Raw genomic sequence first — 57,671 nt, forward strand, 5'->3', positions numbered from 1 at the left:
GCCGCCCATGGAATGACCGAACAGGATAACGGGAAGCCCGGGATGACTGCCAGCAGCCATGTTCCGCATTGTCCTGATGTCGGCAAGGACCTTGGCTGCCCCTTGCGATTGCGCATAACGGCCGAGTGGCGCATCGGCGGCTTTGGTTGCGCCGTGGCCGCGATGATCGTGCGCATAGACGTTGAAACCGGTGTTCGCCATGACTGCGGCGAAGCGGGCATAACGGGCGGAATGTTCGGCCAGTCCGTGGCTGACAATCAAGATGCCTTTTCCGGGGACGGCGGCAGGCCAGTGGCGCCAGGCAAGGATGGCTCCACTCGGGCTTTGCAACGTTTCGACCTTGGCGAACACCCGTTAGATCCTCCCAGGCGAACTTCCTGCGCTTGACCGCTATCAACTTGATTTAACAGCCGAAGGCAACCGGCGCTTGGTGCTTGTTTGGTATCAGGTCAGAAAAGAATCGCAGATGTAAGGATTCCAGGTTGCAATTTTCTCGTTTTGATTGCTAAATGATCATGTTGTGTTCTCTTTTGGGGAGGCTGGCATGCACAGAAATGTAAGGATCGTTTTTGCACCGCTTTTCTATCGCCTGAGCTTGTTTGTGCTTGCGATGATGTCTTCGCCTGCGGCATTCGCCGAGGAACAGGCCTCACTCGCGAAGGGCCGGACCGAATACATTCTTGCTGTGAGCTGGCAGCCCGGATTTTGCGAGACGCGGCCGAACCGCAAGGAGTGCGTCGGGCAGACCTCCGAGCGCCATGACGCAACCCATTTTTCCCTGCATGGCCTATGGCCGGTGAAGAAGAGTTACTGTGGTGTCGCTGCGGATATCAAGGCGCGCGATCGCAATGGCGACTGGCTGGATTTGCCAAAGCTGGCGATGGCGCAGGAGACGGCCGCCAAGCTGATGGTGGCGATGCCGGGAACGCAATCGGGGCTCGACCGGCACCAGTGGCTGCGCAGCGGCACGTGCCACGGCGGCACGGCGCAGGATTATTTTTCCGTGCAGCTGCGTCTTCTTGAGGAGATCAATAGCTCGGCGGTGCGTGCCTTGTTTTCAGGACGGATCGGGCGTGAGGTAACCGAAGGCGACGTCAAGCAGGCCTTTGACGAAAGTTTTGGCAAGGGATCGGGTGATCGCGTCAGGATGCGTTGCGAGAAAGCTGGCGCGCGCAGTGTCATCACCGGGCTGACGATCGGCCTGTCGGGTGATGTTTCCAGCAATGCCGGCCTTTCAACTCTGATCCTTGCGGCCGGCGATACCGATTTCAAATGCGCAAAAGGGACCGTCGATGCAGCCGGCATTCCGTGAATGGCGTTGCTAAAACCGGTTTCTTCATTGCTCCGCCGGGATAATTCGCCTACATAGCGGGCAAAATCCCATTCCGTCGGAGCAGTCTCTCTATGGCACGTCAATTCATTTATCATATGTCCGGGCTGAACAAGTCCTACGGCACCAAGAAGGTGCTGGAGAATGTCAATCTGTCGTTCTATCCGGACGCCAAGATCGGTATTCTCGGCCCGAACGGTGCCGGTAAGTCGACCGTCCTGCGCATCATGGCCGGCCTCGACACGGAATACACCGGCGAAGCCTGGGTTGCTCAGGGCGCTACCGTCGGGTACCTGGCGCAGGAACCGCAGCTCGATCCTACCAAGACGGCGATGGAAAACGTCATGGAGGGTGTGGCCGACAAGACCGCCATCCTCGAGCGTTACAACGAACTGATGATGAACTATTCCGACGAGACGGCGGAAGAGGGCTCGAAGCTCCAGGACATCATTGACGGCCAGAACCTGTGGGATCTGGAAAGCCAGGTCGAGATGGCGATGGAAGCTCTGCGCTGCCCGCCTGGCGATGCGGATGTGACCAGCCTTTCGGGTGGCGAGCGCCGCCGTCTGGCGCTCTGCAAGCTCTTGCTCTCCAAGCCGGACCTGCTGCTGCTCGACGAACCGACCAACCACCTGGACGCTGAAACCATCGGCTGGCTGGAAAACCATCTGCGCATGTATGCCGGCGCCGTGATGATGATCACCCACGATCGGTACTTCCTCGACAATGTCACGGGTTGGATCCTTGAGCTCGACCGCGGCCGCAGCATTCCTTACGAAGGCAACTACTCTGCCTACCTTTTGGCCAAGGCCAAGCGCATGCAGCAGGAAAATCGTGAAGACGCGTCCCGTCAGAAGGCGATCAGCCGCGAACAGGAATGGATCGCTTCCAGCCCGAAGGCCCGTCAGTCGAAGTCGAAAGCCCGCATCAAGGCCTATGACGAGCTGGTTGATGCCGCCGACAAGATGCGTCTTGGCGACGCGCAGATCATCATTCCGATCGGCGAGCGCCTCGGTCAAGTGGTTATCGAAGCCGAGAATATCACCAAGGGTTACGGCGACCGCGTGCTGATCGACGACCTGTCGATCAAGCTGCCACCCGGCGGTATTGTTGGCGTCATCGGTCCGAACGGCGCCGGCAAGACGACGCTGTTCCGGATGATCACTGGTCAGGAAAAGCCGGATAGCGGCACGTTCCGCGTCGGCGATTCCGTCAAGCTCGGTTATGTCGACCAGAGCCGCGATGCGCTCGATGGCAACAAGACGGTCTGGGAAGAAATTTCCGGCGGTGCCGAAGTCATCAAGCTCGGCAAGCTGGAGATGAATTCGCGCGCCTATTGCGGTGCCTTCAACTTCAAGGGCACCGACCAGCAGCAGAAGGTCGGCAACCTCTCCGGCGGTCAGCGCAACCGCGTTCACCTTGCCAAGATGCTCAAGGCCGGCGGCAACGTACTGCTGCTCGACGAACCGACCAACGACCTGGATACCGAAACGCTGGCGGCACTCGAAATCGCGCTGGAAAACTTTGCCGGCTGCGCTGTCATCATCAGCCACGATCGGATGTTCCTCGACCGGTTGGCCACGCACATCCTGGCCTTTGAAGGCGACAGCCATGTGGAATGGTTCGAAGGCAACTTCGAAGACTACGAAAAGGACAAGATCCGCCGCCTTGGCCCGGAATCGGTCAACCCGAGCCGCGTCAGCTACAAGCGCCTGACGCGCTAACAGGTCGGGTTTCATTGGCTGCGCCATCGTTCTGAAGCAGCCAATTGTTTCTCCAGCTAAAAACAGAAAAGGCGGTCCGCTCGGGCCGCCTTTTTCGTAATCTGATGCCTGTGGCCAATACACATTTCAACTTGCGAAAAGCCCGAAAATCATATAAACATATCTTTATGTGTTGATGAGGTGGGTGATGGCGCGAGAACATGGGCTGGGATTGGATGAGTTGGTCGATGTGCTGAAGGCGGCGGGCGAGCCGACGCGCATGCGTCTTCTGGCGCTTCTTGCTGCAGGCGACCTGACCGTCACCGATCTTACCGAAATTCTCGGTCAATCGCAGCCCCGGATTTCCCGCCATCTGAAGCTGCTCGCCGAAGTCGCGCTGATTGATCGCTATCAGGAAGGCGCTTGGGCCTATTTTCGGCTGAGAGGCGAGGGGGCAGGCGTTGCGCTGGTCCGTGACCTGCTTTCGGCCTCCGACATCGCCGACGCCGTTCTGACACGCGATGGAGAGCGGTTGGCCGCGTTGAAACAGGCGCGCTCCGAAAAGGCGCAGGACTATTTTAGCCGCAATGCCGCCGAATGGGACGAGTTGCGGCGCCTGCATGTCAGCGAAGCGGATGTCGAGGCCGCCTTGAAAGAGATTGTCGGTACGGAGCCGGTTGATGGCCTGCTTGATCTAGGAACGGGCACAGGCCGCATCCTCCAGCTTCTCGAAGGGCTCTATCGCCGTGGCGTCGGCGTCGATGCCAGCCGCGACATGCTGGCCGTGGCCCGCGCCAATCTTGATCGCGCCGGCATCACCAAGGCCTCGATCCGGCATGGCGATATCTTCAACCTGCCGCTCGACGGCCGCCAGTTCGATCTCGTCACCATCCATCAGGTCCTGCACTTTCTGCCGCAACCGCAGGCGGCGATTGCCGAAGCGGCCCGCATGCTTGTGCCCGGCGGCCGGCTGGCGATCATCGATCTTGCCCCGCATACGCTGGAATATCTGCGTGACGATCATGCGCATATGCGTCTCGGCTTTTCGCGCCAGACGATGGCCGACTGGCTGGAAAAGGCCGGGCTGACCGTCGAGGAAACGGTGGACCTGAGCCCGGATACCGACCGGGACCGGCAGCTGACGGTGACCATCTGGCTTGCCCGCGATCAGCGGCAGGCGGCGACAATCGATACACCCGAGGGCAAGCGCGCTCTCGCCTATGCCGGGAGGACATGACATGGCGATACACACCCTTTACCCGGCCGAACGCGGGAATCTGCGGCTTTCCTTCGAGTATTTTCCACCGAAGAGCGACGATATGGAGGCACAACTGTTTGACACGGTTGCCGCGCTCTCGGTGTTCGATCCGGCTTTCGTGACAGTGACCTATGGCGCTGGCGGTTCCACCAAGGCTCGCTCACTGACCGCCGTGCAGCGGATGATCAATGACGAGGGCTTTGCCAATACCGCGGCTCACCTGACCTGTGTCGGGGCAACGAAGGCGGAAGTCGATGCGGTCGTCGACGAGTTCATCAACAAGGGCGTGCGCCATTTCGTCGTTCTGCGCGGAGATCCACAGGGTGGTATCGGCGCGCGCTACGAGCCTTTTCCGGGTGGTTACGAGAATGCTGCGGCGCTGGTGGCGGCAATTCGGGCGAAGGGGGATTTCGAGATTTCGGTGTCCGCCTATCCGGAAAAGCACCCGGAAAGCCCGGATGTCGCTGCTGATATCGACACGCTGAAACGCAAGGTCGACAATGGTGCGACGCGCGCGCTCACCCAGTTCTTCTTCGATAACAATGATTTCGAACGCTATCTTGAGCGTGTCCGTCGGGCGGGTATCAACATTCCCGTTGTGCCGGGTATCATGCCGATCAACAATCTCGCCGGGATCACCAAGTTTGCCGGGCTCTGTGGGGCAAAGGTTCCGGAGGCGATCGTCACGCGGCTGATCCATCTGGACGAAAGCCCGGAGGAGCGCGTCAAGGAAGCCACCCATATCGCTGCCGAGCAGATCGTTGATCTGGCGCGGCGCGGCCTTCGCGATTTTCATCTCTATACGATGAACCGCTCGCCGCTGGTGGCGGCCGTGTGCGATCTGGTTGGCTTTGAGCGGATGGCTCCGGCTGCGGCTCAGTCGCGCTCGGCGGGGGCTGCTGCCTGAGAAAGGTTCGCGCTGTATCGTCACAACAGAAAAGCCCTTGAGACCGGAAGGTTTCAAGGGCTTTTTATCTTTGGCAGCTTCAGGTTTGCGGTCTTTTCTAGAGCGCCTTGCCTGGCTGGATCTTTCTGCAATGGATTGCGGTCTTAAAGTCCCTTTGTATCGACTGGACTGTTTGCTGGTGCTTTCAGATAAAAAGCATGGTTGCAACGAATACGAACGCTGCACTTAACATGAGGACATTCAATGAATGCGTCATTCCCATAACCGGCCCTCCTTGCGTTGACTGCCGAAAGATAGGGGGAAAATGTCACGCGTGAAAGGAAAAGTTATGCTGCGTTGCGGCATGCGAAGCGTCGATGAAGCTTATTCACAGGGTTAAATTAATGATTTAATGAGGTTTTTCCCGATGACACAATTTTTTCACAATGTCTTCACACTGGTTAATGTAACGCAGTGAAATGCGCTGTGAGTGGCCGATTGGACACATTTCATGCGCCTGGGCCTCCCATATGATTCCATCGTTGGTATTCACGTGCGGCGGCTTGGCATTAGCCGGCCGTCAAGCACCACCAAGCCGGCCGCGATCAAAAGCATGCCGGCAATGTCGGTCGTCTCCAGCGTTTCCCCGAGGAACAGGAAGCCCAGGAAAATGGCGCTCGGCGGTACCAGGAGGGTGACCAGCGACGTGTTGGTGGCGCCGGCGCGGCTCATGATGCGGAAGAACAGGATATAGCCATAAGCGGTCGACAGAAGCGCCAGTGCCAGGATCGCCAATACGGAGGTCATCGGCGGAAATGCCAGTTGCCAGGGCTGATCGACGACCAGCGAGAGCGGCAGCATGATCAGCGTCGATGCGGTGAGCTGTCCCGCAGCGGTGACGGGTGCAGCCAGTCCGCGGAAGCGTTTTCCGTAAGTTGCAGCGAACCCGTAGCTGATCGCGGCGACTACAGGAAAGAGCAGGGCCCAGAGTGGAATGCTGTTGCCCGCCTGTGTGAGCCCGGGCAGGGCGCTGGGGCCAATCAGTACCGCCGTACCGGTAAGACCGAGCAGGCAGCCGAAGATCTTGGCAAGGCTCAGCTTCTCATCCTGCGTCAGCGCATTGGCAATCAGAACTGTCCAGACCGGCGTGGTCGCATTGAGGATGGCTGCGAGACCCGCGCCGATCTGCGTCTGACCGAGAAAGATGAACGTGTGCGGGATGGCATTGTTGATCAGGCCCAGCAGCAGGAACTGCGGCCAGCGGGCCTTGAGTTCACGATAGATGTCGTAGCGGCCGAAAATGTAGATATGCAGAGCCAATGCGGCCAGCGCGACGCGCAACAGAACAAGGGTAAACGCCGGTACATGTTGGATTGCGATGCGTGCGAAGAAGAACGAGCCGCCCCAGATAAGCCCGAGTAGAGCCAGAAGCCCCCAGGTGGCAAGCGTCATGCGGTTCTGCAAACCGTCCGTTTTCGCATGCATGTGACTTGACCTTCCCCTGCCTCATTCGGAACATACCGAGCGTTAAGGCGTAAGGTGGGATTTATCCACCCGATTCTTGAGACATGTCACAGATATGAAGGATGATCTGCTGGAGCCTTTGACGACACAATCCATCGCGGTCAATGCGCATGACGGCCAAGGGCTGATCTCTATCGCAATCGTCGTGGCGGTCGCAGCCATTCTGGGCCTGGGGTTCCTGCGTTTGCGCCAGCCGCCACTGGTCGGCTTCATCCTGGCGGGCGTTGCCCTGGGGCCGACGGGATTCGGTTTTATCTCCAACAGTGCCAATGTCACGCTGCTCGCCGAGATGGGTGTCGTCGTCCTTTTGTTCTTCATCGGCATGGAACTGTCGATCAAGGCTTTCGTGCTCAGCCTGCGTCAGGCTTTGCTGGTTGCAGGTGGGCAGGTGGTCGCGGCAATCGTTGCTGCCGCCCTGATCGCGCTGATGACCGGAGCAAGTGCGGCGGAGGGCCTGATTCTAGGGTTTGTCATCGCGATGTCCTCCACCGTTGTTGCCATGAAGATGCTCGAGGATATGGGCGAGCTGCGCAGCGAGACCGGGAGGATTGCCGTTGGCGTGCTGATTGCTCAGGATATCGCCGTTGTTCCGATGCTGATCCTTGTCTCCAGCCTCGGCGGCGAGGAACTGCATATCGGGACCATAGCGATCAAGATAGTCATCGCCATGCTGGCAGCCCTGCTCTGGTGGTTCGGCCGCCACGGCAAGTTGAAGGTTCCTTATAGCGAGGCGGTCGAGGACAAGGTCGAGATCCTGGCGCTTGGGGCGCTTGCCGTATGTTTCGGCGCAGCCGCCATCTCGGGCCTTGCCGGCATGTCGCCGGCTTACGGGGCCTTTCTGTCTGGCATCGTGATCGGCAATTCGACGCTGCGCAGCCGTGTCATACCGGTGATCGAGCCGATCCAGAGCGTGCTGCTGGTGGTCTTCTTCCTGTCGATCGGGTTGCTGATCGACTTGACCTTCATCGGCGAGAATTTCTGGGCGGTGCTCGGTGCCGCGCTGATCGTGATCGCGGCGAAGACCGTGCTGAACATCTTCCTGTTGCGCAAAACTGGCTCATCGCCGCAAATCGCGCTGGTCGCCGGCCTGTCCATGGCGCAGATCGGCGAATTTTCCTTCGTGCTTGCAGCCGCAGGGCTGGGCGCAGGCGTCTTGCAGTTGGATACCTACAAGGTGGCGATTGCTGTCACGGCGGTCTCGCTGCTGGTTTCGCCGCTCTGGGTCAGCATGATGCACCGGCTGGAGAACATCGCCTCCGAACATCTGCTGACCTATCGCAAGGCGTTTGCCGTCGCTTACGCACGCGAACTGAGCGAGGTGTCAAAGAGGGGGGAGGCACTTGCCGGTGCTCGCTGGTCGTTGAAACTGCGCTACCGCGCATTTCGTCTTGCCCGCCACCACCGGCGGCGGGCAAGACTGGAAAACAAGCCCCAAGCGGATATTACAGAGCGTTGAGAACGGCCTGCGTTGCCCAGCCATCGGCCGGGAGACCAAGGCGCAACTGCTCCTTCTGAAGGGCCGCACGGGTGCCGGATCCGAGAATGCCGTCGATCTTGCCGACGTCATGGCCCATGGCCTGCAGTTTGGTCTGTAGCGCCTTCATGCCTTCGTCGTTCAATCCCGGCTCCGCAGTGTGGGTATCGTAGGTCGGGGCACCGGCAAGACGCGTGGCGAAGTAGGCCGCCGACGTCGTGTAGATGAACGACTGGTTCCATTCGAGATAGACGTTAAAATTCGGGTAGGTCAGGAAGGCAACGCCGTGGCGGCCTTGCGGAATGACCAGCGATGAGGCCAGCTGCGGAAAGGCAGTGTTGCCGTCGCGTGGCTTGACGCCGAGCTTGAACCAGTCACCGGCGGTCATGCCCGTCTGCAGCCCGGTCTTTTCCCAAGGCAGGTTTTCCGGCAGGTTCACTTCCTGGATCCAGGGCTGGCCCGCGGTGAAGCCGAGGCTCTTGATGAATTTCGCGGCTGTCAGGATCGCGTCCGGCGAGCTCTGCTTGAGGTTCACATGGCCGTCGCCATCACCGTCCATACCCTGCGCGATAATGTCTTCCGGCAGCATCTGCACCTGGCCAATTTCGCCAGCCCAGGCACCGGTCGTCGTTTCAGGATCGAGGTCGCCGTGCTGGACCATCTCGATCGCCGAGATCAGCTGCGGACGGAACATTTCCGGGCGGCGGCAATCATGCGAGAGCGTCACCAGTGCGTTGCGGGTGTTGAAATCACCCTGGACAGCGCCGAAGTCGGTTTCCATTGCCCAGAAGGCAGTGATCACCGGGGCCGGGACGCCAAATTCCTTTTCAGCACGATCGAAGATCGCGGCATATTCCTTCATCTTCTTGGCGCCGATATCGAGCCGCGCCTTGCTGACGGTGCGCTGGGAAAACTCGGTGAAGCTCTGCTTGAAGACACCCTGCGCGCGGTCGCGGCCCAGCACTTTGTCGGAAATGACAGAACCGGCAAGCGCACGATCGACCACGTCGGCCGGAATACCCTTGGCAACTGCCTCGGCCTTGACGCCCTGCAGGAAGGTGGTGAGATCCCCGCCACAGGCGACTGCCGGTGTGGCTGGCTTGGCCGTCTGTTGTGCAAGCGCAGTGGAGGTCAAGAGGGTGAGAAAACCGATCGAAAGAACGGAGCGCAGTGTGCTGCGTGTCATCGCAAGTCCTTGTTGTCAGGCCGTAACCGGCCGTAAGCAGCGCAAAAACGGGCTACTCTTGTTTCGCTAAAAATATGGCAGCGGCTGTCGCACGGCAATGGGGCGGAATGAAGAATTGCCGCTGCGCCTGTCTCAGTTTTGCGCCATCGCCTCAGGCTTGGAAACCGCCGCTACCCAGCTTTTCCAGTTCTTCTGGGAGCCTGCGAAAACATTGATATCGGCATTGCCGTCGATGCCGGGGATGACGCCCGTGCTGGTATATTGCCAGAAGGCCCAGCGGCGTTCGCTGTAGATTTCCGTCGGGTGTGCGGCAACCGAGCGCACCCAGAAATGATAATCCTTGAACTGGCCGACGAGATTGTCGCGGTGGAAGTCGACCGAGGTATAGATGATCGGACGCTTGCCGTAATAGGCTTCCAGGCGGTCCATGAAACGCTTCATTTCGCTCTGCACTGTGAGCGGCGAAGGCCGGTAGCGGCAGGTCTTGGATTCGCCGTTCCATTCGACATCGAGAACCGGCGGCAGGTAGACGGCGCTCTTCGGCACATTGGCGATGAACCAGTCGGCCTGCTGGTCGGCTGTCGAGCAGAAATAGTAGAAATGATAGGGGGCGTAGGGCAGGCCGGCGGCGCGGGCCTGCTGCCAGTATTCGCCGAACTTGGCGTCAATCCGGTCCTTGCCTTCCGTCGCCTTGATGAAGGCGAAGGAGACGCCCGAACCCTTGACCTTGGCCCAGTCGATATCGCCCTGCCATTTCGAGACGTCGATGCCGTGGATATTGTGATGCTGCGGCGTGCGCGCGCCAAAATTCTGCGGATCCTTGTCCTGGAATTTGGGCGGGATCGATGCGGTGGAGACGAGATCGTAATCTGTCGATGTGCAGGCGGAAAGAAGCGAGACAATAGGCAGAAGAGCCAGGAACAGCCGGCGCATGGGGTTTCCGTTCTGAAACGATCGACGTTGCTGCCTCACACGATGATTTCCGCTGATGTGAATTCCCCAGGAGGCGTGAACCTCATTTTCACCATATCATCGTAAAAATTGAGTTAGTTTCAAGCGGCAATTGCGAAAGCGCAGCAGCAGTATGCCAAAGGCACAATGCTGCTGCCGGTCAGACTATGGAATATCATGATGCCGTGGAGCTTGCGATGCGTTATTTTGCTGCGCGCCGGTAGGTGAAGAGCCAGGCATAGCCGCGGCCGATCGGCCGGAATTCCAGGCTGTCGCCAAGCTTGGCGGCATTGCACTTGAGCACAGTCTCCATCGTCTTGCGCGGTGTGACGTGGAACCGCTTCAGCCACCCCTGAAGGCCACGCTGAAACAGGTGAGGCAAACGTTCCTGCTGACCGAAATCGGCAATGTGCACCGATCCGCCCGGATTGAGTGCCGCGATTGCTGCGTCGATTGCCTTTTCCCAGTCCGGGATCATCGACAGGGCATAGGAAATGACGATCCGGTCAAACCCTGTCTCACCGAACTCGGATGGCTGAAAACCGGTCGCATCGGCAACGCGCAGGATGGTCCTTGTTCGGCCGGGTTTGCCGAGTTTTGCCTCGGCAGAGACCAGCATTTCCGCTGAAATGTCGAGACCGAACAACCGTGCATGCGGAAAACGCTGGCTGATCAGCGCCAGATTGCGGCCGGTGCCGCAGCCGACTTCAAGCACGCTGCCACCGGTTGGGACGTTCAGGTCATTGATCAGCGTGTCACGCCCGAACAGATAGTATTTGCGGGTCAGATCGTAGAAATGCCGCTGCGTGCGATACATCCGGTCCATGCGGTCGGCATGGCTGCCGCCCGCATCGGTCTCGATCGCCGTCATGCTGCTTTCCTGTAGATGTGGAAGCCGCCATAGATTGCCGAGCGGTCTTTCAGATTGAGCGCCTGCGACTGCTCCCCATCATAGTGCCATTGGCCAAGCACGTTTTCCGAAACGCGGCCTTCCAGAATGCTGGCTTCAGCGGCGGTGCGGAAAATCACCATGGCGCCCTCTGCCGAGGTGCGGGTGATTTCGCTCCACAGGTCGTTGAGCTGGCGGTCGTTCATCCAGTCCTGGGCATCGAGCAGAACGTAGCGATCGACGGAACCGGCGGGCTTCTTCGTCAGAAGCTCGGTAAAGCTGGCATGGTGCACATGGACGCGTTCGGCATTGTTGCGGATCGTCTCATGGCGACCAGCGTGCAGGTAGTCGGGCAGTTCGCCTTCGTGCGGCATCGGATAACGGCGGGCAAAGGCCTGCCAGGCAAAGTAGTTTTCCCTCAACGGGAAATGGCAGCAGAGCTTTTCGAGCCGGTGGCGCAAGACGCCGGCCAGTGACTTTTCTGCGCTGAGGCTTGCCAGTTCGTCGAACTGCTGCGGCGGAATGCCGAGACCGAACAGCGAGCTCTTGCGGCTGGTGATCCAGCGGACAACCGGGCGATCAAAAAGAGGGGCCAGCCGCTCGTCGAAGAACTGCCGTTGCTCGCGCATTGAGCGGGCATTGGCAAGTTCGCTCGGATCGACGCCATGCAGGCGTGCCAGTAGATGACCCAGGCCCATGAAGCGGCCGAGCAGGCCGGTGCGATAGATGTTCTTGCCGAAAACCTTGATGCGGCGCTGGCCGGTCAGGCCGCGCGCGCTCCAGTATTTCAGTGTCTCGTTATCGAGTTTTGGCGCGATGAACAGGTCGTAGGCCTGAACATTGCTGGCATGATCGTGCCGTGCGAGGAACCGGACGATATCCGCATGGGTGGGAAGGTGGCGGAAGGCGGCGAGCTTCAGCCGGTTCAGCGCCACGTGATGCCGATTGAGGTCAACGACATCGATGCGCTCTGGCGCTCCGGAGAGGTAGGCGAGCATGTTGCACCCCCCGGAACCGATGGTAACGATATGATGTTCGGGGCGCAGCTGCATCGCTGCCATATCGACGGCCGGGTCCTCCCAAATCTGCGGGTAGACGAGGCCGGTAAACAGCAGCCCGAACAGGCGTTCCGACAAGCCCTCCAAACTCAGCGCCTTATGCTGGATCAGAGCGGTTTTCAGCTTGTGGTTTCTTTTGCCGTAGCCTGCATCGGGTGCGAGATCAGTCATGTCAGCCTGCCATCCGTTGACGTTGGATGGAGCTTCTAAGACGAGTCCGCTACACTTTGATGACGACCGTTTTCTATGATTTTTTACCCGCAAGAATTGATTAAGTTTGTATATGTTAGATAGACTAAGTTTTTCGGGGCGCTAACATGATGTTAAAGGCTTTTCTGCCGAAGTCCGAGCAGCGGTATGCTGCACTGGGCGCGGTGATCGGGGCATTGTTTCCGGCGATTTCCATTTTTTATGACGCTGTAATTTTTGATGTTCACGGGGTTTGGGGCGGTGGCATGCTGGCGATCTCGCTGACGTCATTGATCGTAATGCCGCTTGTCTGCGGCCTGTTCTTTTATCAGCGAGGACGCGCGCAAAGCCGCCTGCTGGAAGAACTTGAGTTCCGCCGCAAGACGGAAGAAAACCTGTCGCGCGTCGTCCATACCGATCAGCTGACCGGCATCGCCAACCGTGTCGCGCTGGAGCGCGATCTTCGGGAGATTCTGGCCACTGGATCGATGCCTGCAGGCCGTACGGCCCTGTTGATGCTCGACCTCGACCGTTTCAAATTCGTCAATGATTCCATGGGGCACGATGCCGGAGATGCGCTGCTTGTCGCACTTGGCAGGCGGCTGATCCAGGCGATGTCGGGTATTGCTGCTGTCTACCGGCTGGGCGGGGACGAGTTCGTGATTGTCGTCGCCGGCTCTCCGTCGGAAGGCAAACTTGACGATATCTGCATGACGATCAAGGGGCTTTTCGTTGAGCCTTTTCAGCTTTCTTCGGCACAATTCTGGATGGGCGGCAGCATTGGCGTCGCCTATATCGAACCGGACGACCGGTCAATTTCGGCGGTTCTCAAGCGCGCCGACCTGGCACTTTACCGGGCCAAGGAAATTGCCGGCAACAGCCACACGGTCTACGCGCCGGAAATGGCGGAGGAGGCAACGCGGAAGGGCGAGATCGAGTATGATCTTTCCCGGGCATTGGCGGCCGGCGAATTCTATCTGGAATACCAGCCCATCGTCGGTATCGAAAGCCGGGCCATACGCTCCTTCGAAGCACTGATTCGCTGGCGCCACCCGGACAAGGGCATCATTCCGCCCGATCATTTCATTGCAGCGGCCGAAAAGACCGGCCTGATCCTGCCAATCGGCAACTGGGTGTTGAGAACCGCTTGCCTGGAGGCGGCGCGGTGGCCGGCACCAACCGGCGTTGCCGTCAATGTTGCAGGCGATCAGTTCAAGGATCGTGCCTTCGTCCCTCATGTGAAAGCGTGCCTTGCAGAAGCCGGGCTTGCTCCTGGACGGTTGACGATCGAAGTGACCGAATCGATCTTCTACGTCGATGCCAACATTATCCGCGACAGCCTGACGGAGCTTCGAGCCCATGGCGTGCGTATCGCACTCGATGATTTCGGCATCGGGTTTTCGTCGATCAACAATCTCAGGCGCTTTCCGCTCGACCAGCTCAAGGTCGATCGCTCGTTCACTCAGGCGATGCTCGGCAATCAGCGCGACGCCGAAATCGTCGATATCATCCTGCAGCTCGGAAACACGTTCCAGGTGTCGACCACGATAGAGGGTATCGAAACCGAGGGGCAGATGGAGTTTGTGCGGGCGCTCGGCGCCTCGGAAGCGCAAGGCTTTCTGATCTCGAGGCCGGTCTCGGCGGAGGGGGCGATTGCTATCCTCCAGCTGGAGCCGGAAAAGCTGGCGGCTCGATCAATCGGCTAGAAACATGTTTAGCATCACAGTGATTGCCACAAAGACTTCCTAAATGCATGGAATCCTGTTCTTCTGACAACAGCGAAGCAGGGACGATGTGCATGCGGAAAAAAAGGTGGTTCTGGCTCGCGGGCTCGGTATCGGCAGCTGTGGCCGCTGTCGCGGGCTGGCTGGCCGTTGCGCCGCCGGACCTGCTGCGGGTCGGTGACAGCTATGCCGCCAAGATCGTCTGCTCGAACGTTTTCATTGCCGACAGGGACGCAAACGCGGTTCTCGCCGATGATGTTCAGGCGCCCGGCCATCCGCTTCTGCGCCTGGTGGGGATATCTGTCGACAACACCAGAAAAGCCGTTACAGCCCGCATGTTCGGTTTCGCGGCACCCGGACGGGCGATCTATCGTGAAGGTCTGGGGTGCACCAATGTAACCGAGGGCGAGTTCGCGGCTTTCCCCGGAAACAGGCAGCTTCGCCGCAGAGCGCCGCAGTCGGATGACGGCAAACCGTGGCCGGATGGCAGCGGCACCGCCGTCAATCCGGCGGTCCAGACGCTTTTGACCGATCCGCAGCTGGCGGGCCCTGGCATGCGCGCCATCGTCGTTGTCAAGGACGGCAAGATCGTTGCGGAAAATTACGGCGAGGGCTTCAACAGCGCGACGCCGCTGCTCGGCTGGTCCATGACAAAATCGGTGACGGCGGCCCTGATCGGCTTGAGGATCCGCGACGGCCAGATGGCACTCGACCGGACCGAGCTCTTGCCGCAATGGCGAAACGATCCGCGCAGCCAGATCAAGCTTGCCGATCTCATGGCCATGCAGAGCGGACTTCAGTTCAACGAAGACTACGGCGATGTGACCGACGTCACACGCATGCTCTACCTGGAAGGTGACATGGCCAGCTTCTCGGCGGGCAAGCCGCTGGAGGCAAAACCGGGCGAGCGTTTCAGCTATTCCAGCGGTACAACGACGATCCTGTCGCGGCTCTGGATGGACACGTTCAGCAGCGTACGGGAGGCGCTGACCTTTCCGCGTGCGGCTCTCTTCAGGCCGCTCGGCATGAACAGCGCGATTTTGGAACCGGACGCGCACGGTACCTTCGTCGGCTCGTCCTATATGTATGCGACAGCACGCGATTGGGCCCGCTTTGGCCTGTTCCTGCTGCAAAACGGCAGCTGGAACGGTGAACAATTGTTGCCACAGGATTTTGTCAGCTACATGCGCACGCCGACCCAGGCATCCGGCGGCCGGTACGGGGCAGGGCAGGTCTGGACGAAGTTCGGAAACGAAGGCGGCCCGCCTTTGCCGGGCGATGCCTACTGGCTGCAGGGGCACGACGGCCAGACCGTGATGCTGGTGCCGTCGCTGGGGCTTGCCGTCGTTCGGCTCGGGCTAACGCCGTCGCACAGCGGTTATGACGTGCGCCAGCTGCAGGCCAAAATAGTAGAGGCGGTCAATTGACCGCCCCGGAATTTGCAATGCTATAAACGGAGGCTGGCTAAGCCTTACTTCATGCCCAGTGTTTCGAGCAGGCCCTTGCGCTTGGCATGGTAATAGTAGCCGCTGGCATAGAGCTTGACCGCACCGTCGTTCTGGTTGTCGGCCACCATCCAGGCACCCGCCAGATATTTCGTCGCATATTTCAGATTGGTTTCGGCATCGAACAGGCCTTCAGCCGTGCCTTCATAGCCAAGACCCTTGGCCGTGTTGTAACGGATCTGCATCAAGCCGTAATTGCCGGAGTGGTAGGCGCGCGGATTGTAGGTGCTTTCGCGCTTGACGACGCGGTGGACCAGCGCTTCCGGGATATTGTTGAGTTTGGCGTAATAGGCGATCAGGCGATCGAGTTCCGGCCGCGAGCTGGTCGGCTTTTCCGTGATGCCCAACGAAGCGGGTATCGACTTCGCCATGGCATAGGCACTGGCACCGATCGACGGCTTCGGCATCGGGACGATCATGTGATTGGCGACCAGAGTTTCGAGACCGACGGGTTCGCCTGTATCGAAATCCGATTCCATCGCGGCCATCATCATGCCTTCCGGAATCTGTGGCACGCGATCGGATTTCGCCGATACCTGCGCATTTGCCGTTTCGGGCAGCACGGCGGCCGTAGCGGCCTGCGCGGCTGCAGATGTCTGGGGAGCCACCAGTGCATTAGCGGTAGTCGCTGCCTGATTAGTTGAGGCAATCGGTGCCGTTGCGGTTTCGCCGGGCTTCATCATGGCTGTTTCGGCTGCAAGCGCTGCTGCCGTCGCCGATGCCGCGCCGTCCGGGGTTGGCAGAGCGTAAGCCGTCATTTCCGTTCCAGGCTTCGGCAGCGGGGTTACCGTCTGCACTGCCATCAGCTGTTCCATCGGCGTTCGCTCGACACTCGAACAACCGCTGACAAGCGATGCCGAGATCAGAGCACAGGCCGTAACAGCCGGTTTTGAAACGGAAAAACGGAAATTCGCCATGCTGTCACTTTCGTGCTGTCAGGCCCCAAAGCCCTATGCAAATCAGCAGCCAGAGGCCACCATGCGCTGGACGTCATTAACCTATGAGGCGCTGAACCGCAAGCGCGGGACGCCTTTTCAGGTGCCGGCGCGCCGCAAGCCCGCTGTCAGAAGGCCTGCGCCGATCAAAAGCGACCCACCCGTGCGGTTGACGATGGCTTGAACTTTGGGCTTTCGGATCGTCTGCCGCGCCGCCGATGCCATCAGCGCATAGAGCGTCGCGTTCAGGGTCGCGAGCACCAGGAATGTGCTTTCAAAGATCAGCATCTGGTTGAAAAGCGGACGGCTGAGATCGAGGAACTGCGGCAGGAAGGCCACGAAGAAGACGATGCTTTTCGGGTTGAGTGCGGTGACAACATAGGTGTGCAGGAAGATCCGCAGTGGTTTTTCTACGGGAACCGACATGGTGCCATCGGCAGATTCAGCCGCAATGGGCGTGCGCCAAAGCTTGATGCCGAGCCAGATCAGATAGGCGGCACCGACCCATTTGAGGACGGTGAAAACCGCAGCCGAGGTGGCGAGCAGCGCGCCGAGGCCGAGCATCGAGGCGGTCATCGCGGTAAAATCACCGAGCGCTACGCCAGCGACCGTGGCGCTGGCAACCTTGCGCCCATGTCCGAGTGCATAGGAGATGACGAGCAGGATCGTCGGGCCGGGAATGGCAAGCAGTATGGCGGAGGCGGCGACAAAGGCCAGCCAGTGTTCGATCGACATGAAAACGGCTCCGTTTGGATATGGCGCTCGATCGAGGAAGCCATGCGCAAACGGAGCCGTCAATAGGCGTTTATCAGCCGGATATCAGTTTGCCGGCGACCACTTCTGGCCGATCGCGTCCATGACCTCGCCGAACCACTTTACCGATGTATCGAAGTGCTTGCCGCCACGGATGCGCGGGAACTCGATCGTGCGCAGCTTGCCGCCCTGATCTTCGTCATGGCCGGTGACGCCGGAGACCTTGTTCAGCGCGCTTTCGACGGCGAGATCGACCATGCCCTGGATGAGGCGCAGGTCGTCGGCGTTGGCCGGTGCGGAGCGGGCATAGTAACCGGATTTCTGTACCATCGAGCGCTCGGCGCCGAGAAGGGCAGCGAACTGCTTGGTGAACCAGCCACCGACATTGATCGTGTCGATCTTCACGTGGCCGAAGGCATCGCGCTTGACGGCTTCCCCGGCGGCTTCGCGCTCGGCAACGACGGCGTCGAGGCAGGCGCCTTCCGAGACGAACAGGGTGACGAAGCCGGTCTTGTCCATGACAGCGCGCAGCCGCGCGGCTTCGGTTTCGAGGTTGAACGCGGTCTCGGGCAGGTAGAGGCCGTCAATGTTCTTCATCTGCCGGTTCATCATGAAGCCGTCGACGAATTCCCGGTCGTCGATGTGCTGGATATAGGAACGGGCTGTTGCAGCCGTCAGCCAGCCGCAGTGGCGGCCCATGACTTCGTGGACCACGAGCGTGCGTGGTGCGGCGCTCTGTTCGTTGCTGACATTGTCGAAGAATTTCGCGCCGTATTCGGCAGCAGTCCAGGCACCGAGCGACTGGCGAATCGGTACGACGTCGTTGTCGACGGTCTTCGGCAGGCCGACGACGGTGAGGTCGTAGCCATTGGCGCCGAGATAGGCGGCAAGGTCGGCAGCCGTGATGTTGGTGTCGTCACCGCCAATTGTATGCAGGATGGTGATGCCGTCGGCGGCGAGCCGTTCGGCGGCTACCCGCAACGGGTTCTGACCTTCCTTGACCAGGCCGCGCTTGATGCAATCGGCGGTGTTGGTCAGTTTTACGCGGCTGTTGCCGATCGGCGAGCCGCCGTGGCGGTGGAGGATATGGGCTTTTTCCCGCATGTCGCGGGTGATGTCGATGCGGTCGGCAAGCAGAAGGCCTTGATAGCCGGAGCGGTAGGCCACCAGTTCGATATCGGGCGCGATGTCAGTGTAGCGCTCGATCAGGCCACCCACGGCAGAAGACAGACATGGCGCGAGCCCGCCTGCGGTCAGCATTGCAACTTTCTGTTTGGCCATGGAGTCCTCCTCGGGGATTGCGGCGAGATCGTTCGCGGTCTCTCTAGCGCAATTCCCATGGAAGTTAAATGACATGCTGCAGGATGGCAGTGGACGGCTCAGGCGATGCGTGCTTTTCGTCCGAGCCAGACGATCAGGGCAACCGCAACCGCAAAGGCGATGGTTGAGGGGCTGATCGTTTCGCCGAGCAGAACGGCGGAGACGGCGAGCGTGACGAACGTCTGCAACAATTGCACCTGCGCTACACGCGCGATGCCGCCGAGCGCCAGTCCGGCATTCCAGAAGATGAAACCGCCGAACATCGACATCAGGCCGAGATAGGAGAGGGCGCCCAGCTCGGCATGGGTTGGAGCCTGGATGCCATCCTTCATCACCAGCAAAGCTGCAACGATAGAGAGCGGGGCGGTGATGACCAGTGCCCAGGAAATCACCTCCCATCCCGGAAGGATGCGCGAAACCTTGGCCGACAAAACGTAGCCGAGCGAGGCAGTGATGGCAGCGAGAAACAGCCAGGCGTCGCCCATTTGCAGGACAAAGCCACTGTCGCGGATGGAGAAAAAGGCCACGAGTGCTGCGCCTGCAAGGCCATAGGCCCAGAAGGCCGGACCCGGCCGCTCGCCATCGACGAGTGCAGCGAAGATCGAGGTCAACAGCGGCAGGATGCCGAGGATGACTCCGCCATGACTGGCCGGGATGGTCTGCATCGCCGTCGTGGAGAAGATCGGAAAGCCATAGACGACGCAGATACCGGCGCCGAGTAATATTGCGCCCTGTCCCTTTGGCCATTTTTTCCGCATCACAAGCAGCGTCAGTCCGGCAGCGATCGAAGCGATCACGGCGCGGCCGAAGGTGATGAAGAAGGGGGAAAAGCCGCCAAGTGCGATATGCGTCATCGGCAAGGTAACGCCGAAAATGGTGACGCCGATCAGGCCGAGTGCCATGCCCATGGCCTGCGGGTGGGTGGAAATGCGCATCGGAACTCCAGCGGAAAGTTCCGACTTCGCTCGCATCCCGGCAGGCTGAAAGTCAAATTCATTTGGATGATTGGACGATCACGGCAAGGAATGCTACAATAGTGAGGTGCCATCACAAATTCGTCATTTGGCTCGAATGCGCGGGTTTGCCGCCTTGCAATCCGCACCAACATCTGGTCATGCTGTCCAGTGAGCTGCATGGTTGTCGTGGCGGCATTGCCGTGTGACCCATTTGCATTTGCGCATGGACGCTTTGCCCATGCCGTCTCCACTTGAACGCGACGTGGATCAGCCAACCATGGGAAAGAACGTGCCTATGTCATTCTGGGATAGCATCCTCAGCATCGTCGCCGCGACGGGCAATGCGCTCGCCGGTGTTATCGAAGCTGTGCGGACGCTGTTTGAAGGCGATCCAGAAACCCGCCGCAAGGTGGCTTTCTCTATTGCCATGATTGCGCTGTCCGCCAAGATGGCAAAGGCAGACGGCATCGTGACCGAGGCCGAAGTGTCGGCATTCCGGGATATCTTCAAGTTTCCCGACGATCAGGCAAAGAACGTCGCCCGGCTCTACAATCTGGCCCGCCAGGACGTCGCCGGTTACGAGTCCTATGCCGAGAAGCTGGCATCACTCTGCGTCTCCTGTGACCAGAATTGCCCGGTGCTGGAAGATATCATCGACGGGCTCTTCCATATCGCCAAGTCCGATGGCGCTCTCCACGAGAAGGAACTGAACTTCCTGACGCGGGTGGCCGAGATCTTCCATATGAAGGAAGAGCGTTTTCAAGAGATCATGGACCGCCACGTCCACAGCGCCGGCGCCGATCCCTACAAGATCCTTGGCGTCTCGCCGAAGGACGATTTTTCGATCATCCGCAAGCGTTACCGCGTGCTGGTGTCGGAAAACCATCCTGATATTCTGGTCGCGCGTGGCGTCCCCCAGGAACTGCAGGCGATCGCCAACGATCGCATGGCTGAACTCAACGCCGCCTATGAGGCGATCGAGAAAGAACGCCGCGCCGCATGACGGACTTCGCCTGTGACTATCCCGCCGCACGTTTCGTGCCGTCGCCCAACCATGGCGAAAGGGCAGGCGGGCTGAAGCCCGACATGATTATCCTGCACTATACCGGCATGGAGACGGCGGCCGCCGCCCTCGACTGGCTGTGCCGTGAGGAAAGTCAGGTCTCCAGCCACTATTTCGTCCATGAGGATGGCCGCGTCGATCAACTGGTCGCCGAGGATCGCCGTGCCTGGCATGCAGGCAAAAGCATCTGGAAGGGTGAGACTGACCTCAATTCCCGCTCGATCGGTATCGAAATCGCCAACGCCGGCCATCCCGGCGGGTTGCCGGATTTCCCCTCCCAACAGATCGATGCGGTTGTTGAACTGTGTCGAAACTGTGGCGAACGGTGGTCGATGGCCCCTGAAAGGGTGCTGGCACACAGCGATATCGCTCCCATTCGCAAGGTTGATCCTGGGGAAAAGTTTCCTTGGGAACGCCTGTATGCCGGGGGTGTCGGGCATTGGGTTCCAGCGGCGCCGATCGGTGGCGGACGGTTTTTCCAGCGCGGCGATCAGGGCCAGCCTGTCGAGGCGGTGCAAACGATGCTGTCGCTCTATGGCTACGGAATTGAAGTGACAGGTGTTTTCTGCGAGAAAACGGAAGGTGCCGTGGCTGCATTCCAGCGCCATTTCCGCCCGATGCAAGTCGATGGTATCGCCGATATTTCGACGCTGGACACGCTGCACAGACTGCTTTCTACCCTGCCGAATTTCAGCCGCTGACCAGCTGCCAGGCCGGTAATTGCAAGGGGCTTATCGAGGCTTGCCCCGACTAATTTTGTGCACTGCCACATCATCACCATGATGCCGGGGTCTTTTGCGGCCATACCAAACCGCAGGTAATTCAGGCCTCCAGCCCTTCCTGTTGATGATGAAAATCGGGACGTGAGACGGCAGGGCGGGGTGCGCCCTCATGGCCGCCACGCCCGAAAGTGGAGACTTCAAACTAAATGAGACTGTCATATCTTGCTGCGGCCGCGGCATGCTTCTGCATGCTGTTTTCTGGGGTTGAAACGTCGTATGCCGGGGGCACCGACAAGACCATCACATCCTCCATTAAGCCAGTGACCAGAACAACGGGCTATCCCGCGCCTGGCGCTTCCTTGAAGACTTCCGTCTATAGCGGCCTGATCCAGACCTATGCCAAGCAATATGGCGTTCCCGTCGATCTCGCCCACGCCGTCATCAAGGTGGAAAGCAATTTCAACCCCAAGGCACGCGGCAGTGCCGGCGAAGTCGGTCTGATGCAGATCAAGCCCGCGACGGCTCGGATGATGGGTTATGCCGGAAAGAAAAGCGGCCTGTTTGATCCCGAGACCAATATCAAGTTCGGCATGAAATACCTCGCCATGGCCCACGAACTGTCGGGCGGTTTCACCTGCGGCACGATCCTGCGCTACAACGCTGGGCACGGTGCCAAGAAGATGAACCCGGTGTCGCGCCGTTATTGCGGCAAGGTGCAAGCGATTATCGATTAGGCTGTCCCTGATGCCGGGCGGATTTCAAGCTCCGGCATTTTTCAAGTTCGCAGATGCCAGCAGGCCAATGCCATGGTATCTCCCTCAGATCGTTTTTTGAGGTGCATCATGGCAGGCAGGTTCGATTTCATCATTGTTGGCAAAGGCATGATGGGGGCGGCGGCTGCCCGGCATTTGGCAAAGAGCGGCGCCAGGATTGCGCTGATCGGGCCGGACGAGCCGGAAGACTGGGCGAGCCACAACGGCGTTTTCAGCAGCCATTACGACAATGGCCGCATCACTCGCACGATCGATCCTGACCCTGTCTGGGCGCTTTTGGCCCAGCGCTCCATCGAACGCTATGCCGATATCGAAACGGGCAGTGGTGTCGATTTCTACAGTGAGGCTGGCTGCCTGATCGCCGCCCCCCTTCCGGGTGGCGAGGAGGCCACGCTCGATCTTGTCATCGCCGCCCGCAACCGCCTCGGCGTCGAGGCGCCTTTTGTCGATGAGCAAGATCTTGCCGAGAGGTTTCCCTGGTTCCGGTTTCCTGCGGGATATGGCGGCGTTTTCGAACCGCGCAACGCCGGCCATATCGATCCGCGGGCTTTGGTCAAGGCGCAGGTTATCCTTGCCGAAAAGGCTGGCGCCACGGTCGTCCGTTCCGAAGTTTCCTCCGTCGTTCGTGTCGGAAGTGCAATCAATATTCGTACCGCCGACGGCGCGACCTTCAGCGCCGGACGTGCCATCATTGCCGCCGGCGGCTTTTCTATTTCCAGACAATTACTCGCCCGGCCGCTCGATCTCACCGTCAAGGCGCGCACAGTGCTCTTTGCCGAGGTCGCGCCTGCTGATCTTCCCCGGTTTGCCGGGATGCCGTCGCTCATCGGAGCAGCACTCGAGCAGGATGAGAGCTATTATCTCCTGCCGCCCATCCGCTATCCCGACGGAAAATTCTACATCAAGATCGGCGGCGATCCGAGCGACATCAATATCGGCTCCGAGCCGGAGGTTCGCGCATGGTTCCGCGGCGACGCCAACCGCTCTGCAGCAGATCATATGTCCGGCCTTTTGTCGCGCGCCATGCCGTCCTTTACGCCAGCCTCGCTGCGGTGGAGCCCGTGCGTAACAACGTTCACCCGCCACGGTTATCCCTATATCGGCTTTGCAGACTCGGATCGCGTCGCGGTGCTGACGGGTGGCAATGGCGCGGCGGCCAAGAGTTCGGACGAGATCGGCCGGCTCGGTGCGCAGCTTCTCGAAAACGGCGTGCTCGATGCGGAAGAATACGGCACCGATTTCGCGGTGTGCTTCCGTTAAGATCATCAATCCTGCCGTCTTTTTGCTTTTGGCACTGGCAATTGGCTGAAGCCTCGGCTATGCACCGCGTGCCAGTTGGCCGGGCAGCCGCGCTCCGCTAGGACCGAAAGGTTGCGGGGGGAGGAAAGTCCGGGCTCCACGGAAAAACGGTGCCGGATAACGTCCGGCGGGGGCGACCCCAGGGAAAGTGCCACAGAGAGAATACCGCCTGCCTTGGCAGGTAAGGGTGAAAGGGTGGGGTAAGAGCCCACCGCACGCATGGCAACATGGGTGGCAAGGCAAACCCCACCGGGAGCAAAACCGAATAGGGATGACGTGGTTCGCGCAAGCGTTCCGGCCTTTTCCGGGTCAGTCATCCGGGTGGGTTGCAGGAGGCAGCGCGCAAGCGTTGTCCCAGATGAATGGCTGCCACGTTCCGGCTTTCGGGCCGGAGCCATACAGAACCCGGCTTACAGGCCAACTGGCAAATTCCCTTATTTTTCAATTTCGCAAACGGCGATTTTCCAAATCGCGTATCCGTTTGAATATGTATTTTAATTAGAAATTTCTAATATAGAATATATGGAATCCGCGAAGGGTGATTCGCCGGTGAATCCAAAGTCTTGACTGTGCGTTTGTAACCATTTGTTAAACTTAACAGACTATCAATATTTGCTGACGACGCGTGCTGAAATAGAGCAAATCCCATTGACGCCCATATGGTCCCATGTTATCCCAACGATGCACTGCACACGGGCTGATTCAAGCCTACTCACCGCAAGTTTCGGAGTTGCTCCGTAAGGGGTTTTCGATCGGGCATACCGCCCGGCTGTGGGGTGCTGCGCGTCCTTTTGATGGTGCGTGTGGGCTGTTGGGGCTGGCATGTCCACCGGGAACGGCTGTATCGTGTCATGAACCGCTTCCTTTCGCATGCGACAAACCGGATCGATTCCAAGGGGCGGGTTTCCGTTCCCTCGATGTTTCGTTCTGTCTTGTCGTTGCTCGATATCCGGGAGCTTTACTGCTTTCAGGATTTCGTTTTTCCGGCTATCAGCGCCGGCGGTCCCGAGTTGCTGGATCGTTTCGAAAAGCAAATCAGCGGCGAGGATCCTTTTTCGCCGCAGGCCAATCAGATGTCGCTCCTCATTCATGGGGGCGGGGTCTTCATGAAGCTCGACCAGGAAGGCCGGTTGATGGTCACGGATTTCATCCGCGATTTCACGGGCATCGACACGGAGGTTACCTTCGTGGGGCGGGCGGATCATTTTCAGTTGTGGGCGCCGCACGTGTTTGCGGAAACGCAGGCAACGGCACGGGAAGAGCGGAGATTGCGAGGTCTGCGTTCGGGCTAGAGTGGAGAGCAGAATGATGACGGATCAAGGCACAGGTTTTACCGATGCCGAAGGCGGACCGGTCCGTCACATTCCGGTTCTTCTCCCCGAGGTTCTCGCCAGCCTGGATCTTGCTCCGGGTAAAATCATTCTCGATGGTACGTTTGGCGCGGGCGGTTATACCTCGGCGATTCTTGCTGCTGGTGCCGATGTGATCGCGCTGGATCGCGATCCAGCGGCCATCCTTGGCGGTCAGTCGCTGGTCGAGGCTAGTGGCGGTCACCTCACTCTCGTGCATTCCCAGTTTTCCGATCTGGCACAGCACGCTCCAGCCGGTGGCCTGGACGGTATCGTGCTCGATATCGGCGTTTCCTCGATGCAGATCGACGAGGCTGATCGCGGCTTCTCCTTTCAGCGCAAGGGACCGCTCGACATGCGCATGTCGTCCTATGGCGTTTCTGCTGCCGATGTCGTCAATCGCGCCAAGGTAACCGACCTTACCCGCATCTTCGGCTTTCTCGGTGAGGAGCCGCAATCCGGCCGCATCGCCCGCGCCATCGAAAAGCGCAGGCTTGAAGAGCCGTTCGTGACGACCCGTGATCTTGCCGGCCTGATCGAGATTGTGACCCCGCGCAAGGCCAAGGACAAGATCCATCCTGCAACCCGCGTCTTTCAGGCGCTGCGCATTTTCGTCAATGACGAGCTTGGTGAATTGGCCCAGGCGCTGTTTGCAGCTGAACGTGCCCTGAAGCCCGGCGGGCGACTGACGGTGGTCACCTTCCATTCGCTGGAAGACCGGATCGTCAAGAAATTCTTCCAGGACCGTGCCGGTAAGGCTTCGGGCTCCCGGCATTTGCCGATTGCCCATGAACGCGCGGCAACCTTCGCACCAGTTGGGAAATCTATGGTGGCGGCAAGCGAAGAAGAAGCGTCCCGCAATCCACGCGCCCGGTCCGCCAAAATGCGGGTTGGTGCCCGCACCGATGCTCCGCATGAGGCAGATGATCTGTCCATTTTCGATCTGCCGAACCTTGCAAGCCTTGGAAAGATGGGGGGCTAAGACATGTTGCGTAGTTTTGACATCGTCCTGATCGTCGTCATGACAGCCGCTGCCACGGTCACCTACACGATCAAGCATCAGGCTGAAAACAAGCTCGAAGAGGTTCGCAGGCTGGAGGCCGGGATCAAGCTCGAGGAAGATACGATCGACCTTCTGCGCGCCGATTGGGCGCTGCTGACGCAACCGAACAGGCTGGAGAAGCTTGTCGGCGTCTATCAACAGGATCTGCAACTGGCCCCCACCGACCCGACCCAACTTGCCCGTCCGGAAGAATTGCCGATGCTGAAGGCCGACCTGCCGCCGCCGGCGGATGTGCTGGAGGCGATGGGACTGGCAAAGAGCAAGAGCAGCGGCAAGATAAAGAAGCCAGTGGCTGACACGGACGATATCGCAACGGGTTCGGTGGCGCGCTGATGTCTTTTCTCTCCCGCATCATGGTCGTCAAGAGCAAGGCCCATTTCTCTGCTGGCGGCAATAATCATCCTGGCGACCTCGGCAGGCCGTTCGAGGGCACGCGCAAGCGGACCAGCAATCAGGCGAAAAGCCGCGTTGCCATCGTTATCGCCAGTTTTACGGCCGTCTACTGCATCATTGGCGGCCGTCTGGTTCAATATGGTCTGGCTCAGCCTGAGACCGTTTCCAGCATCGGCCGGGCCGACAACCTGATGGCGTCGCGTCCCGACATTCTCGACCGCAACGGTGAAATTCTGGCGACCGATATCCGCACGGTTTCGCTCTACGCCGAGCCACACAAGATCGTCGATGCCGACGAAGCTGTCGAGCAGCTTTCGACCGTGCTGCCCAGCCTGAACGTCGCCGACATTTACAACAAGCTGAAATCGCCTTCGCGCTTCCAGTGGCTGCGCCGTCAGCTCACCCCGAAGCAGCAGAGCGAAATCCTGGCGCTTGGTATTCCAGGCATCGGCTTCCGGCCGGAGAAGCGCCGTTTCTATCCGGGCGGTGCGACCGCCTCGCATATCGTCGGTCACGTCAATGTCGACAACCGCGGCATTGCCGGCATGGAGCGCTGGATCGACAATCAGGGCCTCGCCGATCTCGCTGCTATCGGCATGACCAGCGATGCCAAGCTCGAGCCGGTCAAGCTGTCGATCGACCTGCGGGTCCAGAATATCCTGCGCGACGTCGTCGTCGATGCGATGACAAAATTCCGCTCGATTGCCGCTGGCGGCGTGGTGATGGATGTGACGACCGGCGAAATTCTCGCCATGGTGTCCTATCCCGACTACGATCCCAACAAGCCGGCCGATGGCGCCAAGGAAGGCTGGATGAACCGCATGTCGAACGGTACGTTCGAGATGGGCTCGACATTCAAGTCCTTCACCACAGCGATGGCGCTCGATTCAGGCAAGGTAAAGCTGACCGACAGTTTTGACGCGACCAACCCGATCCGCATTGGCGGCTTTACGATCAAGGACTTCCACGGCAAGCGCCGCGTTCTGACCGTGCCGGAAATCTTCCAGTATTCGTCCAACATCGGCACGGCCAAGATGGCTGATATCGTCGGTATAGAGGGGCATAAAGAGTTCCTCACCCGCATCGGATTGCTGACCAAAATGCCGACAGAATTGCCGGAGGTGAAGACACCGAGCCAACCGCGTGAATGGAAGAAGATCAACTCGATCACTATCTCGTTCGGCCATGGCGTATCCACCACGCCGCTGCAAACGGCAGTGGCCGGGGCAGCGCTTTTGAACGGCGGCAACCTGATCGAGCCGACATTCCTGCCGCGCACGCCGGAACAGGCCGCGGCTGTGTCGACAAAGGTCATCAAGAAGTCGACAAGCGACGACATGCGCTTCCTGTTCCGCTGGAATGGCGTCAATGGCTCGGGCCGCAACGCCCGCGTGCCGGGTTTCAATGTTGGCGGCAAGACGGGTACGGCCGACAAGGTTGTGAATGGCCGCTATTCGAACGACGCCAACTTCAACGCCTTCCTGGCCGGCTTCCCGATCGATAATCCGCGCTATGTGGTCCTGACCTTTATCGACGAGCCGAAGACCGACAAGGGCAATGGTGCAGCACTCGCTGGCAATACGGCCGCACCGATGGTGCGCGATATCATCAGCCGGTCGGCACCGCTTCTCGGTGTGGAGCCGAAGTTCGGCGAAGACGGTTCTGCCTTGCTTGTGTCTTATTGACCATGGAATGACAATCTGGAGGATTCGCCGCCCGGCGCGTCGGTATAACTGAAAAGTGCATCCATGAAGATCAAAGATCTGATCGGGAAGGATTTCCCGGAAATTGCGTCACAGCTGGACTCAGGGGCTGGTGATATCGATATCGCCGCCATTACCGCCGATAGCAGGCAGGTTGCGCCGGGTTCATTGTTCGTAGCTCTCTCGGGAAGCAAGGCTGATGGCAAGGCCTTTATCGACGAAGCGATCGCCCGCGGGGCGGCTGCCGTTGTGACTGGGGTCAAGTCTGCAAGCGATACGCCTGTTCCGGTTCTGTCCGCGTTTACGCCGCGCCGTGTGCTGGCGATTGCCGCCGCCAATTTCTACGGCCGCCAGCCGGATACGATGGTGGCTGTCACCGGGACTGCCGGCAAGACCTCGGTCGCTTCCTTTGCCAGGCAGATCTGGGCACATGCCGGCTTTGCGGCTGCGATGATCGGTACCACCGGCGTTATTGCACCGGGCCGCACAGATTACGGTTCTTTGACGACACCGGATCCGGTGTCCTTGCACAAGCTTCTTGCGGAGCTGTCCGACGCTGGCGTTACCCATGCCGCGATGGAAGCCTCCAGCCACGGACTGGATCAGAACCGGCTTGATGGCGTCCGGCTTGCTGCTGCCGGTTTCACCAATCTTGGCCGCGATCACATGGATTATCACCCGACAGTCGAGAACTACATGGCTGCGAAGATGCGGCTGTTCGACGGCGTGTTGCCGAAGGGTTCACCGGCGGTGATTTTTTCCGACGACGCCTGGTCGATGCAGGCGATTGCGGCTGCCAAGGCTGGCGGCCATGAAGTTCTGACCGTTGGCCGCAAGGGCGATTACCTGTCGCTCAAGCGCGTCGAGCATTTCCGTCACAAGCAGATTGCCGAAATCCATGTCGGCGACGAGATTTTTGAAGTGCATGTGCCGCTCGCGGGCGATTTCCAGATATCGAACGCACTGGTCGCGGCGGGTCTCGCCATGTCGACCGGCGTCAGTGCCCGGGCGACAATGGCAGCGCTTGAAAAACTGCAGGGTGCTTCCGGCCGTCTTGAACTGGTTGGCCACACCAAGGAGGGCGCTCTCGCTTACGTCGATTACGCCCACAAGCCGGATGCACTGGAAAATGTGCTGACCTCGGTTCGTCCGTTCACCACCGGCCGCATCATTGTGGTGTTCGGTTGCGGCGGCGACCGTGACAAGGGAAAGCGTCCGATCATGGGCGAGATCGCCATGCGGCTGGCCGATGTGGTTATCGTCACCGACGACAACCCACGCTCGGAAGTGCCCGCCATTATTCGCAGTGAAATCATGGCTTCCGCAAAGGGCGCCACCGAAATCGGCGACCGCGCAGAAGCGATCAAGGCTGCCGTCGATATGCTGAAATCGGGTGACACGCTGATCGTTGCCGGCAAGGGGCATGAGGAGGGGCAGACCGTCGGTTCCGTTACGCTGCCGTTCTCCGATCATGCTGAGTTGCGCAAGGCATTGGGAGGTCATTGATTTGAGCTTTCTCTGGACCACAAGTGACCTGATGGCGGCCATGCATGGCCGCCCGATGGGCAATCTGCCGGAAGGCATTACCGGGATTTCCATTGACAGCCGGTCTCTCGGCAAGGGCGAGGCTTTCTTCGCCATCAAGGGCGACCGGGTCGATGGTCATGACTATGCCGGTATCGCGATGGCCAATGGTGCAACGCTTCTGGTTGTCAGCGAAGCCAAGCTTCCGGCGTTGGGGCGGCTGCATGCGCCAATGATCGTGGTCGACGACGTGCTCGATGCGATGGTTCGCCTCGGTTGCGCCGCGCGTGACCGCAGTGCTGCCAAGATCATCGCCGTCACCGGGTCTGTCGGCAAGACGACGACCAAGGAGATGCTGCGTCACATGCTTGCGCCATCCGGCCGGGTCCATGCGTCCGTCGCGTCGTTCAACAATCACTGGGGTGTGCCGCTGACACTGTCGCGTATGCCCGAAAATACCGATTTCGGCATTTTCGAAATCGGCATGAATCATGCCGACGAGATCCGGCCGCTGGTCAGCATGGTCCGCCCGCATGTGGCCATCATCACCACGATCGCCGCCGCCCATCTTGGCAATTTCAAGGACCTCGAGGAAATCGCCTCCGCCAAGGCTGAGATCATGGAAGGCCTCGTCGATGATGGCCACGTGATCCTCAACCGCGACAATGCGCAGTTTGATATGTTGGAAAAGACAGCCACGGCGCTGGGCGTCGCCCACATTCATAGTTTCGGCAGCAGCGCCAAAGCCGATTTCCGCATGGTCGAATATGCAGGCGGCTCGGAAGGCGGTGTGTTGTGGGCAGCGCTTGATGGCAAAACGCTGGAAATCCAGATGGGCGCCCCCGGGCGTCACATAGCCGAGAATGCACTATCGGCCCTGGGGGCGGTGAGCCTCGTCGGCGCGAACATGGAAGCGGCCGTCGCTTCGCTGGCGACGCTTCAGCCGGAAAAGGGACGTGGTGCCCGCCACCGCCTGGCGATCGGGTCGGGCAGTTTCGTGCTGATCGATGAAAGCTACAATGCCAATCCGGCTTCGATGCGGGCTGCCATTTCGCTTTTGAAAGATACGGCTCTGCCTGAAGGAGGCAGCCGGATCGCCATTCTCGGTGACATGCTGGAAATGGGTGAATCCACCGGTGAGATCCATGCCGAACTGGCCGCACCGCTGGTCGAGGCCGGGATCACCGATATTTGGCTCGCCGGTGAAGAGATGGCGCATCTGCGCGATGCACTGCCTGACGGGACACGGGTCGAATACCGTCTGGCGGTCGATGAACTGAAGCAATTTGCGCTTGGCGCCATCGCTGCCGGGGATGTGGTGATGATCAAATCGTCGAAGGGAACCGGCTGCGGCAGGATCGTTTCGGCTCTTCTTGAGACGTATCCGGCCTCTTCAGGTCCGGATCGCGCTGAATAAAGGCAGGACAAGGCTTTGTTGGCCACTGTTCTATGCTGACACTTTTGATAGGACGCAGTTATCCTTCCATCAGGTGATTCTGATGGATGAATCTGCAACGAACCTTTGGGGAAAGGTCCCTCATGCTCATCTGGCTTGTCGAACTGGCGGACCATTTTCAATTCTTCAACCTGTTCCGGTACATCACGTTCCGGACTGGCGCCGCCCTGTTCACCTCGGCATTGATCGTTTTCCTGTTTGGACCGCGGATGATTTCGTCGCTGCGCGTGCGGCAGGGACGTGGCCAGCCGATCCGCGCGGATGGACCGCAGACCCATTTCAAGAAGGCGGGAACGCCGACGATGGGCGGGTTGATGATCCTCGCCGGTATCGTCGGCAGTTCGTTGCTCTGGGCCGATCTTTCCAGCGTCTACGTCGTCTCGACACTGTTGGTAACGCTAGGTTTCGGCGCCATCGGTTTTTACGATGACTATCTGAAAGTCACGAAACAGTCTGACAAGGGCTTTTCCGGCAAGGCGCGGCTCGGGATCGAATTTCTCGTCGCTGGTATTGCCGTTTTCTTCATGATGCGCACGGCACTCTCGGCCGGCGTGTCCGGTTCGACCTTCGGATCGTCGCTGACATTCCCGTTCCTCAAGGATTTCACGCTCAATCTCGGCTATTTCTTCATCCTGTTCGGCGGCTTCGTCATTGTCGGCGCCGGCAATGCCGTCAACCTGACGGACGGTCTCGACGGTCTCGCCATCGTACCGGTGATGATTGCTGCAGCCTCTTTCGGTATCATTGCCTATCTCGCCGGTAACGCGGTCTTCGCAAACTACCTGCAGATCCATTTCGTGCCGGGGACGGGGGAGCTTGCCGTCATTCTCGGCGCGGTGATCGGGGCCGGACTGGGGTTCCTGTGGTTCAATGCGCCGCCGGCCGCCATCTTCATGGGCGATACCGGCTCGCTGGCGCTGGGCGGCCTGATCGGTGCTGTCGCCGTCGCTACCAAGCATGAGATCGTCATGGTCATCATCGGCGGCCTGTTCGTCATGGAAACCCTGTCGGTGATCATCCAGGTCTTCTGGTTCAAGCGCACCGGCAAGCGCGTCTTCCTGATGGCACCGATCCATCACCATTTCGAAAAGCTCGGCTGGACCGAAAGCCAGGTGGTCATCCGCTTCTGGATCATCGCGGTCATTCTCGCCATGGTCGGCCTTTCGACCCTGAAGCTGCGGTAAGAGACAATGATACCGGTCATCACATTCAGCGGCAAAAAGATCGCCCTGTTCGGGCTCGGCGGTTCAGGCCTTGCGACCGCGCAGGCGCTGGTTGCCGGTGGCGCCCTTGTGACGGCCTGGGACGACAACCCCGACAGCGTCGCCAAGGCGTCGGCTGCGGGCATCGGTACCGGCGATCTCCGTCAGGCGACCTGGGCGGAGTTCTCCGCCTTTGTTCTGTCTCCCGGTGTTCCGCTCACCCATCCGAAGCCGCATTGGACTGTTGATCTTGCCCATGCTGCCGGTGTCGAGATCATTGGCGATGTTGAACTGTTCGTGCGCGAGCGGCGTGTCCATGCGCCGGATTGCCCGTTCATTGCCATCACGGGCACCAACGGCAAATCGACGACCACCGCGTTGATTGCTCACATTCTCAAGTCCAGCGGCCGCGACACACAGCTCGGCGGCAATATCGGCACGGCGGTGATGACGCTCGATCCGCCGGCACGTGACCGGTTCTACGTCGTCGAGTGCTCGTCCTATCAGATCGATCTTGCACCGACGATCAATCCGTCCGCAGGCATCCTGCTCAACCTGACGCCCGATCATCTCGACCGGCATGGCAGCATGGAACACTATGCGGACATCAAGGAACGGTTGATCGCAGGCAGCGACACCGCGATCATCGGCGTCGATGACGTCTACACCGAGGCAATTGCCGACCGGGCAACGCTGGCCGGGCGCCGCGTTATCCGCATCGCCCGCCATCGCGCACTTGGCGAAGGACTTTACGCCGATGGAACGCGTGTCATGCGCGCCGAAGGCGGTCTGGCAACCGAGGTTGCCGATCTCGACGGCATCGCGACCCTGCGCGGCAATCACAACGCCCAGAATGCCGCGGCGGCGATTGCGGCCTGCCTGTCCGTTGGCGTTTCCGAGAGCGAAATCCTTGCCGGACTGTCATCCTTTCCGGGCTTGAAGCATCGCATGCAGCCGGTCGGCCGCAAGGGCAACGTTGTCTTTGTCAATGACAGCAAGGCGACCAATGCCGATGCAGCAGCTCCGGCGCTGTCGAGCTATGAGCGGATCTACTGGATTGCCGGTGGTCTGCCCAAGGAGGGCGGGATCACCTCGCTTTCACCCTTCTTTCCGAAGGTTGCCAAGGCTTACCTGATCGGCGAAGCCGCACCAGCCTTTGCAGTGGCCCTTGGAGACACGGTTTCCTTCGAGATTTCCGGAACGCTGGAGCGGGCGGTGGCCCATGCCGCTGCCGATGCTGAAAGGGATGAGGCGGCACAATCGGCTGTCATGCTGTCCCCGGCTTGCGCAAGCTTCGACCAGTACAAGAACTTTGAAGTGCGCGGCGATGCGTTTGTCAGCCATGTCGCTGCGATCGACGGCGTGACGATGCTGATATGAGGGTGATGGCCCTGACTTTGAGAGATTGGCGCCGGACGCGCCGTTGAAGGGGACGAAGAAATGGTAAGCCGTGCCGAACGTGGCCCTGTGGCCGACTGGTTCTGGACGATCGACAGGTTTTTCCTGGCGACCTTCGTTTTGTTGATGGGCATCGGTTTCATGTTGTCCTTCGCGGCAAGCCCGGCGGTGGCCGAGCGGCTCAATCTCGACAGCTTCCATTTCGTCAAGCGCCACGCGGCTTTCCTTTTGCCGTCGCTGGCGGTGATGATCGGTATCTCCTTCATGACGCCGAGGCAGGTGCGCCGCACCGCGATGATCCTGCTGGTGGCGTCGCTCGCCATGATGGTTCTGGCACTGTTCTTCGGGGCCGAGGTCAAAGGATCGCGCCGCTGGATCTCGCTGGCGGGATTGTCTGTGCAGCCGTCGGAATTCATGAAGCCCGCTTTTGTCGTTGTGTGCGCCTGGCTGTTTTCCGAACATGCCCGCCAGCCTGAAATTCCTGGCAACCTGTTTGCCATCCTGCTGTTCGGCATTGTCGCAGCACTTCTGGTGGCCCAGCCTGACCTTGGCCAGACGATCCTTACCACCGCTGTCTGGGGCGGAATGTTCTTCATGGCCGGCATGCCGTGGCTGTGGATCGTCGTGCTCGGTGGCTCCGCTGTCGGCGGCCTCGTGGTTGCCTATACCGTGCTGCCGCACGTCGCTGGCCGTATCGACCGGTTCATGACCGGCGAGGGTGATACATTCCAGGTCGATACTGCGCTGCAGGCCATCATCCGCGGCGACTGGTTCGGTCAGGGACCGGGCGAAGGTATCGTCAAGCGGATCATTCCCGACAGCCATACCGACTTCATCTTTTCGGTCGCGGCGGAAGAATTCGGCATCGTCTTCTGCATGGTGATCGTGCTGATTTTCGCTTTCCTCGTCATGCGCGGCCTCAGCCACGCGTTTCGCGAACGCAATGATTTCACCCGTTTTGCCGTTGCTGGCCTCGTGCTGCAGATCGGCATCCAGTCGATGATCAATATCGGCGTCAATCTGCAGTTGCTGCCGGCCAAGGGCATGACCCTGCCGTTGATCTCATACGGCGGTTCGTCCATGGTGGCGATCTGCGTGACGGCGGGGTTTATCCTGGCGTTGACCCGCCATCGTCCGGAAAAGCGCGCTGTCGAGCGTAGCCTGTTTCGCTCCGGCATGGGCGTTCCGGCCGAATAGGCCGATGGAATAAGGACTGAATATGACCAAAGGTATTATCATGCTCGCCGCCGGTGGTACCGGCGGCCATCTGTTTCCGGCGGAAGCACTGGCGCACGAACTGAAGGCGCTCGGCTATTCCATTCATCTGGTGACGGACAGCCGGGCAGAGCGTTTCGCGGGCAAGTTTCCGGCCGATGAAATCCACGTTGTTCCGTCGGCGACGATCGGGTCGAAGAACCCACTGAAAGTTGCGTCATCGCTATGGACGCTCTGGTCCGGAATTCGCGTTGCCCGCAAGTTGATGGCGAAGGTACGGCCGAAGGTCGTCGTCGGGTTCGGCGGTTATCCGACAATTCCGCCGTTGCTGGCGGCCACTGGCATGGGCATTCCGTCGATAATCCACGAGCAGAACGCTGTCATGGGCCGCGCCAACAAGGCGCTCGCCAATCGCGTTCGCGCAATAGCCGGCGGGTTTCTGCCGGAAACCGACGGCCCTTACGCAGCAAAGACGGTGACGACGGGCAATCCGGTGCGTCCGGCTGTTCTGGAGGCGGCCAAGATTCCCTATCAACCGTCCGCTGACGGCGAGGAGTTTCGTCTCGTCGTGTTTGGCGGCAGCCAGGGCGCCCAGTATTTCTCCAAAAGCGTGCCGACGGCCATCAGCCTGCTCGACGACAATTTGCGGCGGCGGCTGAAGGTCACGCAGCAGGCGCGCGCGGAAGACATGCCTATGGTCCAGGGCTGTGTCGCCAAGCTGGAGATGGACGCCGAAATCGCGCCGTTCTTCACCGACATGGCTGACCGTATCGCCAAGGCGCATCTGGTCATCTGCCGTTCCGGGGCCTCGACGGTTTCGGAGATCGCAGTGATCGGCCGTCCGGCAATCCTGGTGCCTTACCCCTATGCGCTTGATCATGACCAGGCGGCCAATGCCGCAGCACTGGCTGCGACTGGCGGCGCCAAGGTGATCGCCCAGGCCGAACTTTCGCCGGAAAAACTGAGCAAGATCCTGACCGGGGCGATGACCGGCCCGGAGAAGCTCTCCAAGATGGCGGCAAACGCCAAACAGGCGGGCAAACCCGATGCGGCGCGCTTGCTTGCTTCCATGGTTGAAGCTATTGCCAGCGGCTCGACGATTGCACAGTTCAAGGAAACACGCTCATGAAAATGCCGCAGACAATCGGCCTGGTTCATTTCATCGGTATCGGTGGTATCGGCATGAGCGGTATCGCCGAGGTGCTGCACAATCTTGGCCACAAGGTTCAGGGCTCCGATCAGTCCGACAGCGCCAATGTCCAGCGTCTGCGTGACAAGGGCATCGAGGTGTTTGTCGGTCACAAGGCCGAAAATATCGGCGAGGCTGAAGTCGTTGTTGTTTCGACCGCGATCAAGAAGAGCAATCCGGAACTGATCGCCGCGCGTGAAAAGCTGCTGCCGGTGGTCCGCCGTGCCGAGATGCTGGCCGAACTCATGCGCTTCCGCAATGCGATTGCCATTGGCGGCACCCACGGCAAGACGACGACAACCTCGATGGTCGCGACGCTGCTTGAGGCTGGCGGTCTCGATCCGACCGTCATCAATGGCGGTATCATCAACGCCTATGGCACCAACGCCCGCATGGGCGAGGGTGAGTGGATGGTGGTCGAGGCCGACGAATCGGACGGCACGTTCCTGAGGCTGCCTGCCGACGTTGCCGTGGTCACAAATATCGATCCGGAGCATCTCGACCACTACGGCAATTTCGATGCCGTGCGTGAAGCCTTCCGCCAGTTCGTCGAGAACGTGCCATTCTATGGCTTCGCCGTCATGTGCCTCGATCATCCTGAAGTGCAAACGATGGTGTCGAAGATCGAAGACCGCAAGGTCATTACATACGGTGAAAATCCGCAGGCTGACGTGCGTTATTCCAACATCCGCATGGATGGCACCACTTCGGTGTTCGACGTCGAGATCCGCCGCCGCCGCACCGGCAAGGTGATCCAGTTGAAGGATCTGCGCCTGCCGATGCCGGGCCGCCACAACGTGTCGAATGCGACCGCTGCGATTGCCGTTGCCCAGCGTCTCGGCATTTCGCCGGAGGATATCGCCAAGGGACTGGCCGCCTTTGCCGGCGTCAAGCGCCGCTTCACTTTTACCGGCGAATGGAACAATGTCCGCGTCTACGACGATTACGGCCATCACCCGGTCGAGATCAAGGCGGTGCTGAAAGCTGCGCGCGAAGCCTGCCAGGGCCGCGTCATCGCAGTGCATCAACCCCACCGGTTTTCGCGCCTGCACAGCCTGTTCGAGGATTTCTCTGCCTGCTTCAACGAGGCGGACACCATTCTGCTGGCGCCCGTCTATTCGGCGGGAGAGGAGCCCATCGAAGGCATCAATTCGCAGGAACTCGTTTCGAGGATCAAGGCCGGCGGCCATCGCGACGCACGGTTCATCGATGGTCCGGAAGCAATCGCCCCGATTGTATCGGCCATTGCACAACCCGGTGACTTTGTGGTTCTCTTGGGGGCTGGCAGCATCACATACTGGGCTGCCGCACTTCCGAAGGAACTCGCAGGCATTTCAGGAAATTCCGCATGAAACAGGTACACGGTGAAAAACTACTGGCCTCTCTCGGGGACAGCGTCAAGGAATTGCGCGGGCGTCTGACGCCGGATGCGCCGATGGATCGGGTCACCTGGTTTCGCGCCGGTGGACTTGCCGAGCTGATGTTCCAGCCGCATGACGCCGACGACCTCGTCACTTTCCTGAAACTGCTTCCTGCCGAAGTGCCTGTCATGGTCGCTGGCGTCGGCTCGAACCTGCTCGTGCGCGACGGCGGCATTCCGGGTGTTGTCATCCGCCTTTCGGCCAAGGGTTTTGGCGATGTCGAACTGGTGTCCGAAACGCGCGTCAAAGCTGGTGCGATCTGCCCGGACAAGAATCTGGCGGCGATGACGCTCGATCATGGCATTGGCGGTTTCGCATTCTACTACGGCATTCCCGGCACGATCGGCGGCGCCCTGCGCATGAACGCAGGTGCCAATGGCGGCGAGACGCGTGAGCGTGTCGTTGAGGTTCATGCGGTCGACCGTCAGGGCAACACGCATGTGCTGTCCAATGCCGACATGGGCTACAGCTACCGTCATTCGTCGGCACCGAAAGACCTGATCTTCACGCATGCCATTTTCGAAGGGTATCCGGAAGACAAGGCAAGGATCCGTGCCGACATGGACGCCGTGCGCCAGCATCGCGAGACCGTGCAGCCGATCCGCGAAAAGACCGGTGGATCGACCTTCAAGAACCCGGAAGGGCATTCCGCCTGGAAGCTGATCGACGAGGCCGGTTGCCGCGGCATGCTGATCGGTGGCGCACAAATGTCGCCGATGCACTGCAATTTCATGATCAACACCGGGCAGGCGAGCGGCTATGAGCTCGAATATCTCGGCGAGACCGTACGCCAGCGCGTGTTTGAAACCTCGGGCATTTCGCTCGAATGGGAAATCAAGCGCATCGGCACATTCATGCCAGGCTATGAGGTCAAGGAATTCCTCGGCGAACTGACGGCCTGAGTAATCGATATACTGAAATGAAAAAAGCCGCCGTGGAGTGATCCGCGGCGGCTTTTTGGTGTTGAATGGCGATCAGACCTCGTCCTTGCCCGAAAGCAGGATGCAGATCAGCGTGATCACGGCTGCTGCGCCGAGATAGTAGCCGACATAGGCCATGCCGTAGTTCACCTGCAGCCAGGTTGCGGCATAGGGCGCAAGCGAGGCGCCGAAAATGCCGGCGAGGTTAAAGGTGATCGATGAGCCTGTGTAGCGCACATTGGTCGGGAAGGGGGCTGCGAGCGCCGTACCGATCAGGCCATAGGTCAGGCCCATCAGCGCCATGGCGATCACTGCAAAGACGAAGATGGCGGCTTCGCCCGATGTCATCAGGCTGTTCAGGAAGAACGAGAAGATGCCAATCAGGACGGTCGTTGCGATCAGGACCTCGCGGCGTCCGAAGCGTTCGGCCAGCTTGCCGGCGATCGGAATGAAGATACCGAACATGATCGAACCAACAATCTGGATCTCCAGCGCATCGAGGAACGGGATCTTCAGGACCTTGACGTTGTAGGAGAGAAGATAGGCCGAGCCGATGTAGAACAGCACGAAGGTCGCAAGTGCCACGAACGTGCCGAGGAAGAGGCTGCGCTTGTGGTTGCGGAACAGTTCCACCACTGGAACATCGACGCGTTCATGCTTGTCGATGGCTTTCTGGAACGCCGGCGTTTCGGTAATTGACAGGCGGACCCAGAGACCGACGGCGATCAGGATGATCGAGGCGATGAACGGAATGCGCCAACCCCAGCTAAGCAGCTGCTCCTGGGTCATGAGGTGCAGCAGCAGCCAGAAGGCGCCGGAGGACAGGAACAGCCCGACAGGGGCGCCGAGCTGCGGGAACATGCCGTACCAGCTGCGCTTGCCTTCCGGAGCGTTCTCCGTGGCAAGAAGAACAGCACCGCCCCATTCGCCGCCGAGACCAAAGCCCTGACCGAAGCGGCACAGCGCCAGAAGAAGCGGCGCAATCACACCGATCTGCTCATAGGTGGGCAACAGGCCGATGATAACAGTCGAGACGCCCATGGTGAGAAGTGCTGCCACCAGTGTCGTCTTGCGGCCGACCCTGTCGCCGAAATGGCCGAATACGACCGCACCAAACGGGCGGGCGAAGAAGGCGATCGAGAACGTGGCGAAGGAGGCGAGCAGTGCGGTGGTGGGGTCGCTGTTCGGGAAGAACAGCACCGGGAACACCAGCACGGCGGCGGTGGCGTAAACGTAGAAGTCGAAGAATTCGATGGTCGTGCCGACCAGGCTTGCGAGCAGAACGCGGGCTGGCGAATTGAGCGGGCCCTTGTTCAACGGCTCTGCCGTCGGCGACAACGTGGAGTGTGTGTCGCTCATTATCATGTGTCCGTATTGGGAATGTTAATGCCGTCTTGGGAGGCAGCTGCCCGGCTTTAACGCAGACGAACCGGCAATAAAACCCTTCAAGCGCAACTATCGGCAAGATTTCGCAGGCTTCCTGTCGCAAAAGTGTCGCTGAAGCTACCATTGGATTGCAATGATTTTCACCGAAGTGACCAAAAATGCGCCCAGAGCGGTTCTCGTCACGCGTAATCCTTGACCAGAATCGAATTGTGGCAAATCTTGGGTTGTGCATTCGGCGACCGGGTGCGGCAAACAGGCTGGGGTGCGCATGCGTTTCCTTCAGGGGGTCTGACGGAGGCGCTGCCCATGCGCATCAGGCACTTTAGGAGCACTGCTCCGTTTGAAGGGGAATCCATGTTCAAGAAGCTTTCTGCGGAATTTTTAGGAACATTCTGGCTTGTGTTCGGCGGCTGCGGTAGCGCAGTCCTCGCCGCAGCTTTTCCGGAAGTCGGCATTGGCCTGCTCGGAGTCTCGTTTGCCTTTGGTCTCACCGTGCTGACAATGGCCTATGCGGTCGGCGGCATCTCGGGCGGTCACTTCAATCCTGCCGTCTCGGTAGGGCTCACGGTTGCCGGCAAATTTCCGGCCGCCTCGCTTCCCGGTTACATCATCGCCCAGGTTGCAGGGGGCATCGTCGCAGCTGCGGCCTTGTATCTGGTTGCCAGCGGCAAGGCTGATTTCCAGCTCGGCGGCTTTGCGGCCAACGGTTACGGCGAACATTCGCCGGGCGGTTATTCGCTGACCTCGGCACTGGTCATCGAAGTGCTTTTGACCGGCTTCTTTATCTTCATCATCCTGGGCGCCACCCATGGCCGCGTTCCTGTCGGTTTTGCTCCGATCGCCATTGGTCTCACCCTGACACTGATCCACTTGATCTCGATCCCGGTCACCAATACATCGGTCAACCCGGCGCGTTCCACCGGTCAGGCTCTGTTCGTCGGCGGCTGGGCGTTGCAACAGCTGTGGCTGTTCTGGCTTGCCCCGATTGTCGGTGCTGCCATCGGCGCGATCATCTGGAAGGTTGTCGGCGAAGACGACTGAGACCGTTTCATCTGACAGGATTTGAACCAGATAGGCCCCGCGCGCACGCTGCGGGGCCTTTCCATTTTATCGGCATAGTGCGCGCCATTTTCCTTGCCTCGCGATTAACACTCTGATTCTAAGCGATGAATCGAATCGCCAATTTGAGTCGGTGCGAAATATTTTATCGATGCCTTGGATAGGGTTAACCAAAGTAAACGGTTCATTAACTATAATCCGGCTCTAGTGAGGTTGTGTCTGGCGAGTGCGACTCAGCTCGAAAACAAGCTAGGCGCAAGCAGCGATTTGTAAGGCTGGCGTAATGTCGGGGGTTTTTATGAGTGGTAAGCATGTGGCTGTCCTGATGGGCGGATTTTCTTCGGAGCGGCCGGTGAGCCTGTCGTCCGGGACTGCGTGCGCCGATGCCCTGGAGGCAGAAGGCTACCGCGTCACCCGAATCGACGTCGATCGCAACGTTGCATCCGTTCTTGCGGATCTGCGTCCCGATGTTGCCTTCAACGCTCTTCATGGTCCCTTTGGCGAGGATGGCACGATCCAGGGCATCCTCGAGTATCTTCAGATCCCCTATACACATTCCGGTGTTCTTGCCTCGGCGTTGGCCATGGACAAGGCGCAGGCCAAGCTTGTCGCCAGTGCTGCCGGTATTCCCGTTGCCGAAGCGCGCGTTATGGATCGCCATGATTTCGGCTCCGATCATCCGATGAAGCCGCCCTATGTGGTCAAGCCGGTTCGTGAAGGTTCGAGCTTCGGCGTGGTGATGGTCAAGGAAGATCAGTCGCACCCGCCGCAGATCGTCACGTCGAGCGAATGGCGCTATGGCGACCGTGTCATGGTCGAGCGTTATGTCTACGGCCGCGAGTTCACCTGTGGCGTCATGGGCGATACGGCTCTTGCTGTCACGGAAGTGATACCCCAGGGACACGCCTTCTACGATTACGATTCAAAGTATGTGAAAGGCGGTTCAAAACACGTCATTCCGGCGGATATTTTACCGAATATTTACCAAAAAATACAAACACTGTCAGTCATGGCGCATCAGGCGATTGGATGCCGCGGCGTAAGCCGCTCCGACTTCCGCTTCGACGACCGTTTCTCTGCAGAAGGGGAGCTTATCTGGCTGGAGGTTAATACTCAGCCTGGAATGACTCCTACCTCTCTGGTTCCTGAAATGGCCGTTCATGCAGGCCATACGTTTGGTGAATTCCTCAAGTGGATCGTGGAGGACGCGTCGTGTTTGCGTTGAAGGGCAGGAAAGCAGGAAGAGGACGGGCTCCGCTGGAGGCGGCTGATCTTGATGGTCAGCGCGTTCTGCCGCGGCCGCTGCGCCGCGTCGTGCGTTTCCTTGTCAGTCTCGGAACTGGGCGCATCCATTTCATGCCGTATACCGGCACCGTGTCTGTCTTCGCGTTTTTCGCCGCGACCGGTTTCTACGGCATGTCGCTCGGCGGCCATAGTCAGGATTTCGCACAGACGACCACGACGGCTGTCGGTTTCGCGATCGAGGACGTCAAGGTCTCCGGCAATGACCAGACCTCTGAAATCGACATCCTGCAGCAGCTGGGTCTTGACGGTGCAACCTCGCTGGTTGCCCTCGACATCGGCGTGGCGCGCAAGCTGATCAGCGAAATGCCCTGGGTCGAGGATGTTGCCGTGCGCAAGGTCTATCCGGGTACGATCGAGGTCAATCTCAAGGAGCGCAAGGCGTTCGGCATCTGGCAGCACGGTTCTGATCTGTCGCTGATCGAAGCGAGCGGCAGCGTGATTGCGCCGCTGCGCGACAACAAATTCTCCGAGCTGCCGCTGTTTGTCGGCCGCGATGCGGAAACCACGGCGGCTGCGTTCTACGAGCGCTTTTCGCAGTGGCCGGAAATCAGCAAGCGTGTGAAGGCCTATGTTCGTGTCGCCGGCCGCCGCTGGGATCTGATTCTCGACAACGGCATTAACATCAAGTTGCCCGAGCATGATCTGGATCGCGCCATGCAGGTTCTGTCGACGATGGAAGAGGGCCAGCAGTTGCTGGAACGTGACATCGCAGCGGTTGATCTGAGACTGGAAGACCGCACCACGGTTCAGTTGACCCCCGAAGCTGCTGCCCGCCGCCAGACTGTTCTGGAAGCCCGCACGAAGATGTTGAAGAAGCAGGAAAAGGAAGGCCGTACATGAGCATCTTCGGCTCCTCTCATTTTGGGCTGCCGCGTCTGAAGCCGCTTTCTTCCAAGCGGTCGCATGTCGTTTCCGTGCTCGATATCGGTTCTACCAAGGTGGTGTGCATGATCGGCCGGCTGACGCCGCGTGCCGAGAGCCAGATCCTGCCGGGACGCACCCATTCGATCGAGATCATCGGTATCGGCCATCACAAGTCGCGCGGCATGAAGAACGGTGTAATCGCCGATCTCGATGCTGCAGAAAGCGTCGTGCGCCTCGCAGTCGATGCAGCCGAGCGCATGGCCGGACTGACTATTGATAGCCTGATCGTCAATATTTCTGCCGGCCGCCTGCAGAGCGATATCTATACCGCCTCCATCGATCTCGGTGGCCAGGAAGTCGATGCTGCTGACCTGAAGAAGGTTCTGGCCGCCGCCGGTCAGCAGTCGCTGCGCCAGGACCGCGTTATTCTGCATTCGCTGCCGACCGGCTTCTCGCTCGACGGCGAACGCGGCATCCGCGATCCCTTAGCAATGTTCGGCGATGCGCTGGGTGTCGACATGCACGTGCTGACGGCGGAACGCGCCGCATTGAAAAACCTCGAACTCTGCATCAACCGCGCTCACCTGTCGGTCGAGGGTATTGTTGCTACGCCATACGCAAGCGGCCTCGCTGCCCTGGTGGACGACGAAGTCGAACTCGGCTGCGCTGCCATCGACATGGGCGGCGGCACCACGACGATCTCGGTCTTCGCAGAAGGCAAGCTGGTTCATGCCGATGCGATCAGCCTCGGTGGTCACCACGTGACGACCGATCTGGCCCGTGGCCTGTCCACCCGCATTGAGGATGCGGAGCGTCTGAAGGTCGTTCACGGCTCGGCACTGCCCAACAGCGCCGACGAGCGCGACATCGTGTCTGTTCCGCCGATCGGCGAGGACGACCGCGATCAGCCGACGCATGTGCCGCGGGCTCTCGTCTCGCGCATCGTTCGGGCTCGTATCGAAGAAACACTGGAACTGATCCGCGACCGCATTCAGCGGTCCGGCTTCTCGCCGATTGTCGGCAAGCGCGTCGTTTTGACGGGTGGTGCTGCGCAGTTGACCGGCCTGCCGGAATCAGCGCGCCGGATTCTCGCCCGCAACGTCCGCATCGGCCGTCCGCTCGGCGTCTCCGGACTGCCGGCAGCGGCGAAGGGGCCGGCCTTTTCGACAGCCGTCGGCTTGATGATCTATCCGCAGGTCGCGGACATGGAAACACATGCGGCGCAGGGCGGTCTGCTCTCGTCTCTTGCAGGAAACAACAGCCGTATCGCCCGGATGGGTCAATGGCTGAAGGAAAGCTTTTGAGCCCATCAGCCTGACGGCTGACGGGATGCAATACGGGATTTAGTGATTTGGCCGGCTCGGCAAGGCGGCCAGAAACCAGGAAGGAACGGGTACAATGACGATCAACTTGCAAAAGCCGGACATCACCGAGCTGAAGCCCCGCATCACCGTCTTCGGTGTCGGCGGGGGCGGCGGCAATGCAGTCAACAACATGATCACCGCAGGCCTCGAAGGCGTCGATTTTGTCGTCGCCAACACCGATGCTCAGGCGCTGACCATGACCAAGGCTTCGCGCATCATCCAGATGGGTGTTGCCGTGACCGAAGGTCTGGGCGCCGGTTCGCAGCCGGAAGTCGGCCGTGCGGCCGCTGAAGAGTGCATCGATGAGATCATCGATCACCTGAACGGCACGCATATGTGCTTCGTCACTGCCGGCATGGGGGGTGGTACCGGTACCGGTGCTGCTCCAGTCGTTGCCCAGGCTGCCCGCAACAAGGGCATCCTCACGGTTGGCGTCGTCACCAAGCCGTTCCAGTTCGAAGGCCAGCGCCGCATGCGTCTCGCCGACATGGGCATCCAGGAACTGCAGAAGTCCGTCGACACATTGATCGTCATTCCGAACCAGAACCTGTTCCGGATCGCCAATGACCGCACCACGTTCGCCGACGCCTTCGCGATGGCTGACCAGGTTCTCTACTCGGGCGTTGCCTGCATCACCGACCTGATGGTCAAGGAAGGCCTGATCAACCTCGACTTCGCGGACGTTCGTTCTGTGATGCGCGAAATGGGCCGCGCCATGATGGGCACCGGCGAAGCATCCGGCGAAGGCCGCGCAATGGCCGCAGCCGAAGCTGCAATTGCCAACCCGCTGCTCGACGAAACCTCGATGAAGGGTGCCCAGGGCCTGCTGATCTCGATCACCGGCGGCCGTGACCTCACCCTGTTCGAAGTCGACGAAGCTGCCACCCGTATCCGCGAGGAAGTGGATCCGGACGCCAACATCATCCTCGGCGCAACATTCGACGAAGAACTCGAAGGCCTCATCCGCGTTTCGGTCGTGGCAACGGGTATCGATCGGACGGCTGCGGAGGTAGCCGGTCGTTCTGCTGACTTTCGTCAGGTAGCAGCCCGGCCGATCGTCCGTCCGTCCATTGCGATCCCGGCAGCGCCGGTCCAGCAAACGGTCGCCGTTCAGCAGCCGGCTCCGGTCGCCCAGCAGCCTGTCGTTCAGCAGCAGGTTGCCCAGCCGGTGCAGCAGACCAGCGATTCGATCGCCGAAGCCATTCGTGCAGCCGAACTGGAACGCGAACTGTTCCTCTCGATGCCACGCGGTGGTGCTACGGCACCGGTTCAGCAGGCTCAGGACGACTTCCGTCCGCAGAGCAAGCTTTTCGCAGGCGCGCCGGTAGAACAGCAGCCAATCGTCCAGGCCGCTCCGGTTCAGCGGGCTATCGAGACGCCAGTCTACCAGCAGCCGGTCGCACAGGCCCCGGTTCGCCAGGAGCCGATTGCTCCGGTCATCCGTCAGCAGGCCGAACAGGTCCGCATGCCGCGGGTCGAAGACTTTCCGCCGATGGTGAAGGCTGAAGCCGAGCACCGGGCACAGCCGGTTCAGCATGAAGAGCGCGGCCCGATGGGCCTGCTCAAGCGAATCACCAATTCGCTCGCCCGCCGCGAAGAAGAACCGCATGATGTCGCCTCCGACATGACTGCCGGTGCACCGGCAGCTGCCTCGCAGCAGCGTCGTCCGCTGTCGCCCGAAGCCAGCGTTTACGCGCCGCGCCGGGCCGCCCCTCTCGATGACCGTGCCCGCGCTGCCTCGCAGCCGCGTGCACATGAAGACGATCAGCTCGAAATCCCGGCTTTCCTGCGCCGCCAGTCGAACTGATTTTTTAGCCCACCTTCCTCCTTGCCGAAATGCCCGGGTTTGCGCCCGGGCATTTTTTATGAATTATTGAATTTTTCCAATACCTAAGCACCGTGTGTGCGTCGCGTAACAAAGCGAAAGAAACAGTGATTTGGAATGACGGCCCACTGCAATTATCTTCATAATCAGGACTGATGGGGCAGCATTGCGATTCTAAACGCGAAAGTTTGCATATTGGACCGGGTGGTGACGCCAAAGCGTTGCTTTCCGACTGTGTATCTTGCGGCTTTGGAAAACGCGCAGCTCTGGTCCTCTTGAGACATTCGGCGGTAACGCCACATAGCATTTGAAGGCGATAAGCATGGGACTGGGAATTGGACTGCTTGGATTTCAGACAACGATTGCACACTCTGTCACTCTGAGCGGCACCGGCGTACATTCTGGCGCCGAGGTAGCAATCACATTTCATCCGGCGGAAGCGGACAGCGGCATCGTTTTCCAGCGTGTTGTCGGCGAACAGACGATCAGCGAATTCAAGGCGGTCTCCTCTCAGGTCGGCAATACGGATCTCTGCACCATCCTCGGCTTTTCGCCAGCCACTTCGATCGCCACGATCGAGCATGTGATGGCCGCAATCTACGCACTCGGCCTCGACAATCTGCTGATCGAAGTGCAGGGCGCCGAAATGCCGATCATGGATGGCAGCTCGGCTCCGTTCATTGACGCTATCGAGCAGACCGGCATCAAGGCGCTTGCGGTCAAGCGCCGGTATATCCGGATCCTGAAGCCGGTCCGTATCGAATCAGGTGCTTCCTGGTCGGAATTCACGCCCTATGATGGCATGCGCTTCGAAGTAGAGATCGATTTCGATAGCCCGCTGATCGGTCGTCAGGCCTGGAAGGGTGACATCACCCCGGCGGTCTTCAAGACGGAGTTGTCGCGTGCCCGCACCTTCGGTTTCATGCGCGATGTCGAGCGCATGTGGGCCGCTGGCCGCGGCCTCGGTTCGTCGCTGGAAAACTCGGTCGTCATTGCCGATGACAACACGGTCATCAATATGGAAGGCCTGCGCTACAAGGACGAGTTCGTCCGCCACAAGACACTGGACGCCGTGGGTGACCTGGCTTTGGCCGGTGCGCCGTTTATCGGTTGCTACCGTTCTTATCGCGGCGGCCACAAGATGAACGCCAATGCGCTGAAGGCGCTGATGAGCGATCCGACGGCTTACGAAATCGTCGAGACCACGTCGCAGCGCCAGCGCTCTACGCCGCGCGAAGTCATTGCGGTCAACGCGCCGTAATGCGCAGCCATTTGTTCCGAATAGGGAAAATCTGGTCTAACATTTGATGAGAGCCGGTCTTTTGACCGGCTTTTTCATGATAAGGCTGCCACAAAATTGCGTTAATCAATCATCATGACATTGCGATCTTGTTGCATCTTGATCTAAAACGCGGTTCATAGGCGGCGGTATTCTTACTGGCGCGGGAGTTGGGATTTACGAATGGTAATTGCAGGCCAGTTTGAATTGAAGAAGATGGCACGTGTTGCTGTCATCGCGCTTGCGGCCGCCGCCGGCAGCGTGCTGATCACCGCCTGCCAGAACGATCCCGACATCGATATCACCAAGCTGACAGCCGAAACGGATCCGCCGGAAGTGCTCTACAATCAGGGCCTTGCAAACCTGAACGCGGGCAAGACCACGGAAGCGGCGCGTAAGTTCGACGCGATCGACCAGCAGCATCCGTTCTCCGAATATGCCCGTAAGGCGCTGGTCATGCGGTCGTTCATCAATTACCGCAATGGCCAGTATCAGGACGCCATCAACGGGGCGAGCCGCTACCTCAATCTCTATCCGGAATCAGACGACGCGGCCTACGCGCAATATATTGTCGGTCTTGCTTATTCCAAACAGATCCCGGCGGTGACGCAGGATCAGAAGCCGGCCTTCAAGACGATCGAGGCAATGCAGGCGGTCATTACCAAATACCCCGATTCTCAATATGTCGAGGATGCGCAAGCCAAGATGCGCTTTGCCAAGGACCAATTGGCCGGCAAGGAAATGCAGGTCGGCCGTTACTATCTTGAGCGCAAGGAATATCTTGCCGCGATCACGCGCTTCCGCTCGGTGGTCGAGAAGTATCCGAATACCAATCAGGTCGAAGAGGCGCTGTCGCGTCTGGTCGAAACGTATTTCGCCATGGGCATCACCGCCGAGGCGCAGACCGCAGCGGCCGTTCTCGGGCGCAACTATCCTGACAGCCAGTGGTATGCCGACAGCTACAAGCTCCTGCAGACCGGCGGTCTGGAGCCGCGTGAAAACGGCAACTCTTGGATTTCGCGCGCCGGCAAGCAGCTTGTTGGCGCCTAATATCAGGATTGTCAGCGAAGAGATTTGAAACGGGATGCTCTCACAGATTTCGATCCGCGATATCGTCCTGATCGAACGGCTTGATCTGTCCTTCGAGGCAGGCCTCTCTGTGCTCACGGGTGAAACCGGGGCCGGAAAATCCATTCTGCTCGACAGCTTGTCGCTGGCGCTCGGCGGACGAGGCGACGGTTCTCTCGTTCGCCACGGCGGCGACAAGGGGCAGGTGACGGCGGTGTTCGATGTCGGCATGAGCCATCCGGCCCGGATGCTCGTTCGCGAAAATGGCATCGATGATGATGGCGACCTGATCTTTCGCCGGGTGCAATCGGCCGATGGCCGCACCAAGGCCTATGTCAACGACCAGCCTGTTTCCGTACAGCTAATGCGCCAGGCAGGCCAGCTGCTGGTCGAAATCCACGGCCAGCACGATGATCGCGCGCTTGTCGATACGCATGCCCATCGCACCCTCCTTGATGCCTTTGGCGGCCTTGCCGAAGAGGCGCAGGCTGTTGCCGGTCTTTACCGCATCTGGAAGGATGCCGAGCGGACGCTGAAGAAGCACCGCGACAAGGTTGAAGCCGCTGCCCGCGAGGCCGATTATCTGCGCTCTTCGGTGGAGGAGCTGGAAGCCCTGTCACCGAAGGATGGTGAGGAAGACGATCTGGCCGAACGCCGGTCGCGGATGATGAAGGCAGAGCGCATCGCTGTTGATATCAACGAGGCCAGCGAGTTCCTCAACGGCAATGGATCTCCCGTGCCTCTGATTGCGTCGATGGTCCGGCGTCTGGAGCGCAAGAGCCACGAAGCGCCGGGTCTTCTCGAAGAAACGGTCGAACTGCTCGACGCCGCGCTCAACCAGCTTTCCGACGCTCAGATGGCGGTCGAGGCGGCGCTGCGGAAAACCGAATATGACCCGAAGGAGCTGGAGCGCGTCGAGGAGCGGCTGTTTGCGCTGCGTGCCGCCGCCCGCAAATATTCCGTACCGGTGACGACGCTGCCGGCACTGGCCGTCCGGATGATCTCCGATCTGGCTGATCTCGATGCGGGTGAAGAAAAGTTGAAACAGCTGGAAGGCCAGCTTGGCCTGACAAAGGGTGCTTTTGATGCGGCGGCTGTGGCCCTCTCGGCGAAGCGCCACAATACGGCAACGGCTCTCTCTGACGCTGTGATGGCAGAGCTTCCGGCGCTGAAGCTTGAGCGCGCCCGGTTTATGGTGGAAGTCACGTCCGCTCCGGATATTGCTGCGGCTGAAGGCATCGACGTGGTCGAGTTCCATGTTCAGACCAATCCCGGAACGCGGCCGGGACCAATCATGAAAGTGGCGTCCGGCGGCGAACTGTCGCGCTTTCTTCTGGCGCTCAAGGTGGCGCTGGCGGATCGCGGTTCGGCACCGACGCTTGTGTTTGACGAAATCGATACCGGTGTCGGCGGCGCTGTCGCGGATGCTATCGGCCAGCGGCTCAAGCGGCTGTCGAAAACCGTGCAGGTCCTGTCTGTTACGCACGCGCCGCAGGTGGCAGCGCGGGCCGCGACACATCTGTTGATTTCGAAGGGACCGTCTGCGGAAAAATCCGAAACGATTGCCACACGAGTCGCCCGCATGGACGACAAGGCCCGTACCGAAGAGATCGCCCGCATGCTGGCCGGCGCTTCGGTGACCGATGAGGCGAGGGCAGCTGCAGCGAGCTTACTGGCGGGCGGCGGCTAATTGCCAGCCGGCTAAAGCAGCAAGATGCTGGCCACCGCCGGGTGCGACGCTACACCGCCTGACGTTCGATCGAGCCGGGATAATGCGTGGTCGATGGTCGCAAAGCTGTCCTTCGCCTGATCGGTGAAGGCCGCAGGACGGCCATCCCGGTGCAGCCTGCGTGTGGCGTCTTCCAGCATGAACTGCAGTTGCTGCGCAGTATTTCTGAAATCTGCGACCTCCTTGTCGCTGGAATGGAATGCCCGGTCCGGCACATCATCGTTCAGAATATCGCGATAGGCTTGCGGCAGGACATTGGTCTCTGCCTCGGGTACTCCGGCGTCTTCTACGGTCTTTTCCGTCTCGTCCGTCCGATCCATTGATGTATCCGCGGTCGCTGCAACCGAGCTGGAGACGGGCTGCATGTTCTTTCCTGCCAAAATGGCATCGGAGAATTGCGCGGTGGCTGATCCGAGTTGCTTGGCGAGCTGCAGGGAGCGCTGCGCCGTCGCTCCGGGCGCAAATCCCCATTGCATCAGCGCCATCATCTCGTCCTTGAGGCGTTTGAGCGTTTCCTCGGCTTGCGCCTTGCGCTCACGAGGTTCGTTTTCGACAATGCTGCGCAGGGCGTCAAGTGTACTGGACGCGGCCTGTTGCCGCTCATCCGGGTGATCGGTGGTCTGCACGGCAGACGCGTTCTCAGACGCAGTCAACCGTTGCAGACGCTGGGGCAGGGAATAGGGTGCAGTTGCGGTAATCATGCCTGCTCCTCCCTCCGGGTCTTTTATTGTTCTCCGGCGCGCTTGCCTTTCCGGCATTATAGCGTTGAGGAATTAATCGACGCTTTGCGAAGCGGCGGCTTTTCATTCACGGGATTTTCTCTAAAACGAAGCCAAAACGTGGAGTCTGCCAGCATGTCGACCTTGTCCGTTGCCGTTGAAAACCTGACGCTTGAAGATGCCGCCGCCGAACTGGAACGGCTGGCTGGCGAGCTGGCGCACCACGACGCACTCTATCATGGCAAGGATGCACCGGAGGTTTCGGACGCAGACTATGACGCGCTGAAGCGGCGCAACGAGGAGATCGAGACGCGATTCCCGGAGCTTGTGCGGGCCGACAGCCCATCGCGCAAAGTTGGTGCGGCGCCATCGGGCATCTTCCAGCAGATCACCCATGCGCGGCCGATGTTGTCGCTCGACAACGTGTTTTCCGACGAGGACGTGCAGGACTTCATCGCAAGCGTCTACCGGTTTCTAGGCCTGCTGCCCGACAACTCGATTGCCTTTACCGCAGAGCCGAAGATCGACGGTCTGTCTATGTCGCTGCGCTACGAAAACGGCAAGCTGATCAGCGCCGCGACGCGTGGTGACGGCACGACCGGCGAAAACGTCACGGCCAATATCCGCACGATCAAGGAAATCCCGCAGACTTTGCCGGCCGATGCGCCTGCGATCGTCGAGGTTCGTGGTGAGGTCTATATGGGCAAGAGCGACTTCCTGGCGCTCAACGAACAGATGGTGGCTGAGGGCAAGCAGACCTATGTCAACCCACGCAATACTGCTGCCGGATCCCTGCGGCAGCTTGATCCGACGATCACGGCCAGCCGCAAGCTGAAGTTTTTCGCTTACGCCTGGGGCGAAATCTCGGAGATGCCGGCCGATACCCAATCCGGCATGGTCGAGGTGTTCAAACGCTGGGGGTTCCCGGTCAATCCGCTGACGCAGCGCCTGTCTTCGATTGAGGCCATTCTCGAGCACTACAATGATATCGGCTTGAAACGCCCCGATCTCGATTACGATATCGATGGCGTCGTCTACAAAGTCGACCGGCTCGACCTGCAGCAGCGCCTCGGCTTTCGCTCGCGCTCGCCGCGCTGGGCGACGGCACACAAGTTTCCGGCCGAGCAGGCGTTCACAACGGTGGAGAATATCGACATTCAGGTAGGCCGCACCGGTGCGCTAACGCCGGTCGCACGACTGACGCCGGTCACAGTCGGCGGCGTTGTCGTCACCAATGCGACACTGCACAATGCCGATTACATCGAAGGTATCGGCAATGGCGGCGAGCGCATCCGCGAGGAGGATCACGATATTCGCATTGGCGACACCGTCATCGTTCAGCGGGCAGGGGATGTTATCCCGCAGGTGCTGGATGTGGTGATGGAGAAGCGTCCGGCCACTGCCGAGCGGTATCCGTTCCCAAAAGTCTGTCCAGTCTGCGGCAGCCATGCCGTGCGTGAGAGAAACGAAAAGACCGGAAAACTCGATTCCGTTACCCGTTGCACCGGCGGCTTTGTCTGCCGGGCGCAGGCGGTCGAGCACCTGAAGCATTTCGTTTCGCGCAATGCCTTCGACATTGAAGGTCTGGGCTCAAAGCAGATCGATTTCTTCTTCGAGGCGGAGGATCCGGCGCTGTCGATCAAGACCGCACCCGATATCTTCACACTGGAGAAACGGCAGAACGCATCGCCCCTGACCAAGCTCGAAAATATCGACGGTTTCGGCAAAGTCAGCGTCCGCAAGCTTTATGACGCGATCAACGACCGCCGCCAGGTGGCATTGCACCGGCTGATCTATGCCCTCGGAATCCGCCATGTCGGCGAGACCACGGCAAAGCTTTTGGCGCGGTCGTATGGCAGCTACATCGCGTTCGCGGATGCGATGAAGGCCGCCGGTGACATCACTTCGGAAGCCTGGAGCGATCTCAATACGATCGACGGCATCGGCGATGTCGTTGCCCGGGCGATCGTCGAGTTCTACAAAGAGCCACGCAACATGGATGTTGTATCGCGCCTTCTCGACGAGGTGACGCCACAGGACGCTGAAGCGCCAGTTGCAAGCTCAAGCCCGGTTGCGGGCAAGACGGTCGTCTTTACCGGATCGTTGGAAAAGATGACGCGCGACGAGGCCAAAGCCATGGCCGAACGGCTGGGTGCCAAGGTCGCAGGCTCTGTGTCGAAGAAGACCGATCTTTTGGTCGCGGGCCCGGGGGCTGGCTCGAAACTTGAAAAAGCGCGCGAACTCGGTGTTGAAACTACGGATGAGGATGGTTGGTTTGTCCTAATCGGTGGGTAATCGCCCCAGATCTGCCTTAAAAGCTTTCCTCGTTCCCCTGTCTTCTCTATGAGGGCTGCCAGAATTATGACAGTTTCGTGACAACACGAAGATAGGTGGATGAACAATGCTGGGTTGGTTTCGCAAGCTCCTGCCGCGCGAAGACAAGTTCTTCGAGCTTTTCGAAGCGCATTCGCGCACCGTCGTGAGTGCAGCCGAAGCTTTGAAGGCGCTGCTTGCCGGCGAGGGCGATCTTGATGCCCATTGCGAGCGCATCATTGCGCTTGAAGACCAGGCCGACGCGATCACCCGCGACGTCCTGCTCGCGGTCCGCCTGAGTTTCATCACGCCGTTCGATCGTGGCGATATCAAGGACCTGATCCAGTCGATGGATGACGCCATCGACATGATGCACAAGACGGTCAAGACCATCCGGCTGTTCGAGCAGACGAGCTTTGACCCCCGTATGCGCGAAATGGGTGTTCTGATTATCGATTCCGCCAGGCTGGTCGCAGAAGCGATCCCGTTGCTGGACCGTATCGGCGCCAATGTGCCGCGCCTGACCGCTATCGCCGAAGAAGTCACGCGGCTTGAGGAACGCTCCGACCAATTGCACGACCAAGGCCTGAAAGACCTGTTCCGTCGCCACGGCGCCTCGAACCCAATGGCCTATGTCATCGGCAGCGAGATTTATGGCGAACTCGAAAAGGTGGTTGACCGTTTCGAGGACGTCGTCAATGAAATCAGCGGCATCCTGATCGAGAACGTCTGATGGACGCGACGCTCGCCCTGCCATTGCTCATCGCCCTGATCGGCGTCGCGCTGTTCTTCGATTTTCTCAACGGCCTGCACGACGCCGCCAATTCGATCGCCACGATCGTTTCGACGCGAGTTCTGCGGCCGCAATATGCCGTCATGTGGGCGGCATTCTTCAATTTCATCGCCTTCCTGTTCTTTGGCCTGCATGTTGCCGAAACACTGGGAACCGGTATCATCGATCCGTCCATCGTCACGCCGCAGGTGATCTTTGCCGCGTTGATGGGGGCGATCATCTGGAATATCGTCACCTGGATCTTCGGCATACCGTCGAGTTCGTCGCATGCGCTGGTTGGCGGACTGGTCGGCGCCGGCCTTGCCAAGACCGGCGGCGATGCAATTGTTCTCTCCGGCCTTCTGAAAACCGTGGCTGCCATTTTCATGTCGCCGATGATCGGTTTCATGCTGGCGCTGCTGCTGGTCCTCATCGTGTCCTGGGTCTGCCTTCGCAAGACACCGTTTGCCGTCGATCGCAGCTTTCGTGGCCTGCAGTTCATTTCCGCGTCGCTCTATTCGCTGGGGCATGGCGGCAATGACGCGCAGAAGACCATGGGCATTATTGCCGTGCTGCTGTTCAGCCAGGGCTATCTCGGCGACAAGTTCTACGTGCCGTTCTGGGTGGTCATCACCTGCCAGTCGGCCATGGCGCTCGGAACTCTGTTCGGAGGTTGGCGCATCGTCCACACGATGGGCTCGAAGATCACCAAGCTCAATCCGATGCAGGGTTTTTGCGCGGAAACCGGCGGGGCGATCACCCTGTTTGCCGCGACATGGCTGGGGATTCCGGTCTCGACCACGCATACGATTACAGGCGCGATCATTGGCGTTGGTGCGGCACGGCGTGTCTCGGCGGTGCGCTGGGGGCTTGCCGGCAATATTCTGATTGCCTGGGTTGTAACCCTGCCGGCAGCAGCGCTGATTTCCGCGCTGTTCTATTTTCTGGTCGGTCTGCTGTAGGAAAGCGGGCCGAAGGCTAAAGTCAAATATCTAAGCGCGGGCGATGCTCCAAAAGAGCGGACCGCGCTTCAGTGCATCCGTATGGCAGTTTGATTGGTGAAGCCTTTGGCCAGGAGCACTGCGGTTTGCTCCGGCGGAACCGCCTTACCGTAGCGATAACCCTGGCCAGCCTTGCAGCCGAGCAGCCGCAAGGTCAGTTCCTGCTCCTCTGTCTCGATACCTTCTGCGATTGTTTCCAGCCCGAGTTCGGCGCTCATCATCAACATTGCCCTGGTAATAGCCGCATCATGCGGGTTCTCCGTCATTTCGCTGATAAATGACCGGTCGATCTTCAGCGTAGTCAGCGGAAACCGTTGTAATGAACTCAGGGATGCAAAACCGGTGCCGAAATCGTCGAAGGCGATGCCGACGCCGAGGTCGCGCAGGCGTCGCACGGCCGCAAGGGCATTATCGTCGTTGAGAAGCGCTATCGTCTCCGTGACCTCAAGGCCAAGGGCAGACGTGGGCAGATTGTGTTCGGCAAGTGCGCTTGTGACATGCTGGACGAGGGTCGCGGCACGATACTGGGCTGCGAAGAGATTGACGCTGACCTTGATGGGCGGCAGGCCGCTTGCCCGCCATTCCGCCGCCTGACGGCAGGCTTCCCGCAAAACCCACCAGCCGACCGGCAAGGCAAGTGAGCTTGATTCCAGTGCCGGCAGGAAGTCGACGGGATAGAGTAGGCCAAGCTGGGGGTGCTTCCAGCGGATAAGCGCTTCCACGCCAAGAATATGCCCGTCTTCCAGAGACACCTGCGGCTGGTAGTACAAGACCAGTTCACTGTTTTTCATCGCGCGCAGTAGCTCATCCTGGGTAGCCCGCCGGGCAAGCGAATCACTGCGCATCTCAGGCTCGAACATCAGCATGGTGCCGCCACCGGCCTGCTTTGCCCGGTAGAGTGCGAAATCGGCACTGGCGAGCAGTTCCTCGGCATCGGTGCCATGCTGCGGCGCAAGTGCAATGCCTATTGTCGCAGCGAGTTGGAAGACATGTCCGCCGACATCGAACGGCACTTCGAAGGCCGAAAGCACCGCGCCGATGGCAGCCATTGCTTCGCCGGCATGTATCTGGCCTGGTAACAGCATTGCGAATTCGTCACCGCCGAAGCGTGCCACGGTGACATTTGCGGCAAGAACCGATGGTAGCCGGACGGCCACAGCCAGCAGCAGCGCGTCCCCAACGGCATGTCCGAGACTGTCGTTGACATCCTTGAAGCCGTCGATGTCGAGCAGAGCAATGGTTGCGCCCCGGTTTTCGGACAGTGCCTCCTGAAGCAGATTTTCAAACCGGTGCCGGTTGCTGAGCCCCGTCAGCGTATCCTGATTGGCCATTCTGAGCAGCCGGGCGTCGCGTTCGCGCCGGTCGGTGATGTCGCGGATAACCGCCCCCATGCCCACCCCGCGTTCGTCGTTCCAAAGCGACAGCGAAATTTCGATCGGTACCTCGGTCTGATCGCGTTTACGGGCGACCACTTCGACAGTCTTGCCGATCAGTTTCGTCGTACCCCCCGCCAGAACCCGCGCGAGGCCGGCATGATGCGCACCACGAAACCGGTCGGGAATGATGATGTCGATCAGCTGTCCAATCATCTCGTTCTGGCGATAGCCAAAGAGGTTCAGCGCCGCACGATTGACGAATTCGATCCGCCCGGCCGCATCGATCGCGAAAAAAGCCAGTTCGGTCGCAGCGGAAAAATTCATTACAGTCGAGCGGATGATCTCCGTCCGCCGTAGTCGCACCTGTTCCATGACCAGCGCGGCGAGACGTTCGAGCGTTGCCCGCTGCCGTTCGCCGAAATCCTGGCGAGGCACTGTATCTGCAATGCACAGGGCACCGATGCGGAAGCCTTCGGCTGTTGTCAGAGGAGCACCGGCATAGAAACGAAGGAAGGGCTCCCCCGTAACCAGAGGATTATCGGCAAAACGGGAATCTGCCAGCATATCGTCGATAACGAGGACATTGCCGCTTTCGATCGTATGGGTACAGATCGATATGGAGCGGGCAACGTCGGGGATATTGATGCCATGCATTGCCTTGAAGCGCTGCATATCCTTTTCAACCAGTGTGATGAAGGCCATCGGTGCATCGAAAAGCTGTGCAGCAAGCTGTGCGATCGTATCGAACCGCGGTTCTGGAGCCGTCCCGGCAATCCACAAGTTCGACAGGGTCTCCAACCGGTTGTTTTCTATATTGCCGTTCGTTTCCGCTTCAGCCATTTCCGTGCCCATTCGAAATCCCGATATTGGTTCAATGGTAGTGGCAGTATAACCCGGCAATCGTCTGTCGCTGACCGGTATTTTTCAAAGTAGTCAGAACCCGTTATCAACCACTGAAGAAATAGTGTGTCATATATTAAATGTCACTTTTGCGTGTAGTATTGTACGGCAATGATGCAGCGTTTTCCAAAAATGCCGCCTGCAAGGCGCTGCGGCAATCGTCCACGTGGCTAGCGTTCGATATGCTGCCTGCATGGCCGACGGAAATTGGCGCGTTTTGGCGCAGCGATACAGCTGGCTTTCTTGATAAATTCGGCGCGACACCCGTCATCAAATAGTATCCTATGGGGGTAGGCGGTCAAAGAACTGCCGGTGTCAACCAGAACCCGAGGAACACGCAAGCGATGAAACTGGCCACTTTGAAAGACAGTACCCGCGAC

General features: G+C 59.6%; 49 protein-coding genes and 1 other RNA gene (2 of these 50 only partly in view). 36 read left to right on the forward strand and 14 right to left on the reverse strand.

The genetic code is table 11. The features are described from left to right. Window positions 1-351, reverse strand: partial view of an alpha/beta hydrolase gene (locus R6X40_RS03155; protein WP_318410873.1) — the start only. It extends 585 nt beyond the left edge of the window; only the first 351 of its 936 coding nucleotides appear in the window; the start codon lies at window positions 349-351; its stop codon lies beyond the left edge, outside the window. Window positions 352-544: 193 nt separating this feature from the next. Here R6X40_RS03155 and R6X40_RS03160 point away from each other — a divergent pair, with 193 nt between their 5' ends. The 4 genes from R6X40_RS03160 (at window position 545) to metF (ending at window position 5,198) form a co-directional block, all read left to right on the forward strand. After that, entirely contained in the window at window positions 545-1,312 is a 768-nt protein-coding gene (locus tag R6X40_RS03160) for a ribonuclease T2 family protein (RefSeq protein WP_412178309.1), read from the forward strand. Between the two features lie 92 nt (window positions 1,313-1,404). Further along, entirely contained in the window at window positions 1,405-3,054 is a 1,650-nt protein-coding gene (gene ettA, locus R6X40_RS03165; RefSeq protein ID WP_318410874.1) for an energy-dependent translational throttle protein EttA, read from the forward strand. Between the two features lie 187 nt (window positions 3,055-3,241). Beyond that, a complete protein-coding gene (locus tag R6X40_RS03170) occupies window positions 3,242-4,270 on the forward strand; it encodes a metalloregulator ArsR/SmtB family transcription factor (RefSeq protein WP_318410875.1) in 1,029 nt (342 codons plus the stop codon). Window position 4,271: 1 nt separating this feature from the next. After that, complete coding sequence (metF, locus tag R6X40_RS03175; protein ID WP_318410877.1) at window positions 4,272-5,198, forward strand: methylenetetrahydrofolate reductase [NAD(P)H]; 927 nt, start codon at window positions 4,272-4,274, stop codon at window positions 5,196-5,198. Between the two features lie 528 nt (window positions 5,199-5,726). On the opposite strand, the gene R6X40_RS03180 is transcribed toward metF, so the two are convergent. After that, window positions 5,727-6,662 carry a DMT family transporter gene (locus R6X40_RS03180; protein WP_318410879.1) on the reverse strand — a complete coding sequence of 312 codons (936 nt, stop codon included), beginning with the start codon at window positions 6,660-6,662 and terminating at the stop codon, window positions 5,727-5,729. Between the two features lie 94 nt (window positions 6,663-6,756). Between R6X40_RS03180 and R6X40_RS03185 the strand changes: the two genes are divergently transcribed. After that, entirely contained in the window at window positions 6,757-8,157 is a 1,401-nt protein-coding gene (locus tag R6X40_RS03185) for a cation:proton antiporter (protein ID WP_318410880.1), read from the forward strand. Here R6X40_RS03185 and R6X40_RS03190 read toward each other — a convergent pair. The 4 genes from R6X40_RS03190 to R6X40_RS03205 all read right to left on the reverse strand — a co-directional run bounded on the left by R6X40_RS03190 (window position 8,144) and on the right by R6X40_RS03205 (window position 12,430). After that, window positions 8,144-9,361 (reverse strand): lytic murein transglycosylase, encoded by a 1,218-nt coding sequence (locus tag R6X40_RS03190; protein WP_318410881.1) that lies wholly within the window; start codon window positions 9,359-9,361, stop codon window positions 8,144-8,146. The two genes, R6X40_RS03185 and R6X40_RS03190, sit on opposite strands and share 14 nt — an antisense overlap. Before the next feature lie 132 nt (window positions 9,362-9,493). After that, window positions 9,494-10,294, reverse strand: coding sequence for a GH25 family lysozyme (locus R6X40_RS03195; protein WP_318410883.1), 801 nt, complete (start codon window positions 10,292-10,294; stop codon window positions 9,494-9,496). A 220-nt stretch (window positions 10,295-10,514) separates the two neighbouring features. Beyond that, the gene (locus R6X40_RS03200; RefSeq protein ID WP_318410885.1) at window positions 10,515-11,183 is read right to left on the reverse strand and encodes a class I SAM-dependent methyltransferase; all 669 of its coding nucleotides are present in this window, start codon (window positions 11,181-11,183) and stop codon (window positions 10,515-10,517) included. Beyond that, complete coding sequence (locus R6X40_RS03205) at window positions 11,180-12,430, reverse strand: DUF3419 family protein (RefSeq protein ID WP_318410887.1); 1,251 nt, start codon at window positions 12,428-12,430, stop codon at window positions 11,180-11,182. Before R6X40_RS03205 ends, R6X40_RS03200 begins: the two co-directional genes overlap by 4 nt. Window positions 12,431-12,576: 146 nt before the next feature. Between R6X40_RS03205 and R6X40_RS03210 the strand changes: the two genes are divergently transcribed. Both R6X40_RS03210 and R6X40_RS03215 read left to right on the forward strand, forming a co-directional pair. Further along, window positions 12,577-14,154, forward strand: coding sequence for a bifunctional diguanylate cyclase/phosphodiesterase (locus R6X40_RS03210; RefSeq protein WP_318410889.1), 1,578 nt, complete (start codon window positions 12,577-12,579; stop codon window positions 14,152-14,154). 92 nt (window positions 14,155-14,246) lie between these two features. Next, entirely contained in the window at window positions 14,247-15,599 is a 1,353-nt protein-coding gene (locus R6X40_RS03215) for a serine hydrolase (RefSeq protein WP_318410891.1), read from the forward strand. A 44-nt stretch (window positions 15,600-15,643) separates the two neighbouring features. Here R6X40_RS03215 and R6X40_RS03220 read toward each other — a convergent pair whose 3' ends face one another. The 4 genes from R6X40_RS03220 to R6X40_RS03235 all read right to left on the reverse strand — a co-directional run bounded on the left by R6X40_RS03220 (window position 15,644) and on the right by R6X40_RS03235 (window position 19,620). Beyond that, window positions 15,644-16,594, reverse strand: a complete 951-nt coding sequence (locus tag R6X40_RS03220; RefSeq protein WP_318410892.1) for a lytic transglycosylase domain-containing protein — start codon at window positions 16,592-16,594, stop codon at window positions 15,644-15,646. 117 nt (window positions 16,595-16,711) lie between these two features. Further along, window positions 16,712-17,347 carry a LysE family translocator gene (locus tag R6X40_RS03225; RefSeq protein WP_318410894.1) on the reverse strand — a complete coding sequence of 212 codons (636 nt, stop codon included), beginning with the start codon at window positions 17,345-17,347 and terminating at the stop codon, window positions 16,712-16,714. 84 nt (window positions 17,348-17,431) lie between these two features. Continuing rightward, complete coding sequence (locus R6X40_RS03230) at window positions 17,432-18,646, reverse strand: pyrophosphate--fructose-6-phosphate 1-phosphotransferase (RefSeq protein ID WP_318410895.1); 1,215 nt, start codon at window positions 18,644-18,646, stop codon at window positions 17,432-17,434. Between the two features lie 98 nt (window positions 18,647-18,744). Further along, on the reverse strand, window positions 18,745-19,620 hold the full coding sequence (locus R6X40_RS03235) for a DMT family transporter (RefSeq protein WP_318410897.1): 876 nt from the start codon (window positions 19,618-19,620) through the stop codon (window positions 18,745-18,747). 316 nt (window positions 19,621-19,936) lie between these two features. On the opposite strand from R6X40_RS03235, the gene R6X40_RS03240 reads away from it, so the two are divergent. The 17 genes from R6X40_RS03240 to murB all read left to right on the forward strand — a co-directional run bounded on the left by R6X40_RS03240 (window position 19,937) and on the right by murB (window position 38,313). After that, complete coding sequence (locus R6X40_RS03240) at window positions 19,937-20,644, forward strand: DnaJ family molecular chaperone (protein ID WP_318411307.1); 708 nt, start codon at window positions 19,937-19,939, stop codon at window positions 20,642-20,644. Further along, window positions 20,641-21,405 carry an N-acetylmuramoyl-L-alanine amidase gene (locus R6X40_RS03245; protein ID WP_318410899.1) on the forward strand — a complete coding sequence of 255 codons (765 nt, stop codon included), beginning with the start codon at window positions 20,641-20,643 and terminating at the stop codon, window positions 21,403-21,405. The genes R6X40_RS03240 and R6X40_RS03245 overlap by 4 nt, the downstream gene beginning before the upstream one ends. A gap of 227 nt (window positions 21,406-21,632) precedes the next feature. Continuing rightward, window positions 21,633-22,160, forward strand: coding sequence for a lytic transglycosylase domain-containing protein (locus tag R6X40_RS03250; RefSeq protein WP_318410901.1), 528 nt, complete (start codon window positions 21,633-21,635; stop codon window positions 22,158-22,160). 108 nt (window positions 22,161-22,268) lie between these two features. Continuing rightward, a complete protein-coding gene (locus tag R6X40_RS03255) occupies window positions 22,269-23,459 on the forward strand; it encodes an FAD-binding oxidoreductase (RefSeq protein ID WP_318410903.1) in 1,191 nt (396 codons plus the stop codon). Window positions 23,460-23,530: 71 nt separating this feature from the next. Beyond that, an RNA gene (gene rnpB / locus R6X40_RS03260) (RNase P RNA component class A) lies at window positions 23,531-23,927 on the forward strand. A gap of 422 nt (window positions 23,928-24,349) precedes the next feature. After that, window positions 24,350-24,790: a division/cell wall cluster transcriptional repressor MraZ gene (gene mraZ, locus R6X40_RS03265; RefSeq protein WP_318410905.1), complete on the forward strand. Its 441-nt coding sequence runs from the start codon at window positions 24,350-24,352 to the stop codon at window positions 24,788-24,790. A 13-nt stretch (window positions 24,791-24,803) separates the two neighbouring features. Beyond that, entirely contained in the window at window positions 24,804-25,829 is a 1,026-nt protein-coding gene (gene rsmH, locus R6X40_RS03270; protein ID WP_318410907.1) for a 16S rRNA (cytosine(1402)-N(4))-methyltransferase RsmH, read from the forward strand. 3 nt (window positions 25,830-25,832) lie between these two features. Further along, the gene (locus R6X40_RS03275; RefSeq protein WP_318410909.1) at window positions 25,833-26,243 is read left to right on the forward strand and encodes a hypothetical protein; all 411 of its coding nucleotides are present in this window, start codon (window positions 25,833-25,835) and stop codon (window positions 26,241-26,243) included. Next, complete coding sequence (locus R6X40_RS03280) at window positions 26,243-27,988, forward strand: penicillin-binding protein 2 (RefSeq protein ID WP_318410910.1); 1,746 nt, start codon at window positions 26,243-26,245, stop codon at window positions 27,986-27,988. Before R6X40_RS03275 ends, R6X40_RS03280 begins: the two co-directional genes overlap by 1 nt. A 63-nt stretch (window positions 27,989-28,051) precedes the next feature. Then, window positions 28,052-29,512: a UDP-N-acetylmuramoyl-L-alanyl-D-glutamate--2,6-diaminopimelate ligase gene (locus R6X40_RS03285; protein ID WP_318410912.1), complete on the forward strand. Its 1,461-nt coding sequence runs from the start codon at window positions 28,052-28,054 to the stop codon at window positions 29,510-29,512. 1 nt (window position 29,513) lies between these two features. After that, the gene (locus R6X40_RS03290; protein WP_318410914.1) at window positions 29,514-30,947 is read left to right on the forward strand and encodes a UDP-N-acetylmuramoylalanyl-D-glutamyl-2,6-diaminopimelate--D-alanyl-D-alanine ligase; all 1,434 of its coding nucleotides are present in this window, start codon (window positions 29,514-29,516) and stop codon (window positions 30,945-30,947) included. Window positions 30,948-31,069: 122 nt separating this feature from the next. Next, window positions 31,070-32,170, forward strand: coding sequence for a phospho-N-acetylmuramoyl-pentapeptide-transferase (gene mraY / locus R6X40_RS03295; RefSeq protein ID WP_318410915.1), 1,101 nt, complete (start codon window positions 31,070-31,072; stop codon window positions 32,168-32,170). 6 nt (window positions 32,171-32,176) lie between these two features. Beyond that, the gene (murD, locus tag R6X40_RS03300; protein ID WP_318410917.1) at window positions 32,177-33,568 is read left to right on the forward strand and encodes a UDP-N-acetylmuramoyl-L-alanine--D-glutamate ligase; all 1,392 of its coding nucleotides are present in this window, start codon (window positions 32,177-32,179) and stop codon (window positions 33,566-33,568) included. Between the two features lie 60 nt (window positions 33,569-33,628). After that, entirely contained in the window at window positions 33,629-34,783 is a 1,155-nt protein-coding gene (gene ftsW, locus R6X40_RS03305) for a putative lipid II flippase FtsW (RefSeq protein ID WP_318410918.1), read from the forward strand. 22 nt (window positions 34,784-34,805) lie between these two features. Next, window positions 34,806-35,930 carry an undecaprenyldiphospho-muramoylpentapeptide beta-N-acetylglucosaminyltransferase gene (gene murG, locus R6X40_RS03310; RefSeq protein ID WP_318410920.1) on the forward strand — a complete coding sequence of 375 codons (1,125 nt, stop codon included), beginning with the start codon at window positions 34,806-34,808 and terminating at the stop codon, window positions 35,928-35,930. After that, entirely contained in the window at window positions 35,927-37,342 is a 1,416-nt protein-coding gene (gene murC / locus R6X40_RS03315; RefSeq protein ID WP_318410922.1) for a UDP-N-acetylmuramate--L-alanine ligase, read from the forward strand. The genes murG and murC overlap by 4 nt, the downstream gene beginning before the upstream one ends. Beyond that, the gene (gene murB / locus R6X40_RS03320) at window positions 37,339-38,313 is read left to right on the forward strand and encodes a UDP-N-acetylmuramate dehydrogenase (protein ID WP_318410924.1); all 975 of its coding nucleotides are present in this window, start codon (window positions 37,339-37,341) and stop codon (window positions 38,311-38,313) included. Before murC ends, murB begins: the two co-directional genes overlap by 4 nt. Before the next feature lie 72 nt (window positions 38,314-38,385). Here the strand turns inward: murB and R6X40_RS03325 are convergent, their stop codons facing one another. After that, complete coding sequence (locus R6X40_RS03325; protein ID WP_318410926.1) at window positions 38,386-39,690, reverse strand: MFS transporter; 1,305 nt, start codon at window positions 39,688-39,690, stop codon at window positions 38,386-38,388. 381 nt (window positions 39,691-40,071) lie between these two features. Here R6X40_RS03325 and aqpZ point away from each other — a divergent pair, with 381 nt between their 5' ends. The 8 genes from aqpZ to recN all read left to right on the forward strand — a co-directional run bounded on the left by aqpZ (window position 40,072) and on the right by recN (window position 50,171). Next, window positions 40,072-40,758, forward strand: coding sequence for an aquaporin Z (aqpZ, locus tag R6X40_RS03330; protein ID WP_318410928.1), 687 nt, complete (start codon window positions 40,072-40,074; stop codon window positions 40,756-40,758). Window positions 40,759-41,074: 316 nt separating this feature from the next. Next, window positions 41,075-42,001, forward strand: a complete 927-nt coding sequence (locus R6X40_RS03335) for a D-alanine--D-alanine ligase (protein WP_318410930.1) — start codon at window positions 41,075-41,077, stop codon at window positions 41,999-42,001. Further along, on the forward strand, window positions 41,989-42,921 hold the full coding sequence (locus R6X40_RS03340; RefSeq protein WP_318410932.1) for a cell division protein FtsQ/DivIB: 933 nt from the start codon (window positions 41,989-41,991) through the stop codon (window positions 42,919-42,921). The genes R6X40_RS03335 and R6X40_RS03340 overlap by 13 nt, the downstream gene beginning before the upstream one ends. Then, window positions 42,918-44,249 carry a cell division protein FtsA gene (gene ftsA, locus R6X40_RS03345; RefSeq protein ID WP_318410934.1) on the forward strand — a complete coding sequence of 444 codons (1,332 nt, stop codon included), beginning with the start codon at window positions 42,918-42,920 and terminating at the stop codon, window positions 44,247-44,249. The genes R6X40_RS03340 and ftsA overlap by 4 nt, the downstream gene beginning before the upstream one ends. Before the next feature lie 94 nt (window positions 44,250-44,343). Beyond that, window positions 44,344-46,116 (forward strand): cell division protein FtsZ, encoded by a 1,773-nt coding sequence (gene ftsZ / locus R6X40_RS03350; protein WP_318410935.1) that lies wholly within the window; start codon window positions 44,344-44,346, stop codon window positions 46,114-46,116. A 346-nt stretch (window positions 46,117-46,462) separates the two neighbouring features. Beyond that, the gene (lpxC, locus tag R6X40_RS03355) at window positions 46,463-47,395 is read left to right on the forward strand and encodes a UDP-3-O-acyl-N-acetylglucosamine deacetylase (protein ID WP_318411309.1); all 933 of its coding nucleotides are present in this window, start codon (window positions 46,463-46,465) and stop codon (window positions 47,393-47,395) included. A gap of 234 nt (window positions 47,396-47,629) precedes the next feature. Then, entirely contained in the window at window positions 47,630-48,463 is an 834-nt protein-coding gene (locus R6X40_RS03360; protein WP_412178325.1) for an outer membrane protein assembly factor BamD, read from the forward strand. 34 nt (window positions 48,464-48,497) lie between these two features. Beyond that, complete coding sequence (recN, locus tag R6X40_RS03365) at window positions 48,498-50,171, forward strand: DNA repair protein RecN (RefSeq protein WP_318410938.1); 1,674 nt, start codon at window positions 48,498-48,500, stop codon at window positions 50,169-50,171. Window positions 50,172-50,182: 11 nt separating this feature from the next. Here the strand turns inward: recN and R6X40_RS03370 are convergent, their stop codons facing one another. Further along, entirely contained in the window at window positions 50,183-50,911 is a 729-nt protein-coding gene (locus R6X40_RS03370; protein WP_318410940.1) for a hypothetical protein, read from the reverse strand. Window positions 50,912-51,064: 153 nt separating this feature from the next. Here R6X40_RS03370 and ligA point away from each other — a divergent pair, with 153 nt between their 5' ends. From ligA to R6X40_RS03385, 3 genes are all read left to right on the forward strand, one after another. Then, window positions 51,065-53,224 carry an NAD-dependent DNA ligase LigA gene (gene ligA / locus R6X40_RS03375; protein WP_318410941.1) on the forward strand — a complete coding sequence of 720 codons (2,160 nt, stop codon included), beginning with the start codon at window positions 51,065-51,067 and terminating at the stop codon, window positions 53,222-53,224. Window positions 53,225-53,330: 106 nt separating this feature from the next. Beyond that, the gene (locus tag R6X40_RS03380; RefSeq protein WP_318410942.1) at window positions 53,331-53,975 is read left to right on the forward strand and encodes a DUF47 family protein; all 645 of its coding nucleotides are present in this window, start codon (window positions 53,331-53,333) and stop codon (window positions 53,973-53,975) included. Continuing rightward, window positions 53,975-54,976 carry an inorganic phosphate transporter gene (locus tag R6X40_RS03385; protein WP_318410943.1) on the forward strand — a complete coding sequence of 334 codons (1,002 nt, stop codon included), beginning with the start codon at window positions 53,975-53,977 and terminating at the stop codon, window positions 54,974-54,976. The genes R6X40_RS03380 and R6X40_RS03385 overlap by 1 nt, the downstream gene beginning before the upstream one ends. Before the next feature lie 68 nt (window positions 54,977-55,044). On the opposite strand, the gene R6X40_RS03390 is transcribed toward R6X40_RS03385, so the two are convergent. Both R6X40_RS03390 and R6X40_RS03395 read right to left on the reverse strand, forming a co-directional pair. After that, on the reverse strand, window positions 55,045-57,243 hold the full coding sequence (locus R6X40_RS03390; RefSeq protein WP_318410944.1) for a putative bifunctional diguanylate cyclase/phosphodiesterase: 2,199 nt from the start codon (window positions 57,241-57,243) through the stop codon (window positions 55,045-55,047). 124 nt (window positions 57,244-57,367) lie between these two features. Further along, window positions 57,368-57,562, reverse strand: coding sequence for a hypothetical protein (locus tag R6X40_RS03395; protein WP_318410946.1), 195 nt, complete (start codon window positions 57,560-57,562; stop codon window positions 57,368-57,370). A gap of 73 nt (window positions 57,563-57,635) precedes the next feature. Between R6X40_RS03395 and R6X40_RS03400 the strand changes: the two genes are divergently transcribed. Beyond that, on the forward strand, window positions 57,636-57,671 hold the 5' end (the start) of the coding sequence (locus R6X40_RS03400; protein ID WP_318410948.1) for a fumarylacetoacetate hydrolase family protein. 711 nt of this gene lie beyond the right edge of the window; only the first 36 of its 747 coding nucleotides appear in the window; the start codon lies at window positions 57,636-57,638; its stop codon lies beyond the right edge, outside the window.

This window comes from Rhizobium sp. PL01 (assembly GCF_033447125.1).
Lineage (GTDB): Bacteria > Pseudomonadota > Alphaproteobacteria > Rhizobiales > Rhizobiaceae > Pararhizobium.

Coding starts and splice junctions, on each gene's coding strand:
- R6X40_RS03160 (WP_412178309.1), top strand. CDS start 545: ATGCACAGAAATGTAAGGATCGTTTTTGCACCGCTTTTCTATCGCCTG.
- ettA (WP_318410874.1), top strand. CDS start 1,405: ATGGCACGTCAATTCATTTATCATATGTCCGGGCTGAACAAGTCCTAC.
- R6X40_RS03170 (WP_318410875.1), top strand. CDS start 3,242: ATGGCGCGAGAACATGGGCTGGGATTGGATGAGTTGGTCGATGTGCTG.
- metF (WP_318410877.1), top strand. CDS start 4,272: ATGGCGATACACACCCTTTACCCGGCCGAACGCGGGAATCTGCGGCTT.
- R6X40_RS03180 (WP_318410879.1), bottom strand. CDS start 6,662: ATGCATGCGAAAACGGACGGTTTGCAGAACCGCATGACGCTTGCCACC.
- R6X40_RS03185 (WP_318410880.1), top strand. CDS start 6,757: ATGAAGGATGATCTGCTGGAGCCTTTGACGACACAATCCATCGCGGTC.
- R6X40_RS03190 (WP_318410881.1), bottom strand. CDS start 9,361: ATGACACGCAGCACACTGCGCTCCGTTCTTTCGATCGGTTTTCTCACC.
- R6X40_RS03195 (WP_318410883.1), bottom strand. CDS start 10,294: ATGCGCCGGCTGTTCCTGGCTCTTCTGCCTATTGTCTCGCTTCTTTCC.
- R6X40_RS03200 (WP_318410885.1), bottom strand. CDS start 11,183: ATGACGGCGATCGAGACCGATGCGGGCGGCAGCCATGCCGACCGCATG.
- R6X40_RS03205 (WP_318410887.1), bottom strand. CDS start 12,430: ATGACTGATCTCGCACCCGATGCAGGCTACGGCAAAAGAAACCACAAG.
- R6X40_RS03210 (WP_318410889.1), top strand. CDS start 12,577: ATGATGTTAAAGGCTTTTCTGCCGAAGTCCGAGCAGCGGTATGCTGCA.
- R6X40_RS03215 (WP_318410891.1), top strand. CDS start 14,247: ATGCGGAAAAAAAGGTGGTTCTGGCTCGCGGGCTCGGTATCGGCAGCT.
- R6X40_RS03220 (WP_318410892.1), bottom strand. CDS start 16,594: ATGGCGAATTTCCGTTTTTCCGTTTCAAAACCGGCTGTTACGGCCTGT.
- R6X40_RS03225 (WP_318410894.1), bottom strand. CDS start 17,347: ATGTCGATCGAACACTGGCTGGCCTTTGTCGCCGCCTCCGCCATACTG.
- R6X40_RS03230 (WP_318410895.1), bottom strand. CDS start 18,646: ATGGCCAAACAGAAAGTTGCAATGCTGACCGCAGGCGGGCTCGCGCCA.
- R6X40_RS03235 (WP_318410897.1), bottom strand. CDS start 19,620: ATGCGCATTTCCACCCACCCGCAGGCCATGGGCATGGCACTCGGCCTG.
- R6X40_RS03240 (WP_318411307.1), top strand. CDS start 19,937: ATGTCATTCTGGGATAGCATCCTCAGCATCGTCGCCGCGACGGGCAAT.
- R6X40_RS03245 (WP_318410899.1), top strand. CDS start 20,641: ATGACGGACTTCGCCTGTGACTATCCCGCCGCACGTTTCGTGCCGTCG.
- R6X40_RS03250 (WP_318410901.1), top strand. CDS start 21,633: ATGAGACTGTCATATCTTGCTGCGGCCGCGGCATGCTTCTGCATGCTG.
- R6X40_RS03255 (WP_318410903.1), top strand. CDS start 22,269: ATGGCAGGCAGGTTCGATTTCATCATTGTTGGCAAAGGCATGATGGGG.
- mraZ (WP_318410905.1), top strand. CDS start 24,350: ATGAACCGCTTCCTTTCGCATGCGACAAACCGGATCGATTCCAAGGGG.
- rsmH (WP_318410907.1), top strand. CDS start 24,804: ATGATGACGGATCAAGGCACAGGTTTTACCGATGCCGAAGGCGGACCG.
- R6X40_RS03275 (WP_318410909.1), top strand. CDS start 25,833: ATGTTGCGTAGTTTTGACATCGTCCTGATCGTCGTCATGACAGCCGCT.
- R6X40_RS03280 (WP_318410910.1), top strand. CDS start 26,243: ATGTCTTTTCTCTCCCGCATCATGGTCGTCAAGAGCAAGGCCCATTTC.
- R6X40_RS03285 (WP_318410912.1), top strand. CDS start 28,052: ATGAAGATCAAAGATCTGATCGGGAAGGATTTCCCGGAAATTGCGTCA.
- mraY (WP_318410915.1), top strand. CDS start 31,070: ATGCTCATCTGGCTTGTCGAACTGGCGGACCATTTTCAATTCTTCAAC.
- murD (WP_318410917.1), top strand. CDS start 32,177: ATGATACCGGTCATCACATTCAGCGGCAAAAAGATCGCCCTGTTCGGG.
- ftsW (WP_318410918.1), top strand. CDS start 33,629: ATGGTAAGCCGTGCCGAACGTGGCCCTGTGGCCGACTGGTTCTGGACG.
- murG (WP_318410920.1), top strand. CDS start 34,806: ATGACCAAAGGTATTATCATGCTCGCCGCCGGTGGTACCGGCGGCCAT.
- murC (WP_318410922.1), top strand. CDS start 35,927: ATGAAAATGCCGCAGACAATCGGCCTGGTTCATTTCATCGGTATCGGT.
- murB (WP_318410924.1), top strand. CDS start 37,339: ATGAAACAGGTACACGGTGAAAAACTACTGGCCTCTCTCGGGGACAGC.
- R6X40_RS03325 (WP_318410926.1), bottom strand. CDS start 39,690: ATGAGCGACACACACTCCACGTTGTCGCCGACGGCAGAGCCGTTGAAC.
- aqpZ (WP_318410928.1), top strand. CDS start 40,072: ATGTTCAAGAAGCTTTCTGCGGAATTTTTAGGAACATTCTGGCTTGTG.
- R6X40_RS03335 (WP_318410930.1), top strand. CDS start 41,075: ATGAGTGGTAAGCATGTGGCTGTCCTGATGGGCGGATTTTCTTCGGAG.
- ftsA (WP_318410934.1), top strand. CDS start 42,918: ATGAGCATCTTCGGCTCCTCTCATTTTGGGCTGCCGCGTCTGAAGCCG.
- ftsZ (WP_318410935.1), top strand. CDS start 44,344: ATGACGATCAACTTGCAAAAGCCGGACATCACCGAGCTGAAGCCCCGC.
- R6X40_RS03360 (WP_412178325.1), top strand. CDS start 47,630: ATGGCACGTGTTGCTGTCATCGCGCTTGCGGCCGCCGCCGGCAGCGTG.
- recN (WP_318410938.1), top strand. CDS start 48,498: ATGCTCTCACAGATTTCGATCCGCGATATCGTCCTGATCGAACGGCTT.
- R6X40_RS03370 (WP_318410940.1), bottom strand. CDS start 50,911: ATGATTACCGCAACTGCACCCTATTCCCTGCCCCAGCGTCTGCAACGG.
- ligA (WP_318410941.1), top strand. CDS start 51,065: ATGTCGACCTTGTCCGTTGCCGTTGAAAACCTGACGCTTGAAGATGCC.
- R6X40_RS03380 (WP_318410942.1), top strand. CDS start 53,331: ATGCTGGGTTGGTTTCGCAAGCTCCTGCCGCGCGAAGACAAGTTCTTC.
- R6X40_RS03385 (WP_318410943.1), top strand. CDS start 53,975: ATGGACGCGACGCTCGCCCTGCCATTGCTCATCGCCCTGATCGGCGTC.
- R6X40_RS03390 (WP_318410944.1), bottom strand. CDS start 57,243: ATGGGCACGGAAATGGCTGAAGCGGAAACGAACGGCAATATAGAAAAC.
- R6X40_RS03395 (WP_318410946.1), bottom strand. CDS start 57,562: ATGACGGGTGTCGCGCCGAATTTATCAAGAAAGCCAGCTGTATCGCTG.